General features: G+C 66.8%; 56 protein-coding genes and 1 tRNA gene (1 of these 57 running past the window's edge). 22 read left to right on the top strand and 35 right to left on the bottom strand.

Annotated features, from left to right (window positions below):
* The 6 genes from BDI24065_RS34545 to rpoH form a co-directional block, all read right to left on the bottom strand.
* Positions 1-2321 carry the 5' portion of a family 20 glycosylhydrolase gene (locus tag BDI24065_RS34545; RefSeq protein WP_175034954.1) on the bottom strand. The gene continues 163 nt to the left of window position 1, outside the view, so only the first 2321 of its 2484 coding nucleotides appear in the window; it begins with the start codon at positions 2319-2321; its stop codon lies off the left edge, out of view.
* A gap of 558 nt (positions 2322-2879) precedes the next feature.
* Entirely contained in the window at positions 2880-2996 is a 117-nt protein-coding gene (cydX, locus tag BDI24065_RS34540) for a cytochrome bd-I oxidase subunit CydX (protein ID WP_011353251.1), read from the bottom strand.
* A 62-nt stretch (positions 2997-3058) separates the two neighbouring features.
* Positions 3059-4195: a cytochrome d ubiquinol oxidase subunit II gene (gene cydB, locus BDI24065_RS34535; protein WP_175034953.1), complete on the bottom strand. Its 1137-nt coding sequence runs from the start codon at positions 4193-4195 to the stop codon at positions 3059-3061.
* Positions 4196-4226: 31 nt separating this feature from the next.
* The gene (locus BDI24065_RS34530; protein WP_011353249.1) at positions 4227-5807 is read right to left on the bottom strand and encodes a cytochrome ubiquinol oxidase subunit I; all 1581 of its coding nucleotides are present in this window, start codon (positions 5805-5807) and stop codon (positions 4227-4229) included.
* The gene (cydP, locus tag BDI24065_RS34525) at positions 5797-6075 is read right to left on the bottom strand and encodes a cytochrome oxidase putative small subunit CydP (protein WP_011353248.1); all 279 of its coding nucleotides are present in this window, start codon (positions 6073-6075) and stop codon (positions 5797-5799) included. The genes BDI24065_RS34530 and cydP overlap by 11 nt, the downstream gene beginning before the upstream one ends.
* A 367-nt stretch (positions 6076-6442) precedes the next feature.
* Complete coding sequence (gene rpoH, locus BDI24065_RS34520) at positions 6443-7378, bottom strand: RNA polymerase sigma factor RpoH (RefSeq protein WP_046544376.1); 936 nt, start codon at positions 7376-7378, stop codon at positions 6443-6445.
* A 361-nt stretch (positions 7379-7739) separates the two neighbouring features.
* Here rpoH and pagL point away from each other — a divergent pair, with 361 nt between their 5' ends.
* Positions 7740-8309, top strand: a complete 570-nt coding sequence (gene pagL / locus BDI24065_RS34515; RefSeq protein WP_175034952.1) for a lipid A 3-O-deacylase PagL — start codon at positions 7740-7742, stop codon at positions 8307-8309.
* 45 nt (positions 8310-8354) lie between these two features.
* On the top strand, positions 8355-8738 hold the full coding sequence (locus BDI24065_RS34510; protein WP_175034951.1) for a nuclear transport factor 2 family protein: 384 nt from the start codon (positions 8355-8357) through the stop codon (positions 8736-8738).
* Between the two features lie 144 nt (positions 8739-8882).
* Here the strand turns inward: BDI24065_RS34510 and leuA are convergent, their stop codons facing one another.
* Positions 8883-10538: a 2-isopropylmalate synthase gene (gene leuA / locus BDI24065_RS34505; RefSeq protein ID WP_175034962.1), complete on the bottom strand. Its 1656-nt coding sequence runs from the start codon at positions 10536-10538 to the stop codon at positions 8883-8885.
* Between the two features lie 380 nt (positions 10539-10918).
* Positions 10919-11893, bottom strand: coding sequence for a DNA-binding protein YbiB (gene ybiB, locus BDI24065_RS34500; RefSeq protein WP_175034950.1), 975 nt, complete (start codon positions 11891-11893; stop codon positions 10919-10921).
* A gap of 195 nt (positions 11894-12088) precedes the next feature.
* Between ybiB and maiA the strand changes: the two genes are divergently transcribed.
* The gene (gene maiA, locus BDI24065_RS34495; protein ID WP_175034949.1) at positions 12089-12733 is read left to right on the top strand and encodes a maleylacetoacetate isomerase; all 645 of its coding nucleotides are present in this window, start codon (positions 12089-12091) and stop codon (positions 12731-12733) included.
* 85 nt (positions 12734-12818) lie between these two features.
* Here maiA and ftsY read toward each other — a convergent pair whose 3' ends face one another.
* Positions 12819-13973 (bottom strand): signal recognition particle-docking protein FtsY, encoded by a 1155-nt coding sequence (gene ftsY, locus BDI24065_RS34490; protein ID WP_175034948.1) that lies wholly within the window; start codon positions 13971-13973, stop codon positions 12819-12821.
* Between the two features lie 215 nt (positions 13974-14188).
* On the opposite strand from ftsY, the gene rsmD reads away from it, so the two are divergent.
* From rsmD to BDI24065_RS34475, 3 genes are all read left to right on the top strand, one after another.
* Positions 14189-14803 carry a 16S rRNA (guanine(966)-N(2))-methyltransferase RsmD gene (rsmD, locus tag BDI24065_RS34485; RefSeq protein WP_175034947.1) on the top strand — a complete coding sequence of 205 codons (615 nt, stop codon included), beginning with the start codon at positions 14189-14191 and terminating at the stop codon, positions 14801-14803.
* A gap of 111 nt (positions 14804-14914) precedes the next feature.
* Positions 14915-15412 (top strand): pantetheine-phosphate adenylyltransferase, encoded by a 498-nt coding sequence (gene coaD / locus BDI24065_RS34480; RefSeq protein ID WP_031403077.1) that lies wholly within the window; start codon positions 14915-14917, stop codon positions 15410-15412.
* A 59-nt stretch (positions 15413-15471) separates the two neighbouring features.
* Entirely contained in the window at positions 15472-15738 is a 267-nt protein-coding gene (locus tag BDI24065_RS34475; protein WP_175034946.1) for a YfhL family 4Fe-4S dicluster ferredoxin, read from the top strand.
* An 84-nt stretch (positions 15739-15822) separates the two neighbouring features.
* Here BDI24065_RS34475 and hisC read toward each other — a convergent pair whose 3' ends face one another.
* The 8 genes from hisC to BDI24065_RS34435 form a co-directional block, all read right to left on the bottom strand.
* Complete coding sequence (gene hisC, locus BDI24065_RS34470) at positions 15823-16890, bottom strand: histidinol-phosphate transaminase (protein WP_175034945.1); 1068 nt, start codon at positions 16888-16890, stop codon at positions 15823-15825.
* Positions 16891-17005: 115 nt separating this feature from the next.
* Complete coding sequence (gene pth / locus BDI24065_RS34465) at positions 17006-17605, bottom strand: aminoacyl-tRNA hydrolase (protein WP_122946304.1); 600 nt, start codon at positions 17603-17605, stop codon at positions 17006-17008.
* 121 nt (positions 17606-17726) lie between these two features.
* Positions 17727-18332 (bottom strand): 50S ribosomal protein L25/general stress protein Ctc, encoded by a 606-nt coding sequence (locus tag BDI24065_RS34460; RefSeq protein ID WP_039346059.1) that lies wholly within the window; start codon positions 18330-18332, stop codon positions 17727-17729.
* Between the two features lie 161 nt (positions 18333-18493).
* Positions 18494-19456: a ribose-phosphate pyrophosphokinase gene (locus BDI24065_RS34455; protein WP_011353235.1), complete on the bottom strand. Its 963-nt coding sequence runs from the start codon at positions 19454-19456 to the stop codon at positions 18494-18496.
* 44 nt (positions 19457-19500) lie between these two features.
* Positions 19501-19577 (bottom strand) — tRNA-Gln (locus BDI24065_RS34450).
* Between the two features lie 55 nt (positions 19578-19632).
* Positions 19633-20514, bottom strand: a complete 882-nt coding sequence (ispE, locus tag BDI24065_RS34445) for a 4-(cytidine 5'-diphospho)-2-C-methyl-D-erythritol kinase (protein WP_174986214.1) — start codon at positions 20512-20514, stop codon at positions 19633-19635.
* Positions 20515-20539: 25 nt separating this feature from the next.
* Positions 20540-21160 carry a lipoprotein insertase outer membrane protein LolB gene (gene lolB / locus BDI24065_RS34440; RefSeq protein WP_175034944.1) on the bottom strand — a complete coding sequence of 207 codons (621 nt, stop codon included), beginning with the start codon at positions 21158-21160 and terminating at the stop codon, positions 20540-20542.
* Positions 21160-22983: a tetratricopeptide repeat protein gene (locus BDI24065_RS34435; RefSeq protein WP_175034943.1), complete on the bottom strand. Its 1824-nt coding sequence runs from the start codon at positions 22981-22983 to the stop codon at positions 21160-21162. Before BDI24065_RS34435 ends, lolB begins: the two co-directional genes overlap by 1 nt.
* An 86-nt stretch (positions 22984-23069) precedes the next feature.
* Between BDI24065_RS34435 and mutM the strand changes: the two genes are divergently transcribed.
* A complete protein-coding gene (gene mutM / locus BDI24065_RS34430) occupies positions 23070-23897 on the top strand; it encodes a bifunctional DNA-formamidopyrimidine glycosylase/DNA-(apurinic or apyrimidinic site) lyase (protein WP_175034942.1) in 828 nt (275 codons plus the stop codon).
* A 24-nt stretch (positions 23898-23921) separates the two neighbouring features.
* The gene (gene mutY / locus BDI24065_RS34425; protein ID WP_175034941.1) at positions 23922-25028 is read left to right on the top strand and encodes an A/G-specific adenine glycosylase; all 1107 of its coding nucleotides are present in this window, start codon (positions 23922-23924) and stop codon (positions 25026-25028) included.
* Between the two features lie 220 nt (positions 25029-25248).
* Here mutY and BDI24065_RS34420 read toward each other — a convergent pair whose 3' ends face one another.
* The 11 genes from BDI24065_RS34420 to kdsD all read right to left on the bottom strand — a co-directional run bounded on the left by BDI24065_RS34420 (position 25249) and on the right by kdsD (position 34482).
* Positions 25249-25884 (bottom strand): LON peptidase substrate-binding domain-containing protein, encoded by a 636-nt coding sequence (locus tag BDI24065_RS34420; RefSeq protein ID WP_175034940.1) that lies wholly within the window; start codon positions 25882-25884, stop codon positions 25249-25251.
* 27 nt (positions 25885-25911) lie between these two features.
* A complete protein-coding gene (gene rapZ, locus BDI24065_RS34415) occupies positions 25912-26820 on the bottom strand; it encodes an RNase adapter RapZ (RefSeq protein ID WP_175034939.1) in 909 nt (302 codons plus the stop codon).
* A 75-nt stretch (positions 26821-26895) separates the two neighbouring features.
* Complete coding sequence (gene hprK / locus BDI24065_RS34410) at positions 26896-27864, bottom strand: HPr(Ser) kinase/phosphatase (protein ID WP_011353227.1); 969 nt, start codon at positions 27862-27864, stop codon at positions 26896-26898.
* A 129-nt stretch (positions 27865-27993) separates the two neighbouring features.
* Positions 27994-28533, bottom strand: coding sequence for a PTS sugar transporter subunit IIA (locus tag BDI24065_RS34405; RefSeq protein ID WP_011353226.1), 540 nt, complete (start codon positions 28531-28533; stop codon positions 27994-27996).
* A gap of 168 nt (positions 28534-28701) precedes the next feature.
* On the bottom strand, positions 28702-29061 hold the full coding sequence (gene hpf / locus BDI24065_RS34400) for a ribosome hibernation-promoting factor, HPF/YfiA family (protein WP_006477786.1): 360 nt from the start codon (positions 29059-29061) through the stop codon (positions 28702-28704).
* 158 nt (positions 29062-29219) lie between these two features.
* A complete protein-coding gene (locus BDI24065_RS34395) occupies positions 29220-30725 on the bottom strand; it encodes an RNA polymerase factor sigma-54 (RefSeq protein WP_175034961.1) in 1506 nt (501 codons plus the stop codon).
* A gap of 160 nt (positions 30726-30885) precedes the next feature.
* Entirely contained in the window at positions 30886-31662 is a 777-nt protein-coding gene (gene lptB / locus BDI24065_RS34390) for an LPS export ABC transporter ATP-binding protein (protein ID WP_174937845.1), read from the bottom strand.
* On the bottom strand, positions 31659-32324 hold the full coding sequence (gene lptA, locus BDI24065_RS34385; RefSeq protein ID WP_175034938.1) for a lipopolysaccharide transport periplasmic protein LptA: 666 nt from the start codon (positions 32322-32324) through the stop codon (positions 31659-31661). Before lptA ends, lptB begins: the two co-directional genes overlap by 4 nt.
* A gap of 20 nt (positions 32325-32344) precedes the next feature.
* Positions 32345-32959 carry an LPS export ABC transporter periplasmic protein LptC gene (gene lptC, locus BDI24065_RS34380; protein WP_175034937.1) on the bottom strand — a complete coding sequence of 205 codons (615 nt, stop codon included), beginning with the start codon at positions 32957-32959 and terminating at the stop codon, positions 32345-32347.
* A gap of 3 nt (positions 32960-32962) precedes the next feature.
* On the bottom strand, positions 32963-33499 hold the full coding sequence (locus tag BDI24065_RS34375) for a KdsC family phosphatase (protein WP_175034936.1): 537 nt from the start codon (positions 33497-33499) through the stop codon (positions 32963-32965).
* Positions 33499-34482 (bottom strand): arabinose 5-phosphate isomerase KdsD, encoded by a 984-nt coding sequence (kdsD, locus tag BDI24065_RS34370; protein WP_175034935.1) that lies wholly within the window; start codon positions 34480-34482, stop codon positions 33499-33501. Before kdsD ends, BDI24065_RS34375 begins: the two co-directional genes overlap by 1 nt.
* A 125-nt stretch (positions 34483-34607) precedes the next feature.
* Here kdsD and BDI24065_RS34365 point away from each other — a divergent pair, with 125 nt between their 5' ends.
* From BDI24065_RS34365 to purU, 5 genes are all read left to right on the top strand, one after another.
* Complete coding sequence (locus BDI24065_RS34365; protein ID WP_175034934.1) at positions 34608-36614, top strand: monovalent cation:proton antiporter family protein; 2007 nt, start codon at positions 34608-34610, stop codon at positions 36612-36614.
* A gap of 76 nt (positions 36615-36690) precedes the next feature.
* Complete coding sequence (locus tag BDI24065_RS34360; protein ID WP_011353218.1) at positions 36691-37257, top strand: adenine phosphoribosyltransferase; 567 nt, start codon at positions 36691-36693, stop codon at positions 37255-37257.
* A gap of 62 nt (positions 37258-37319) precedes the next feature.
* The gene (locus BDI24065_RS34355; RefSeq protein ID WP_175034933.1) at positions 37320-37934 is read left to right on the top strand and encodes a LysE family translocator; all 615 of its coding nucleotides are present in this window, start codon (positions 37320-37322) and stop codon (positions 37932-37934) included.
* A gap of 6 nt (positions 37935-37940) precedes the next feature.
* Entirely contained in the window at positions 37941-38807 is an 867-nt protein-coding gene (locus BDI24065_RS34350) for an NUDIX hydrolase (protein ID WP_175034932.1), read from the top strand.
* Between the two features lie 73 nt (positions 38808-38880).
* Positions 38881-39765, top strand: coding sequence for a formyltetrahydrofolate deformylase (purU, locus tag BDI24065_RS34345; protein WP_175034931.1), 885 nt, complete (start codon positions 38881-38883; stop codon positions 39763-39765).
* 111 nt (positions 39766-39876) lie between these two features.
* On the opposite strand, the gene BDI24065_RS34340 is transcribed toward purU, so the two are convergent.
* Together BDI24065_RS34340 and uvrA are read right to left on the bottom strand one after the other, a co-directional pair.
* Positions 39877-40962, bottom strand: coding sequence for an AI-2E family transporter (locus tag BDI24065_RS34340; RefSeq protein ID WP_175034930.1), 1086 nt, complete (start codon positions 40960-40962; stop codon positions 39877-39879).
* 251 nt (positions 40963-41213) lie between these two features.
* Positions 41214-44099 carry an excinuclease ABC subunit UvrA gene (uvrA, locus tag BDI24065_RS34335; protein WP_175034929.1) on the bottom strand — a complete coding sequence of 962 codons (2886 nt, stop codon included), beginning with the start codon at positions 44097-44099 and terminating at the stop codon, positions 41214-41216.
* A 264-nt stretch (positions 44100-44363) separates the two neighbouring features.
* On the opposite strand from uvrA, the gene BDI24065_RS34330 reads away from it, so the two are divergent.
* The 9 genes from BDI24065_RS34330 (at position 44364) to BDI24065_RS34290 (ending at position 52193) form a co-directional block, all read left to right on the top strand.
* Entirely contained in the window at positions 44364-45551 is a 1188-nt protein-coding gene (locus tag BDI24065_RS34330; RefSeq protein WP_043187349.1) for an MFS transporter, read from the top strand.
* Positions 45552-45652: 101 nt separating this feature from the next.
* Positions 45653-46210, top strand: coding sequence for a single-stranded DNA-binding protein (locus tag BDI24065_RS34325; protein WP_059233184.1), 558 nt, complete (start codon positions 45653-45655; stop codon positions 46208-46210).
* A 120-nt stretch (positions 46211-46330) separates the two neighbouring features.
* A complete protein-coding gene (gene mug, locus BDI24065_RS34320; protein ID WP_175034960.1) occupies positions 46331-46879 on the top strand; it encodes a G/U mismatch-specific DNA glycosylase in 549 nt (182 codons plus the stop codon).
* The gene (locus tag BDI24065_RS34315) at positions 46866-47489 is read left to right on the top strand and encodes a DNA-3-methyladenine glycosylase (protein WP_175034928.1); all 624 of its coding nucleotides are present in this window, start codon (positions 46866-46868) and stop codon (positions 47487-47489) included. Before mug ends, BDI24065_RS34315 begins: the two co-directional genes overlap by 14 nt.
* Before the next feature lie 103 nt (positions 47490-47592).
* On the top strand, positions 47593-48357 hold the full coding sequence (locus tag BDI24065_RS34310; RefSeq protein ID WP_175034927.1) for a ParA family protein: 765 nt from the start codon (positions 47593-47595) through the stop codon (positions 48355-48357).
* A 502-nt stretch (positions 48358-48859) separates the two neighbouring features.
* On the top strand, positions 48860-49444 hold the full coding sequence (phaP, locus tag BDI24065_RS34305) for a TIGR01841 family phasin (RefSeq protein WP_175034926.1): 585 nt from the start codon (positions 48860-48862) through the stop codon (positions 49442-49444).
* A 291-nt stretch (positions 49445-49735) separates the two neighbouring features.
* On the top strand, positions 49736-50917 hold the full coding sequence (locus BDI24065_RS34300; RefSeq protein ID WP_175034925.1) for an acetyl-CoA C-acetyltransferase: 1182 nt from the start codon (positions 49736-49738) through the stop codon (positions 50915-50917).
* Positions 50918-51134: 217 nt separating this feature from the next.
* On the top strand, positions 51135-51878 hold the full coding sequence (gene phbB / locus BDI24065_RS34295; RefSeq protein WP_043187380.1) for an acetoacetyl-CoA reductase: 744 nt from the start codon (positions 51135-51137) through the stop codon (positions 51876-51878).
* A gap of 108 nt (positions 51879-51986) precedes the next feature.
* Positions 51987-52193 carry a hypothetical protein gene (locus BDI24065_RS34290; RefSeq protein ID WP_175034924.1) on the top strand — a complete coding sequence of 69 codons (207 nt, stop codon included), beginning with the start codon at positions 51987-51989 and terminating at the stop codon, positions 52191-52193.
* Between the two features lie 91 nt (positions 52194-52284).
* Here BDI24065_RS34290 and BDI24065_RS34285 read toward each other — a convergent pair whose 3' ends face one another.
* From BDI24065_RS34285 to BDI24065_RS34265, 5 genes are all read right to left on the bottom strand, one after another.
* Positions 52285-52584 carry a hypothetical protein gene (locus tag BDI24065_RS34285; protein ID WP_039360203.1) on the bottom strand — a complete coding sequence of 100 codons (300 nt, stop codon included), beginning with the start codon at positions 52582-52584 and terminating at the stop codon, positions 52285-52287.
* A gap of 31 nt (positions 52585-52615) precedes the next feature.
* Positions 52616-53119: a hotdog family protein gene (locus BDI24065_RS34280; RefSeq protein WP_175034923.1), complete on the bottom strand. Its 504-nt coding sequence runs from the start codon at positions 53117-53119 to the stop codon at positions 52616-52618.
* Entirely contained in the window at positions 53119-53934 is an 816-nt protein-coding gene (locus tag BDI24065_RS34275; RefSeq protein WP_175034922.1) for a beta-ketoacyl synthase chain length factor, read from the bottom strand. The genes BDI24065_RS34280 and BDI24065_RS34275 overlap by 1 nt, the downstream gene beginning before the upstream one ends.
* Positions 53935-53942: 8 nt before the next feature.
* Positions 53943-55154: a beta-ketoacyl-[acyl-carrier-protein] synthase family protein gene (locus tag BDI24065_RS34270; RefSeq protein WP_175034921.1), complete on the bottom strand. Its 1212-nt coding sequence runs from the start codon at positions 55152-55154 to the stop codon at positions 53943-53945.
* A gap of 63 nt (positions 55155-55217) precedes the next feature.
* A partial coding sequence (locus BDI24065_RS34265; RefSeq protein ID WP_175034920.1) for a polysaccharide deacetylase family protein occupies positions 55218-56000 on the bottom strand: 783 nt, incomplete at its 5' end.

Genomic DNA, 56000 nt, shown 5'->3' with positions numbered 1-56000 from the left:
GCCGCATACGGCAGCTCCCAGTCGGCCCGGTGCCATGCGCGCTCGGCGAGCGCGAGCAGCCGCGGATAGGCCATGTATTCGAGGAAGGTGTCGTTGCGCATCACCTCGCCCCACGCCTGCCCCTGCATGCCCTCGATGCGCGGCGCGGGGCCCGTGCCCGTGACCTCGAACGCGTTGCCGTCGCGGTCGCCCATCACTTCGGCGTTCTGCGGCAGGTTCTCGGGCGCCAGCGAGAACACCTTGTACTCGTCCGTCGCATGCGAGCCCCAGTAGTAGCCGCGCTCGCGCGGGTTGAGCGTGTACGGGAAGTCGAAGTACAGGTAGTCGGGCAGCGCGAGCACCGTCAGGTAGCCCTTGCCGCTCAGGTCGCGTGCGCTGTCCGATGCGCCCCAGAAGATCGTGTCCCACAGCGACACCATCACGTGGCGCGTGCTGAAGTCCTGCGGCCCGTTTGCATGCTTGATGCCGTCCTGCCACGCGGCCATCGTGTCGATCCCGTTCGCGCTGACCGCCGCGCTCACCTGTTGCGCGAAACGCGTCGGCAGCTCGTCGATCGACTTGATCTCGCCGCGCTGGAGCAGGGCCGTGCACGCGGGCGAACGCGCCCACGGCTTGTCCTGCGCGGCGAGATCGATGCGCCCCTTGTTCGGGTCGGTGCCGTTCAGCGGCTGGAAGCCGCCGCCGAGGAAGATGTTCTTCGCCTCGTCGCCGCCGTAATGCCAGATGTGCAGCGGGGCCTGCGCGTCCGCGTGCATCGCAGCGATCTCGCGGATCACCTTCGATGCGAAATTGAGCGCGCCCGGCACGCACGGGTTCAGGTCGCTGCGCCGGTCGTAGAACTGCACCGTCGTCAGGTTCGACGTGTCCTGCGGATCGAGCAGCCGGTAGGCGTTCGCTTCCTGATCGCGGCCGGCCGCATGCAGCCGGCGGTAGCGTGCCTCCATCGTCACGACGGCCGCGCGCGCATGTGCGGGCATGTCGATCTCGGGGATGATCTCGACGAAATGCGCAGCCGCGTAGCGCACCAGTGACACGTAGTCGTCGCGCGTCAGGTAGCCGCCGCCCGACCGGTTGTCCGGGCCGGAACCGAGCTGCGGCAGCAGGCAGCGCGTCTCGCTCGGGTCGTGGCAGCGGCGTCCCCCGATCTCGGTCAGTTCGGGCAGGCCGGGAATCTCGATGCGCCAGCCCTCGTCGTCGGACAGATGCAGGTGCAGGCGATTGAGCTTGTACGCGCTCATCTGGTCGATCAGCCGGCGCAGCGTCGCCGGGTGCTTGAAGTTGCGTGCGAGATCGACGTGCATCCCGCGATGCGTGAAGCGCGGCGCATCCTCGACCAGCATCGCCGGGATCGGTCCGCCGCCGGCGGGCACGAGCGAGTAGAGCGTCTGCACGCCGTAGTAGAGGCCCGCGCGATCGTAGCCTTCGATCAGCACGCCGCGCGGCCCGATCGCGAGCCGGTAGCCGCCCGGTGTCGCGATGTCGGCCGGCAGCCGGCGCGGCGCGACCGCGCCCCACACCGGTACGCGTGCGCCGTCGAGCCCGAGTGTCGCCGCGCGGTCGCGCAGCGCCGCGACCTGCGCGTCCGGCAGGTTCGGCAGCGTGAGCTCGACGCCGCGCAGGTCGAGCGTGCCGGGCAGCGGCTGTTCTCGCTTCACGCTCGGCAGCGCGCGGCTCGCATCGGGCCGCACGGCCACGGGCGGCGCATTGCCGGTCGAGTTGTTCTGCGCGTCGGCCGGCAGCGATTCGACGTAGCGTAGTTCGTCGTCGGTGTCGTTGTAGCGGAGCACGGCGGGCGGCGCGCCATCGACGACCACGTACGGGCGCGGGATCACGTCGCTGTAGCGCAGCAGCCAGTATTCGGCGACGAACGGCAGCTCGATGCGCTCGCCGGGCGCAAGCCGCACCGAGCCCGGTTGCGGCGTCAGTTCGTACAGGTCGCCGGTGAGCCGCCGCAGCGCGAAGCCGGGACGGTCGATCCGCAGCAGGCGGCGGATGCTGTGCAGGTAGAGCTTCCAGCCGCCGTCGGCGATCGCCTGGTGGCCGCGGTTCTGCAGGATCAGGCGGCCTGTCGCACAGGCCGCGCCGTCGGCGCCGAGGTCGGCGCACGGCACGCCGGCCGTGGCCGCGTGATTGTTGTCGACGGCGACGCGCAGCGCGAGGCCGTTCGACAGCCGCGCCGCGAGATCGGCCGGCGGCACGGGTGGGCGTACGGCGCCGACCGCCGCGGTCGCCGTACTCGACGCAGGCAGCGCGCCGAGCGCGACCGGCGACAGTGCGGCGACCAGCAGGCCGGCAAACAGGATGGACAAGGTTCGGTTCATGCGGACTCCTGAGAAAAAAGGGGGCGTAGCGGCGTCACGGGATGACGTCGCTGCGAGCGGGTCTTTCAATGGAGCTGCGGGGACAACAGGGTGCGCGGGCGATGCGGCTGCCCCGCGCGCAGTCGGCACGCTGGGGCGTGCGTTACGGAACGGGTGGCGGGCAGGCGTGCCGGTCGGATCGGCGCGGGCGGGTACGCGTCTTCATCGGCGGCGCACGGCCGAGACTGCCACCGATGCCGTGGTGGCGCACCCTACGCGCACGATGACGGCGATGCTTGCCGACGACGCACAACCGGCCGCCACACGCCGACGACGAGACAGCGCGCAAGCGCGCGCCACATACGGGATTCGCATGTCTCCCCCACCCAGATGGATTCGGCCTGTCCGCGGCCGTGTCCAAAGATCTTATGAAACCTTTTATTGGTATTCAAGTGGTATCAATCTGGCGCTAAATTGGCATCGGCGCGTCGGGCTTGTCCGGCCGGCCGGGGCGAAAAAAAACCTCGCGCGAGGCGAGGTTCCTTCGAGACGGCGGCGGCGCGATCGGCCGCGTGCGCGTCAGTCGTGGCGAACGCGTGCTTCCTGCGTCTTCTGCCGCGCTTCGAGCCACATCGCGTTGACGATGCCGAACGACAGCGCGACGCCGATACCGAGAATCCAGCTGAAATACCACATGATCCGACTCCTTGCGAAACGGTGGGCGAGGGCGCGTGCGCGCCCCGTCCCGGTTCAAAGCATCAATACATCGAATGCTTGTTCTCTTCGAGCACCTCGCGCGTGACCTTGCCGCGCATCACGCGATACACCCAGCTCGTGTAGAGCAGGATGAGCGGCAGGAACACGATCACCGCGAACAGCATCACCTGCAGCGTCATGTGGCTCGACGTCGAATCCCACACGGTCAGGCTGCTGCGCGGGTCGAGCGACGACGGCATGATGAACGGGAACATCGAGAAGCCGGCGGTGAAGATCACGCCGGTGATCATCAGGCCCGTGCAGAAGAACGCCGTCTTCTCCTGCTTCGAACCGGCGAGCAGCAGCGCGATCAGGCCACCCGCGATCGCGACGACGGGCGCCGCGATCATCCACGGGAATTCGCTGTAGTTCGCGAGCCACAGGCCCGAGCCGGCGGCGACGTCCTTGAGCAGCGGGTTCGCGACGGTGTCGGTCGGTGCGGCGTGCGTGATGTGGAAGCCGCCGATCGTCGAAGCGACCAGCACGCCGGCCAGCACGAACAGCACGACCGCGAGGAACGACGCCACGCGCAGCGCGACCGACGCGCGGCGCGCGATCACGCCTTCCGTCTTCATCTTGATGAAGGCCGCACCGTGCGCGACGAGCATCGTGAGGCTGACGAGCCCGCACAGCAGCGCGAACGGGTTCAGCAGCGCCCAGAAGCTGCCGTAGTAGGTCACGCGCAGGTCGCTGTCGAACTTGAACGGCACGCCTTGCAGCAGGTTGCCGAACGCGACGCCGAACACGAGCGCCGGCACGAACCCGCCGACGAACAGGCCCCAGTCCCAGCCCGCGCGCCAGCGCGGGTCGGGCCGCTTGCTGCGGTAGTCGAAGCCCACCGGCCGGAAGAACAACGCGAACAGCACGAGCAGCATCGCGAAGTAGAAGCCGGAGAACGACGCCGCGTAGACGAGCGGCCAGGCCGCGAACATCGCGCCGCCGGCCGTGATCAGCCACACCTGGTTGCCTTCCCACGTCGCGCCGACGGTGTTGACGATGATGCGGCGCTCCTCGTCGGTCTTGCCGAGGAACGGCAGCAGCGCGGTCGCGCCCATGTCGAAGCCGTCGGTGACGGCGAAGCCGATCAGCAGCACGCCGACGAGCAGCCACCAGATCAGCTTGAGAGTTGCATAGTCCATAGCGATTCCTTGTTCCGTTTCAGGTGCGTGCTCACGCCGGGGCGCGCTCGCTGGCGGCCGCGATTTCGTGGTGATAGCGGCCGGTATGCAGCGACGACGGGCCGAGGCGCGCGTACTTGAACATCAGCTTGATCTCGATGACGAACAGCGCGGTATAGAACAGGATGAAGCCCGCGAGACTCAGGTACAGGTCGCTCGGCTGCAGGCTCGACGCGGACAGATGCGTCGGCAGCACGCCGGCGATCGTCCACGGCTGGCGGCCGAGCTCGGCGACGATCCAGCCGAATTCGATCGCGATCCACGGCAGCGGGATCGCCCACACCGCATAGCGGAGGAACCAGCGGCGGTTGTCCTGCAGCAGTTCGCGGCGCGCGCAGAACCAGAATGCGGCGATGAACGTCGCGACGAACAGGAAGCCGAGGGCGACCATGATCCGGAACGAGAAGAACACGGGTGCGACCGGCGGGATCGTCTTCTTCGCGGCCGCCTTGATCTGCTCGGGTGTCGCATCGACCACGTTCGGCGTGAACTGCTTGAGCATCAGCCCGTAGCCGAGGTACTGCTTGTGCTGGTCGAACAGCGCGCGGGTCGCGTCGCTCGTGTCACCCTGCTTGATCTTCTGCAGCGCGCCGTACGCGACCATCCCGCTCTGGATATGCTCCTCGCTGTGCTTCGCGAGCTCGCGCAGGCCGATCACCGGTTCGTCGATCGAGCGCGTCGCGATCAGGCCGAGCGCATACGGGATCTTGATCGCGTAGTCGGTGCGCTGCTCTTCCTGGTTCGGGATGCCGATCAGCGTGAACGATGCGGGTGCCGGCTGCGTTTCCCATTCGGATTCGATCGCGGCGAGCTTCATCTTCTGCACTTCGCCGGTCGTATAACCCGATTCGTCGCCGAGCACGATCACGCAGAGCGTCGCCGCGAGGCCGAAGCCGGCCGCGACCGCGAACGAGCGCAGCGCGAAGTCGACGTCGCGCTTCTTCAGCAGGTACCACGACGACACGCCGAGCACGAACATTGCCGCCGACACGTAGCCGGCCGACACCGTGTGCACGAACTTCACCTGCGCGACCGGGTTGAACAGCACGTCGAACAGGCTCGTCATCTCCATGCGCATCGTCTGGTAGTTGAATTCGGCGCCGACCGGGTTGTTCATCCAGCCGTTCGCGACGAGGATCCACAGCGCGGACAGGTTCGAGCCGAGCGCGACGAGGAACGTGACCATCAGGTGCTTGACCTTCGACAGGCGGTTCCAGCCGAAGAAGAACAGGCCGACGAACGTCGATTCGAGGAAGAACGCCATCAGGCCTTCGACCGCGAGCGGCACGCCGAAGATGTCGCCGACATAGTGCGAGTAGTACGACCAGTTCGTACCGAACTGGAATTCGAGCGTGATGCCGGTCGTCACGCCCATCGCGAAGTTGATACCGAACAGCTTGCCCCAGAACTGGGTCATGTCCTTGTAGACCTGTTTGCCGGTCATCACGTAAACCGCTTCCATGATGACGAGCAGCCAGGACAGGCCGAGCGTCAGTGGCACGAACAGGAAGTGGTAGAGCGCCGTGATGCCGAACTGCAGACGTGACAGATCGACGACTTCACTACTTATCATGGTGGTCTCCCTCGGTAGATGCAGGCGCCGGTACCGAGAGCAGTTTCTCGGCGACGGCGGCAGGCGGCAACGACATGTGCTCGGCCTGCGGATGATTGAAGAATGCGTATTTGAGCGACATCAGGAGGATCAGCTTGACGATCAGCACCAGGGTGATGTCGCGGGCGAGGGTCGGTCCGCGTGCCCACGCGGCGATGCGTGCGCGCCAGCCGATCGTACCGGCCGGCCGCGGGGGAGGCGGCGCAGGCTCTTTATTGATCGAGATCAAGGCGATTATCCTGAATCGATTTAGGTCGGATTTGGGGCGACTTTACGTCGGATTTATGACGGCCGTGAAGCTGTTTTAATCCTTTTGCGCCTGACATGCCAATTTTAAAAGGACGGCTTTCCGATGCCGAGTGCTGCGCTGCGGCAGACCGTCGCGAAACACGGGCCGAAACTTGAGGCAGATCAAGGTTATGCGGAAGGGGCCCGCAAACTGCGTATTACCTGATGAATCAGGTCAATTAATCGGCGCAGAAACGGGTGATGAAGCGAGCGGAGAAGCGAATGAAAAGCAGCGGAAAAGACGGGCGAAAAAAAACCGCTGCCGGTCGGGCAGCGGTTTTTGATGAAGCGCTCTAAATCGCAGCGATTTATGCGTATTCGGCGAGGGCAGTGCGCATCTTTTTCATGGCGCTCGCTTCGATCTGGCGGATGCGTTCCGCCGACACGCCGAACTCGGCGGCGAGATCGTGCAGCGTCGAGCCGCCCGAGCCGTCGTCGTCGACGTGCAGCCAGCGCGCCTCGATGATGCGGCGGCTGCGCGCGTCGAGTGCGCCGAGTGCCTGCGCAATGCCGTCCGTCTGCAGCGTGTCGCGCTGACGCGCGGCGAGCACGGCGGTCGGTTCGTTGTGCGAGTCGGCCAGGTAGGCGATCGGCGCGTATGACTCCTCGCCGTCTTCGACCTGCCCTTCGAGCGCGATATCGCCGCCCGACAGGCGCGTTTCCATTTCGGTCACGTCTTCGCGCTTGACGTTGAGTTCCTTCGCGAGGCCGTCGATCTCCTCGGGCGTCATCGCCTGCAGGCCCTTCTTGTGGCTGCGCAGGTTGAAGAACAGCTTGCGCTGCGCCTTCGTCGTCGCGACCTTCACCGTGCGCCAGTTGCGCAGGATGTACTCGTGAATCTCGGCCTTGATCCAGTGGATCGCGTACGACACGAGACGCACGTTCTGGGCCGGATCGAAGCGCTTCACGGCCTTCATCAGGCCGATGTTGCCTTCCTGGATCAGGTCGCCGTGCGGGAGGCCGTAGCCGAGATAGTTGCGCGAGATCGACACGACGAGCCGCAGGTGCGACAGCACGAGGCGGCGTGCCGAGTCGAGGTTGTTGCCTTCGCGGAATTCGGTCGCGTACTGGCGTTCCTCTTCGACCGTCAGCAGCGGAATGCGATTGACGGCCTGGATATACGCGTCGATGTTGCCAAGCTGGCCCGGCAACATCGATTGGGCTGCGAGCGCCAACGAGCCTGCCGATGCGGCCTTGGCCGGCGTCGGGCTCAGGGTGTTCGGGAGGGTCAGGGCATTGCTCACTAAAAAAACTCCTTTGGAATCAGGGACAAACCCCCGGTCTCGGATGAGATTCCGGGAGCCATCTTAGCACTCCCGCAAACCGAGTGCTAATTCCTTAGAGCAAGCGTGGGCATCGGAGTTCCCACTTTTTCTATCGAGCCAGTCGAGTCGATAGTCTATTCTGCGACAGAGGAGGCGAGGCGAAGTTCCGTAAGCCGTTGTTTCTGATGGTAATCAGTAGACGATTTCGATTTTTGTCGTTTTGGAAGGAAGCCATTTCGCTTCGTGATGCCGATTCGAAAAGTCCTTTACCATACCATTCAGTTCGCTTGAGCCGGCCGAAGCGGCAGGCTCCATTCAACCCACAAAGTTGGAGTGTCAGATGAACAATAAGAAGAATCGCCGGCCCCGCAGCCGGCTTGCGCTGCACGCGATGCTGGCGGCGTCCCTTCTGGGCGGATCGGGTGCGGCATGCGCGGATCGATGGGGGATTCAGGCGGGCGGCGGCTTTTCGGATCGCCACGGGATCGACAAGGCCGATATCGGCGTGGTGTGGGATCCGGGCTGGAACTGGTGGGAAATGGGCGGCTGGCACTTCGCGTTCGTCGTCGAAGGGCATGCCGGCTACTGGCACACGGGCGGCAACGTCCACAGCAGCATCGGCGAATTCGGCGTGACGCCGATGTTCCGTTTCATCAAGAGCGCCGGGGAGATCCGCCCGTTCATCGAGGCCGGCGGCGGCGTCAGGCTGCTGACGCACCCGACGATCTCGGATCGATTTTCGATGGGAACCGCCTTCCAGTTCGCGCCCACCGCGGGAGTGGGCGTGCAGTTCGGCCAACGGCAACAGTATCAGGTCGGCTACCGTTTTGAACATGTGTCTAACGCGGGTATCAAAGAGCCGAATCCTGGTATAAATTTCCACCAGTTCTACTTGCAGTACAACTTCTGATCCGCACGCCCGCGCACGGCGTGCGCGTTGCCGAGGAGTCAGGCGATGGCGAAGGTGGTCGATGCGATCCGCGCGCTCGAGCGCGATCGGTTCCGGGCGATGGTGGACGGGGACGGCGAGGCGCTCGACGCGCTTTTGTCGGACAAGGTGTTCTTCGTACACACCAACGGCAAACGCGAAACCAAGCAGCAGTTCATCGACGCCATCGTCGCCGGCCGCCGCCGCTATCGCCAGATCGAAATCCAGTCGCAGGACGTGCTGCCTGTCGGCGATGCAACCTGCGTCGTCACCGGGCGCGCGTTGATCGAGATGGAAACGAACAACGGCGGCCTGGTCTTTCCGATTGCCTATACCTCCGTCCACACCCACGAACAGGGCCGCTGGAGCCTGTTCGCGTGGCAGGCGACGCGGTGCGCGACCGAGACATGAGCGCGCGTGGCGCCCCTTTTCATGTCCCGACTGATGCGGCCTTCTGGGCCGCTTTTTTGCTGCCTCGTGCGGCGCGGATCGCGCGGCGCACGGGCGGTCACGCCCCGCTCGCTGGCATTTGAACCCTGAAACGGAACCTGGCAGTCAGGCCGCCGCGCGGCGATCCGCGCAGTGCCAGGCCGAGCGGTTGATCGCGCTGACCACCGCATCGAGCGCGGCGCTCGCCGCATCGGCGTGCAGGCCGACGCCGTGCCGCAGCGGCGCATCGCCGACCCGGCAGCCGACCGATACCGCGATCCGCCCGTCCGTCGTGCGCGCGTGTTCGCATGACGCAATGTCGATCGCCGCGCCGGCGGCTGCCGCGAACGCCGCGGCCAAACGTCGCACCGCATCGTCGGGCGTCGTGTCCGCTGCCGCCGGCGCCGGCGCCGCAGCGATCTCGCGGTTCCGCCAGCGCGCGCCGTTGCCGTGACGCGCGGCCGGCCCGTCGGTGTCGAAGAATTCGCGCGCGAACAGCGCGCAGATCGCGTCGCCGGTCACTTCCTCGCCGGACGCGTCGGCAAGCGTCTGCACCGCATGGCTGAATTCGATCTGCACGCGGCGCGTCGGCGTGAAGCCCATCCCGCGTTCGAGCAGGAACGTCGCGCCGCCCTTGCCGGACTGGCTGTTCACGCGAATCACCGCGTCATAGCTGCGGCCGAGGTCGGCCGGGTCGATCGGCAGGTACGGCACTTCCCAGGCCGCGTCGGGGCGCTGCTGCGCGAACCCCTTGCGGATCGCGTCCTGGTGCGAGCCCGAGAACGCGGTGAACACGAGGTCGCCCGCGTACGGATGGCGCGGATGCACGGGAATCTGGTTGCAGCGTTCGACGACGCGGCGCACGGCGTCGATGTCGGAGAAATCGAGGCCCGGATCGATGCCCTGCGTGTAGAGATTCAGCGCGAGCGTGACGAGATCGACGTTGCCGGTGCGCTCGCCGTTGCCGAACAGGCAGCCCTCGATGCGGTCGGCGCCCGCAAGCAGCGCGAGTTCGGCCGCCGCGACCGCGGTGCCGCGGTCGTTGTGCGGATGCACGGACAGCACGATGCTGTCGCGATACGCGAGGTTGCGGTCCATCCACTCGATCTGGTCGGCGAACACGTTCGGGCTCGCGGCTTCGACGGTGGCCGGCAGGTTGACGATCATCTTGTGATCGCGGGTCGGGCGCCACGTTTGCGCGACTGCGTCGCAGATCTCGCGCGCGAACGTCAGCTCGGTCATGCTGAAGGTTTCCGGCGAGTACTGGAAGGTCCACTGCGTGTCGGGGCGCGCGGCGGCGTGTTCCTTGATGATGCGCGTGCCGTCGATCGCGAGCGCCTTCACGTCGGCCTTCGACATCCCGAACACGATGCGGCGGAACGACGGGCAGACCGCGTTGTACAGGTGCACGATTGCGCGCGGCACGCCTTCGAGTGCATCGAACGTGCGGGCGATCAGGTCTTCGCGCGCCTGCACGAGCACTTCGATCGTCACGTCGTCGGGAATCCGCTTGTCGTCGATCAGCTTGCGGACGAAATCGAAGTCGGTTTGCGACGCCGACGGAAAACCGACTTCGATCTCCTTGAACCCGATCGCGACCAGCATCTCGAAGAACTCGAGCTTCTGCTCGATGCTCATCGGCTCGATCAGCGACTGGTTGCCGTCGCGCAGGTCGGTGCTCATCCAGACGGGCGCGCGCTCGATGGTGCGCGACGGCCATTTGCGGCCATTGAGGCGGACGGGCTCGAACGGACGGTACTTGTCTTGCGGATTGCGCTGCATCTTCTGGACCTCGGGTCTCAAGTCGCGAGCGAAGACGGGCGGCATGGGCGACGGTTGGCGCTGCCTCGCTCCGCGGCACGTAAGCGCGCTGCGGATGCGGATGATCTTCGCGAATCGGCCGACGGATAGACGGACGAATGCTGACGACTTCGGGTTGTAAAAACTACGAGAGGGGTACTGCGAGGAACTGCTGGGAGGGACCGTGCGGACAGCACACGGCGCTACGAAAGCCTTAGGCTAGTCGTAGCGATAGCGGCCGCGCTAGGCGGCCGGAGGTAATTCGGAGGGTGTTCGGAAAGGAACGCATGAGGGCAACTCTATGCCAGGATGCGCTCGCGTGTCAAATGCCCCGCAAGTGGGGCCGGTTCGCGAGCGTACCGTCAGCGCGCGATGCGGGCGATCTGCACGATGGTCGCAACCTGCCGGGCAACCGTGTCGGGTACCGGCACCTCGCCGCGCAAGACGGCGTCGGTCCACGCGGCCGTCGTGGCCGCATCGCGCGATTCGGGCAGCGCGACGGGCGGTGCATCGGTCGACGAGCGCTCGGCCTCGATCAGCGTGTCGCACACGCCGTCGTGCAGCCAGTCGACCTGCACCTGGCGTCGCGTGTCGGCGACGGCTTCGCCCTCGGTACCGCGTGCCAGCAGCGCGCCGCCGAGCGCGGCGTCCGGATGGTCGCGGAACAATTGAGCCAGGCTGTCGCGGTACGGCGGGTGCGTGTAGTTGACGAGCCGCAGGCCGGCCGGCGCGAATGGCTGCAGGATCTTCACGAGCGTGTGCGTCGAGTTGCGCACGCCGAGCACGCTGCGCATCGACAGCAGATGCGCGATGCGCGGTGCCAGCACGTCGATCGACGCGAACGCGACGCGGCGCTCGGCAAGCGTGTCCTCGATCGCATCGTGCGATGTCGACGGCGGGAGCGACAGCGCCGAGAAGATCTCGGCGCTCGTCACGCGGCCCGGATCCTGCTCGACGCCATGCACGAGCACCGGCACGCCTTCGCGCGCGAGCAGCAGCGCGAGCAGCGGCACGAGGTTCGGCTGCTTGCGCGCGCCGTTGTAGCTCGGGATCGACACGGGGCGGAACGCGGCGTCCTGCACGTGCACCGGCTCGAACGACGCCTGCGCGGCGGCGAGCATCGCGGCCAGCTCGTCGGCGGATTCGCCCTTCAGCCGATAGGCGATCAGGATCGCGCCGAGTTCGACGTCCGACACGCGCGCGTCGAGCATCGCGCGATAGAGCTCGAACGTGTCTTCGGCGGACAGCGCGCGTGCGCCGTGCGGGCCGCGGCCGATTTCCTTGATGAAGCGGGCGCACGGGAACGGAACGGCGGCGGGATCGTGGGAGGCGGTCATCGGGGCGTGGGGCGGGCGGCCGGCATCGGGCCGCACTGTGAGCGGTGAGGAATGCCCCGAGTATCGCACGGGTGCGGCTGTCGCCAAGCGAGGCGGCGCGTCGCGGCGCGCTACACTCTGGTTCCCGGCGGTGCGCGCGCCGGCTGCGCCGCGCCCGTGCCGTTGCCGGCCGAATACGACTACGAGAGACATCCCATGAAGCTTTACAGCTATTTCCGCAGTTCCGCGTCGTATCGCGTGCGGATCGCCCTGAACCTGAAGCAGCTGCCGTTCGACTATGTCCCCGTGCACATGCTGCGCGACGGCGGCGAGCAACTGAAGGACGCGTACCGCGCGCTGAATCCGGACGCGGTCGTGCCGACGCTGATCGACGGCGACGCGACGCTGCAGCAGTCGCTCGCGATCATCGAATACCTCGAGGAAACCCATCCGGAGCCGGCGCTGCTGCCGAAGCAGCCGGTCGATCGCGCGTATGTGCGCGCGGTCGCGCTGCAGATCGCGTGCGAAATCCATCCGCTCGACAACCTGCGCGTGCTGAAGTACCTGAAGCACACGCTGCAGGTACCCGAGGAGGCGAAGAACGCGTGGTACCGGCACTGGATCGAGGCGGGCTTCGAGACGCTCGAGACGCGTCTTGCGAGCGATCCGCGCACCGGCAAGCTGTGCTTCGGCGACACGCCGACGCTCGCCGACGTGTGCCTCGTGCCGCAGGTGTTCAATGCGAACCGCTTCTCCATCGACACGACACGCTATCCGACGATCCAGCGGATCGTCGACCATGCGTCGACGCTCGATGCGTTCAAGGCCGCCGAGCCCGGCGTGCAACCCGACGCCGAGTAAGCGTGGTGCGCCCGCGGCATGGATGACCGGGCGCGCATGAAAAAGGGCGCCCGAAGGCGCCCTGTGCGATGCGTGCCGGCGGTGTTCAGCCGAGCAGCGCGTCCGCGAATTCGACCGCGCTGAACGGCTGCAGATCCTCGACCTTCTCGCCGACGCCGATGAAGTAGACCGGCACCGGGCGCTGCCGTGCGATCGCGGCGAGAATCCCGCCCTTCGCGGTGCCGTCGAGCTTCGTGACGATGAGGCCCGTGAGGCCGAGCGCGTCGTCGAATGCCTTGACCTGCGTGAGCGCGTTCTGGCCGGTGTTCGCGTCGATCACCAGCAGCACTTCGTGCGGCGCGCCGTCGTGCGCCTTCGAGATGACGCGCTTCACCTTCTTCAACTCTTCCATCAGGTGGAGCTGCGTCGGCAGGCGGCCGGCCGTGTCGGCCATCATCACGTCGATCTTGCGCGCGCGCGCGGCGCTGACCGCGTCGAAGATCACCGCGGCCGGATCGCCGCTTTCCTGCTGCACGACCGTCACGTTGTTGCGCTCGCCCCAGACCGCCAGCTGTTCGCGCGCGGCCGCGCGGAACGTATCGCCCGCGGCCAGCAGCACCGACTGGTCGAAGCTCTGCAGATGCTTCGCGAGCTTGCCGATGCTGGTCGTCTTGCCCGCACCGTTCACGCCGGTGATCATCATCACGAGCGGCTGCGCGCGGCCGAGCATCAGCGATTTCTCGAGCGGCGAGAGCAGCTCGACGAGCAGGTCGTGCAGCGCGGCCTTCACCTGTTGCGGGTCGGTCAGGCGGCCCGTGCGGACCTTTTCGCGCAGCGCGCCGAGCAGGTACTCGGTCGCGTCGACGCCCGCGTCGGACATCAGCAGCGCGGTTTCGAGTTCCTCGTACAGGTCCTCGTCGATCTTCGTGTTGACGAACACGCCGGTGATGCTCGAGCCCGTCTTGGCGAGCCCCGTTTTCAGGCGCGCGAGCCACGATTTCTTCGCGGTGGCGTCCTGCAGCGGCGGCGGGACGATTTCGACGGTCTCGACGACTTCGTCGCGGCCATCGTTGGTCGGCGTGACCGTCATCACGACGGCCGGCGCGGCCGGTTGCGCGGGCGCTTGCGGCACTTCGGCCGCAGGCGGGGCCTCGACCGCGGGCGCATCGGACGGTTCGTCCGTTTGCTGCGCGTCGGCCGATTGCGATTCCGCCGGATCGGGCTCCTGCGTTTTCTTGAATCGTTTGAAGAAGCTGAACATGGTCTGACGTCGGGAAGAGGGCGGGCCGCCGCCAGGGGCGGGCACCGGACGGGCCGTTCTGCGTTCGCGCGGGCGCGGCGCACGGCGGCCGAAACCGTGCATTTTATCAGTGCGGCGTGGCGCTCGCGCCAGTGTGCATCGCCGCTGTGGTAACGTGCGCCTGTTTAGCGGTGCGCCCTCTCGCGCGCCCGGTCCCTCCGTTGTCGATATTCCGTATGTCCCGTTCCTCTTCCGGCCGCCCGGCGGCCCCTTCCGGCCGCGGCAAGCCGCACACGATCCGCATCATCGGCGGTGACTGGAAACGTACGCCGCTCGCGGTGCTCGATCTCGACGGCCTGCGGCCGACGCCCGATCGCGTGCGCGAGACGCTGTTCAACTGGCTCGGCCAGGATCTCGAAGGCTGGCGTTGCCTCGACCTGTTCGCCGGCACCGGCGCACTCGGTTTCGAAGCCGCGTCGCGCGGCGCGGCGAGCGTCGTGATGGTCGAGCGCCATCCGCGCGCCGCGCAGCAATTGCGTGCGATCAAGGACAAGCTCGGCGCGCGTGCGGTCGAGGTTGCGGAGGCGGACGCGCTGCGACTCGCGGCCGGGCTCACGCCGGGCGCGTTCGACGTCGTGTTTCTCGATCCGCCGTTCGACGACATGGCCGTGCTCGAGCGCGCGATCGCGCTGGCGGTACCGCTCGTCGCGGCGGGCGGCGCGCTGTACGTCGAGACGGGGGCGGAGCTCGATCCGGCCGCGCACGAAGCGCTCGCAGGCTGGGAGGTCGTGAAGCACGGCAAGGCCGGTGCGGTTCACTATCATTTGCTGCGGCGCGAAAATGATGAATAATGCGCGTTCCATACGAGGCGGCGCGCCGCAAAGGCGACGCATGCCCATCTCGGCAGCGGCGTGCGCATCGCACGGCTGCCATCCCGTTTGCGTGATGACAGGAGGAGCGACATGGTAGTCGCCGTGTATCCCGGTACGTTCGATCCGCTGACGCGCGGGCACGAAGACCTCGTGCGGCGTGCGTCGAGCATTTTTGATACGCTGGTGGTTGGCGTCGCCGACAGCCGCGCGAAAAAGCCGTTCTTCTCGCTGGAAGAACGTCTGACGATTGCGAACGAGGTGCTCGGCCACTATCCGAACGTGAAGGTGATGAGTTTCACCGGCCTCCTGAAGGATTTCGTCCGCACCAACAATGCGCGCGTGATCGTGCGCGGCCTGCGCGCCGTGTCCGATTTCGAATATGAGTTCCAGATGGCGGGGATGAACCGCTACCTGCTGCCCGACGTCGAGACGATGTTCATGACGCCGTCCGATCAGTACCAGTTCATCTCGGGGACGATCGTGCGCGAAATCGCGCAGTTGGGCGGCGATGTCAGCAAGTTCGTGTTTCCGTCCGTCGAAAAGTGGCTGACCGAGAAAGTCGCTGCGATGGGAGGCCCTGCCGCGTAATGCGGCGCCGGCCGGTTTCGTTGCGAAGCCGGCCGCCGGCCTGATGAAGTGAGATCAGTATGGCTTTGATGATTACCGACGAGTGCATCAATTGCGACGTGTGCGAGCCCGAGTGCCCGAACGGCGCGATTTCGATGGGCCCGGACATCTACGTGATCGACGCGAACAAGTGCACCGAGTGCGTCGGCCATTTCGACGAACCGCAGTGCCAGCAGGTGTGTCCGGTCGAGTGCATTCCGCGCGATCCGCAGCATGACGAGTCGCACGCGCAATTGATGGAGAAGTATCACGCGTTGACCGCCGCAAAGGGCGAAGACGCGTCGTGACCCCGCGGTGACGCGCGCGCTCGAGTCCTTCGGCGCGCCCGTCACGCATCCGGATCGGCGCCGCCTGGCGCCGGTTCTCTCGTTTCAGGCCAGCAGCTCGCGCAATGCCGCGACGAGCGCATCGCATTCGGCGTCGGTGCCGACGGTGATGCGCAGGTGCTGGTCGATCCGCGGCAGCCGGAAGTGCCGCACGAAAATTTCCCGTTCCTTCAGCTTGGCCGCAATCGCACCCGCGTCGTGCGCGGGATGGCGCGCGAACACGAAATTCGCGGCCGACGGCACGATGTCGAAGCCGAGTGTGTCGAGCGCGTGCGTGAGCCGCGTCCGGCTGTCGATCACGCGCCGGCAGGTTGCACTGAAATAGTCGGTGTCTTCGTACGCGGCCTGCGCGGCGACTTGCGCGAGCCGGTCGAGCGGGTACGAGTTGAAGCTGTCCTTCACGCGGTTCAACGCGTCGATCAGCGCTGCATCGCCGAACGCGAAACCGACGCGCATACCCGCGAGCGAGCGTGCTTTCGACGTCGTGTGCACGACGAGCAGGTTCGGGTAGCGGTCGATCAGCGTAATCGCGGACTGCGCGCCGAAATCGACATAGGCCTCATCGATCACGACGACCGACGACGGATTCGCGGCCGCGATGCGCTCGACGTCCGCGAGCGGCAGCGCGCGCCCGGTCGGCGCGTTCGGGTTCGGAAACAGCACGACGCCGGCATCGTCGAGATAGTCGTCGACGTGGATCGAGAAGTCGTCCGCGAGCGGCACGATCCTCGTCTCCACGCCGTACAGGCGCGCATAGGTCGGATAGAAGCTGTACGTGATGTCGGGGAAGCGCAGCGGCCGGTCATGCTTGAGCAGCGCCTGGAACGTGTGCGCGAGCACCTCGTCGGAGCCGTTGCCGACGAACACCTGTTCGGGCTTGATACGGTGATGCGCCGCGACCGTCTCGCGCAGCGCGCGCGCAACCGGGTCGGGATAGCGGCGCAGCGTGTCGCCGGTCTCGCCGAGTTCGCGTGCGATCGCCGCGACGACGCGCGGCGACGGCGGATAGGGATTCTCGTTGGTGTTCAGCTTGACGGGGTGTGCGAGCGCGGGCTGCTCGCCCGGCACGTAAGGCACGAGTTGCTGAACGACGTCGCTCCAGTAACGGCTCACCGCTTGGCTCCTGTCGGGCAAAACGACCAGATTACCGCATGTGCGCGCAGGGTGGGGCAGGCGGGGCCGCCCGGCTGCGCCGGACGGCTCGAAGCACCGGAGCGGTGCGATGCGGTCAGTTGCGATGCAGCTGCATCGTCGCGCGGTCGAGTTCGCCCTTGACGACCATCGGCATCACGGCGAGCGCGCGTTCGATCGACGCGTCGATCACGTCCTGTTCCTCGCGGCGCGGCGGCTTCAGCACGAAGTTCGCGACGTCGGGCTTCGCGCCGGCGCGCGCGCTTTCCGGAATCAGGTCGCGCGGATGGCCGATGCCGATCCGCAGCCGCCAGTAATGCTGCGACGACAGGTGCGCGGTGATGTCCTTCAGGCCGTTGTGGCCGCCGCTGCCGCCGCCGAGCTTCAGCTTGACGGTGCCGGGCGGCAGGTCGAGCTCGTCGTGCGCGACCAGGATCTGGTCGGGCAGGATCTTGAAGAATTGCGCGAGCGCGACGACCGACTGGCCGGAGCGGTTCATGTAGGTTTGCGGCTCGAGCAGGTGGACTTCCTCGCCGTGCAGGCGCGCTTTCGCGTAGAAGCCGTGGAAGCGGCGCTCGTCGCGCAGCGTCGTGCCGGCTTCGCGGGCAAGCTGGTCGATCAGCCAGAAGCCGGCGTTGTGGCGCGTCGCGGTGTATTCCGCCCCGGGATTGCCGAGGCCGACGATCAGTTTGATCATGACGTTTCGAGGGCGGCAACGGCCGCCTGGGCGCAGAAAAAGAAAAACCCGCCGGGCAAGCCGCGGCGGGTTGCGTCGACCGTTTCGTGAAACGGATCGATGGGGTGCGCAGGCAGCCCGCTTAGGCAGCCGGCGTTTCGCCTTCTGCTGCGTCCGACACGGCACCAGCCGGGACCGTCGCCGATGCGACAACCGGGTTTTCCGCGTCGACGTGCGCGACCAGCGCGACGCCCTTCGGCAGCGTGATGTCCTTCGCGTGCAGCGATTGACCGGCTTCGATCTTCGACAGGTCGACTTCGAGGAACTCCGGCAGGTCAGCCGGCAGGCACTCGATTTCGATTTCCGTCGCGACGTGCGAAACGATCGCGCTCGACAGCTTCACGGCCGGGCTGATTTCAGCGTTCAGGAAGTGCAGCGGTGCCTTCGTGTGCAGCTTCTTCTTCGCGTCAACGCGCTGGAAGTCCACGTGCAGCACCAGTTGCTTGAACGGGTGGTATTGCACGTCGCGCAGCAGAACCTGTTGCGACTGGCCGGCCACTTCGAGGTCGAGGATCGACGAGTGGAAAGCTTCCTTCTTCAGGGCGTGCCACAGGGCGTTGTGATCGAGTTCGATCTTTTGCGGGGCTGCTTCGCCACCGTAAACGATACCCGTGGTCTTGCCAGCGTTGCGCAGGCGGCGGCTCGCACCCGTACCTTGCTCTTGGCGCTCGAAAGCGACGACTTTCATGTGATTCTCCAATAGCTGCCCGCGACCAGGCAGTAAAACGGGGCCGTCAAACGGCGGCCCCCGATAAAACGGCCGGGGTTTCGTCTATCCCGTCCGATTGTGCAAAAAGCGAAGCGTTGCCGCTTCGCTTTCTGCGCATGCTTTGTTCAGTCGATTCGCGATCAGGATTCCGCGAACAGCGACATCACCGAATCGCCGCGGCGAATTCGCGAGAACGTTTCGGCCAGCAGGCTCGCGCTCGTCAGGGCACGGATCTTCGAGCAGCCGAGCGATTCGGCGGACAGCGGGATCGTGTCGGTGACGACCAGCTCGTCGAGTGCCGATGCGGCGATGCGATCGCCTGCGCCACCCGACAGCACCGGATGCGTAGCGTACGCGAATACCTGCTTCGCGCCGCGCTCCTTCAGTACTTGTGCAGCCTTGCAGAGCGTGCCTGCCGTATCGACCATGTCGTCCATGATCACGCAGGTGCGGCCTTCGACTTCACCGATGATGTTCATCACTTCGGAGACGTTCGCCTTCGGGCGACGCTTGTCGATGATCGCGAGATCGCAGTTGAGCTGCTTCGCGAGTGCCCGGGCACGCACCACGCCACCGACGTCCGGCGACACGACGAGCAGATCCGAGTAGTTCTGCTTGCGCAGGTCACCCAGCAGGATCGGCGTTGCGTAGATGTTGTCGACCGGGATGTCGAAGAAGCCCTGAATCTGGTCGGCGTGCAGATCCATCGTGATGATCCGCTCGACGCCGGCGATTTCCAGCATGTTCGCGACGACCTTCGCCGAGATCGCGACACGCGCCGAACGCGGGCGGCGATCCTGACGGGCGTAGCCGAAGTAGGGGATGGCAGCAGTGATCCGGCCGGCGGATGCGCGCTTGAGCGCATCGACCATGATCATCAGTTCCATCAGGTTGTCGTTCGTCGGCGCGCACGTGGATTGCAGGACGAAGACGTCCTTGCCGCGCACGTTTTCCTGGATCTCGACCTGGATCTCGCCGTCGGAGAAACGGCTGACCATTGCTTTGCCGAGGGGGATTCCAAGGATATTGACGACTTCCTGGGCGAGCGCGGGATTCGCGTTGCCAGTAAAGACCATCAGGCCATCATGGCTGTGGCTGCTCATCGTGCACCTGCTTCAGGCTTGGGCGGGAAATGCGGGAAAATTTTTGGCAGGGGAGGAAGGACTCGAACCCTCGCATGCCGGAATCAAAATCCGGTGCCTTGACCAACTTGGCGACTCCCCTACACTTAACTGATAACTTCACCGGACTCGTGTAGGCCATCCGGCAAAGTAAAACTTCATGACGCGAAAGCGAAGAGCGGATGCTCGTTCAGGCTCTCGGCAACTGCACCGTTCCAACCGGTGGGCAGCTTGGCTTGCGCCGCTTCTGCCTCATGCTTGCTGCGAAACGCTGCAAACACACTTGCTCCGGAGCCGGTCATCCTCGCGGGGGTCACATCATACAACCATTTGACCACCTGCGCAACTTCCGCGTACTTACTTGTCACAACTTGCTGCATATCGTTCCGACCGAAACTATCTGGCCATCCCGCGTCGCTGCTTTGCTGTGCAAGAAAGTCCGTAATTGTGACGCGCTTCGAATCTCTTGTCAACAACTTATCTGAAAATATTTCAGCGGTTGGGACATGAACGCGGGGCGTTACAACCAAGAACCAGCGAGTCGGCAATTGTACCTCAGCTAATTCTTCTCCGATACCCTCTGCGAACGCATTTTTTCCAAAAATAAAAAACGGGACGTCTGCGCCGAGTTTGACTGCGAGCGATTGCAATTCGGCGCGCGGCAAATCGAGTTGCCACAGGCGGTTCAGCGCGAGCAGCGTCGTTGCCGCGTCGGAGCTGCCGCCGCCGAGGCCGGCCCCCATCGGCAGGCACTTGTCGATCTCGATGTCGACACCGTGCGCGGTGCCCGTATGCGCTTTCAGCAGGTTGGCCGCGCGCACGACGAGGTCGCTTTCCTCGGGCACGCCGGGCACGTCGGTGACGCGTGCGACGCGACCGTCGTCGCGCAGCGTGAAGTGCAGCGTGTCGCCCCAGTTCAGCAACTGGAACACGCTCTGCAGATCGTGATAGCCGTTCGGACGGCGGCCGGTGATGTGCAGGAACAGGTTGAGTTTCGCGGGCGCAAGGCAGTTGCGCAGCGAGCGGGTCGAATCGGTCATGCGTAGGTCTGGGCTAGGCGGGTGCTCACTGATCGAGCACGAGCTTGATGTCGAGCGGCGGCGTCGCGCGCACGAGGTTGACGCGTTTGACGCCCGTGGCCGGGGCATCCGCGTAGGCGAGGTAATCGATCGTCCAGCCGTCCTGGCGGATCTGCTTGACGCGCGTGCCGTCGGCCGGATCGCGCACCGTCTCCGCGGGCGTCGCGGGTGCGGCTGTCGGCAGCAGCCAGTAACGCAGGCCCGCGAGCGGCAGTTCGAAGCCGAGCGTTTTCTGCATCAGGTCGCCGACGTCGGGCGCATATTGCGTCGGACGGTTCGGCAATTCGAGCGACGCTGCCTGCGGCGTCGACTTCACGACCGCGAGCGTCTGGCCGAGCGGGCTGCGCAGCTCGAGCGACACGTCGTCGCCATGCTCCTGCCAGTCGAAGTTGCCGTACACGTTCTGCTGCTTGCCGAGACGGTCGTCGTACTGCACCGCGAAGCGGCCATGGTAAGCGTGCGTTGCGGCGGTCTGCAGCGCCGCGCCCGTCGGCGCACTTGCCGACGGCGGCGTGCTCGCGCAGCCGGCGAGCGCGAGCGCCGCGCCGGCTGCGGCCAGCGTGCGCTGCGCGCGGGAGGACAGGAAAAACGTCGGGAACATCTGCATCAGAGACCGTTGATCTGGAAGCGTTTCAGCGTCTGCACGAGCGTGTCGTTGTCCGGCTCGAGCTTCTGCGCGTCACGCCACGCGGAACGCGCGTCGTCCTGCGCGCCGCTCTTCCACAGCACTTCGCCGAGGTGCGCGCCGATTTCGGCGTTCGGCTGCAGTTCGTACGCACGCCGCAGCACCTTCGCCGCGCCGGCCGTATCGCCCATCCGGTACTTCACCCAGCCGAGGCTGTCCATGATGTAGGCGTCGTTCGGCGCGAGCGTCATCGCCTTGTCGATCAGCTTGCTGGCTTCGGGCAGCCGCTGGTTGCGGTCGGCGAGCGAATAGCCGAGCGCGTTGTACGCCTGCGGATTGTCGGGCTGCGTGCGGATCAGCTCGCGCAGCTGCTTTTCCATCGTCGTGTAGTGGCCGGTCTTTTCGGCCGCCATCGCGTAGTCGTAGCGCAGGTCGGGATCGTCAGGGAAGTCCTGGACCGCCTGCCCGAGCCGCGCCTCGGCTTCCGGATAGCGCTTCGCGGTGAACAGGATCGACGCGTCGGTGCGCGCGACCACGGCCGCATCGCGCGGATCCGTGATCGGCAGGTCGTCGAGCACCTTGCGCGCCTCGTCGGTCTTGCCCTGTTTCTGCAGCAGTTGCGCGCGCGTGATCTGCGCGGGGAGGTAGTGCTGGCTCGTCTGGTCGACCTTGTCGAGCCATTGCGACGCCTGCGCGTCGTTGTTCTGGTCGATCGCGATCTGCGCGAGGTAGATGTAGCCCTGGCCGACGTCGAGGTTCGGCTGCTTGTCGCCGAGCTGTACGTACTGCTTCAGGTAGCCGGTCGCGTCGTCGAGCTTCTTCTGCTGGATCTTGATCAGCGCCAGCGCCATCAGCGGCGTCGGATCCTTCGAGTCGAGCTTGCGCATCGTCTCGAACTGCTTCTGCGCGTCGTCGAGGCGATCGTCGGCGAGATAGAGCTGCGACAGCGCGAGCCGTGCATCGCGCGACTTCGGATTCTGCTGAACATACTTCTCGAACGACGCGATGCCCGCCGCGCGTTCCGCCGGCCCCATCTGCGACAGCATCAGGGCCGCCGGCAGGTAGTCGGGGCGGATCTGCAGCGCCTGCTTCAGCGACTGCGCGGCGCCGTCCTTGTCGTCGACCGCGAGCTGCTGGCGCGCGATCGCGAGCTGGGCCTCGGGCCGGTTCAGGTCGTTCTTCAGCATGTCCTTCAGCACCGCGAGGCCGCCGACGCGGTCGGGGCCGCGCACGAGCAGGGCCTGCAGTGCAAGGATTGCCGGGCCGCGCGTCTCGCCGGTCGCCCGGACCAGTTCGCGCGCGAGCATCGGTTGTGCGTCGGCCGGCTTGCCGGCGAGCACCAGCAGCGCGGCGTCAACCTGCGATGCGCGATTCGAATCCGGCGCGTACTGGCGCCACAGGTTCGCGGCGGACAGCGCGTCGGCCGGGCTCTGCGCGCCGAGCGCGATCTCGGTCGCACGCTGCGCCATGCGCGGATCGCGCGTGTCGCGGGCGAGCGCGAGGTAGGTCTGGTAGGCCGGCGCGGGCTGGTTGCGCTGGAGCGCGACCTCGGCGGCGAGCACCTGGTAGACGATCTGGCTCGTCAGCGGCACGCCGGGGAGATCCTTCTGCTCGTCCGGCATCACATGCTCGAACGCGCCCTGCGAATCCGCGTCGTCCGATGCCGGATCCTGCGCGTGAGCCGGGAAGGCGGTGAGGGTCCAGGCGGCAAACAGCGCGGCGCCGAGTGCACGGCGGACCGGGAAGGCGCGCACGCCGCGCACGGCGGCGGGGCGCTTCTGAAGCAGCTTCGAGGGCAGGGTCATGGAAATCCGTTCGATGTTTCAACCGATTGTAACGCGCTCGCTACAATACACGCACGATCGTGAATCCAGTCTCAGACCCGCAAAACATGCCAGAGTTGCCAGAAGTCGAAGTCACGCGCCGGGGCATCGAGCCCTTTGTCGCGGGCCGCCGCGTCGAGCGTGTCGACGTCCGTACCGCGATGCTGCGCTGGCCCGTGCCGGCCGGGCTCGCCGAGCAATTGCGCGCGCGCGAGGTGCTCGGCGTCGAGCGTCGCGGCAAGTACCTGCTGTTCGAGGTCGACGCGGGCTGGTTCATCGTCCATCTGGGCATGACGGGCACGCTGCGCGTGCTGCCCGCGGACGGCGTGCCGGTCGCCGCGAAGCATGACCACATCGACTGGATCTTCGATGAATTCGTGCTGCGGTTCCGCGATCCGCGTCGCTTCGGTGCGGTGCTGTGGCACCCGCGCGAAGCGGGCGACGTCCATGCGCATCCGCTCCTCGCGAGCCTCGGCGTCGAGCCGTTCTCGCCGGCGTTTACCGGCGCGCTGCTGCACGCGCGCACGCGCGGCCGCACCGTGTCGGTCAAGCAGGCGCTGCTCGCGGGCGACATGGTCGTCGGCGTCGGCAACATCTATGCATCGGAGAGCCTGTTTCGCGCCGGCATCCGGCCGACGACGGCCGCCGGCAAGGTCTCGCTGCCGCGCTACGAGCGGCTGGCCGACGCGGTGCGCGCGACGCTCGCCGACGCAATCGAGCGCGGCGGCAGCACGTTGCGCGATTTTGTCGGCAGCAACGGCGAAAGCGGCTATTTCCAGCTCGACTGCTTCGTCTATGACCGTGCAGGCCAGCCTTGCCGCGTATGCGGCACGCCGATCCGCCAGATCGTACAGGGCCAACGGTCCACCTATTTCTGTCCGACCTGCCAGCGTTGAAACCTTTTTTCACGATTAGATAACTTGAAGCCGCCCCGCATTGCCCCCGCTCCGTTCCCCGTCACCCCGCTGCATCGCACGTTTGCCACGCGCCTGGTCGCGTGGCAGCGCGAGCATGGCCGCCACGACCTGCCGTGGCAGAACACCCGCGATCCGTACCGGATCTGGCTGTCGGAAATCATGCTGCAGCAGACGCAGGTGTCGACCGTCATCCCGTATTACACGCGCTTTCTCGAACGCTACCCCGACGTCGCCGCGCTCGCTGCCGCGCCGACCGACGACGTGATGGCGCTATGGGCGGGGCTCGGCTACTACTCGCGTGCGCGCAACCTGCACCGCTGCGCGCAGGTCGTCGTCGCCGAACACGGCGGCGCGTTTCCGGCGACGCCCGACGCGCTGGCCGAGCTGCCGGGCATCGGCCGTTCGACGGCTGCGGCGATCGCGTCGTTCGCGTACGGCGCGCGCGCGACGATCCTCGACGGCAACGTGAAGCGCGTGCTGGCGCGGGTGTTCGGCGTCGAGGGCTTTCCGGGCGAGAAGCGTGTCGAGAACGACATGTGGGCGCTTGCCGAATCGCTGTTGCCCGACGCCGCGAACGCGGCCGACGTGAGCGCATATACGCAGGGGCTGATGGATCTCGGTGCGACGCTGTGCATGCGCGGCAAGCCCGATTGCACGCGCTGCCCGTTCGCGGGCGACTGCGTTGCCCAATCGACGGGCCGCCAGCGCGAACTGCCGGCCGCGCGGCCGAAGAAGGCCGTGCCGACGCGCAAGACCTGGATGCTCGTGCTGCGCGACGGTGACGCGGTGCTGCTCGAACGGCGGCCCCCGACCGGCATCTGGGGTGGCCTGTGGAGCCTGCCGCAAGCGGACGGTGACGCCGCGCTCGCGGAGCTTGCGCGCGGCTTCGGCGGCGGCGGCCCGGTGCCGCTCGCGCCGCTCACGCACACGTTTACGCATTTCCGGCTCGAGATCGAGCCGCGACTGAGCGACATGGCTGACGGCGGCGGCCTGCCTTCGGGGGCGAGGGACGCGGATACCGCGTGGGTGCCGTTGAGCCGGCTCGATGCGTACGGCGTGCCGGCGCCCGTGCGCAAGCTGCTCGATGCGCTGAGTGGGCCGCTGCTGTAACGAAGGGGGACGGGCGCGGCGCATGCCGCGCTTTCAAGGAAACTTCGGGCGCTCGTGGTTTTCCGTGCCGAAGGAAGTCCCCCTCGGTGGCCTTGCGCGAAGTGGCAGGCTGGGCGGGGGCGCTGCGGAAAAGGCCGCGCCGGGTTGCCCACCTCGAGGGAAGCCCCTCGCGGGAAGCCGCGTCCGGACGTCTCGCGTGAAGCGACCGGCCCGTGGCGCGCTATAACCAGCCGTGCCGGTCGAGCACGTGATGCACGGCGTCGATGCGTGCGCCAACGTCCGGAAACTCCATCAGCTTCTGCCGCGCGCGCAGGTCGAGCGGCAGCAGTTCCGCGAGGCGGTTCGATACCCAGCTCGGATCGTCGAGGCGAAACGGTTCGCCGAACGGCATTTTCTCCGGATCGGACTTCTTCAGTGCGTCGATGATGCGCTCGAGCACCTCGGCGCACGAGCCGAACTGCGCGAGCGTCTGCTCGCCGTCGAGCGGGATGTCGTCGGGCAGCGGTTCCGCGATGCCGACCAGCAGCCCGTTGCCTTCGACGCGATACGACAGCAGCTCGAAACGCTGCGTGCCGACCGCCTGCAGATAGAGCATGCCGAATTCACCGGTATCGCACTCGGTGATGCGTGCCATGCAGCCGATGGTCTCGGGTACCGACACGGCGCCGTCCTGCGCGACTTCGGGCCCGCTCTTCAGCAGGCACACGCCGAACGGCGCGTTGTCGCGCAGGCACGCGCGGGACATGTCGAGATAACGCGCCTCGAACACCTTGAGCGGGAGCAGCCCCCCCGGAAACAGCACCGTGTGCAGCGGAAACAGCGGCAGGTCGATCAGGGAGGTCGATAGGGAGGACATGGCGCGCTGATGAAGAGGCGGGCGTCGCTAGGGTCGGTCGACCGGTGAGACGAGCCGCGACGACGCGTCGACATCCACTGGCGCGTCACGATGCCGCACGATCACGTTCGCGTCGTGCGCAAGGCGCGCGGCGAGCGTTTCCGCGATGAACACCGAACGATGCTGCCCGCCCGTGCAGCCGATGGCGACGGTCAGGTAGCTGCGGTTGTCATCGCGGAAGTGCGGCAGCCATTTCATCAGGAACGCATGGATGTCGTCGATCATCTGGTGGACGATCGGCAGTGCGTCGAGAAAGGCGATGACCGGCTGGTCGAGCCCGGTGAGCGGGCGCAACTCGTGGTCGTAGTACGGATTCGGCAACGCGCGCACGTCGAACATCAGGTCGGCGTCGAGCGGCACGCCGCGCTTGAAGCCGAACGATTCGAACATCACCATCAGGTCGTTGTTCTTCTGCTCGATGAAGCGCTTGACCCACGTACGCAGCGCGTTCGCGCGCAGCGTGCTCGTGTCGATCTGGTGGCCGAACTCGGCGAGCGGCGCGACGAGGTGGCGTTCGCGCTCGATCGCTTCTTCGAGCGACGACAGCAGGCCGACGTCCGCATCGTGCGACAACGAGCCGGACAGCGGGTGACGGCGGCGCGTTTCGGAGAAGCGCTGGATCAGCGCCTGGGTGCTCGCATTGAGGAACAGCACGCGCACGTCATGCTCGCGCGACAGCTCGCGGATCAGGCCGGGCATTTCGTCGAGCGACGCGCTCGAGCGCGCGTCGATCGCGACCGCGAGCCGGCGCTGGCCATCCTCGGCGAGATAGCGGGCAAGTTCGGGGAGCACGTGCGGCGGCAGGTTGTCGACGCAGTAATAGCCTGCGTCTTCGAGCGCGTTCAGCGCGACGGACTTGCCTGAGCCGGAGATGCCGGTGATGAGGACGATGCGCATGGGAAGCAGAGAATCCTGACGTTTCATCATAGCACCGGCTCGACGCGTCGGCGTTGCGTGGCCGGCGCGTGTGGGTTACACCAGTTTGCCGGGGAATTGACTGTCGGGATCTTGCATCGCGAGTCGTTGCCGATCCATGAAATCGCGCAACGTGTCGATTCCGCGCAACTGCAGGATCGTGTTCCGGACGGCCGCCTCGACGAGCACCGCGAGGTTGCGGCCGGCCGCGACCTGGATCGTGACCTTGCTGATCGGCAAGCCGAGCACGTCGACGGTCTGGCTTTCGAGCGGCAGGCGCTGGAATTCGCCGTCGGGGCGCCGCACGAGCTGGACGATCAGCTTCAGCTTCATTTTCCGCCGCACGGCGGTTTCGCCGAAGATCGTCTTGATGTCGAGCAGGCCGAGGCCGCGCACTTCGAGCAGGTTCTGCAGCAGCGGCGGGCAGCGCCCTTCGACGAAATCGGGGCCAAGTCGGACGAAATCGACCGCATCGTCGGCGACGAGGCCGTGGCCGCGGCTGATCAGCTCGAGGCCGAGCTCGCTTTTGCCGAGGCCCGAATCGCCGGTCAGCAGCACACCCATCCCGAGGATGTCGATGAACACGCCGTGCAGCGTCGCGCGCGGCGCGAGGATGCGCGACATGTAGAGCCGCAGGCTGTCGATCACCGCGGCGGCCGACATGGGGGTGGTGAACAGCGGGGTCGACGAGCGCGTGCAGCGCAGCACGAGTTCGGGCGGGGCCGCGGCGCCGCCGGCGACGACGAGGAACGGCGGTTCGAGTGCGATCAGCTCGGCCATGTGGCGCGAGCGGTCTTCGTCGGTCTGCCGCTGGTAGTAGTCGATTTCGGCTTCGCCGAGCACCTGGATCCGGTTCGGGTGGATCAGGTTCAGGTGGCCGACGAGGTCGGCGCTCGAGGTTGCATTGCCGACGGTGTCGGCCGAAAAGCCGCGCTCCCAGCCTTCATGCCCCGTCAGCCAGCTCAGTTTCAGCGTGGCCGCGTTGTCGTCGAAGATGCTCTGGGCGTTGATGCTGGACGTATCCATGACTCTCGTCACTCCAATGGGCCGGTGCGTGCGCGCGGCGACGGACGTCGCCATGCCGGGCCGGCGCCGGGCGGCCCTGAACGGCGGCGTGTGCCGCCGCGTACGGGAAAATATTCCGCCCGGATCAACTCAAGGTTGCCACTGAGTGAGCAGGCGATGCAACTCGGCGATATCCGTTTCGTTGTGCAGACGCTCGCGCGCGTCGCGATCGGACAGCAGTTGCGCGATTTCCGACAGGATCTCGAGGTGCTGCTGGGTGGCTTGCTCGGGCACGAGCAGGAAGATCAGGAGACCGACCGGCTGGCCGTCGGGTGCTTCGAACGGGATCGCATCGGCGAGCCGGACGAACGCGGCGAGCGGGTGCTTGAGACCCTTGATGCGCCCGTGCGGAATCGCGACGCCTTCGCCGAGCCCGGTCGAGCCGAGGCGCTCGCGCGCGAACAGGTTGTCCGTGACGGTGCTGCGGGCGATGCCGTTCTGATTCTCGAACATCAGCCCGGCTTGTTCGAACACGCGTTTCTTGCTGGTGACTGAGAGGTCGATGACGACGTTCTCTATGGGCAGGATTTTGGCTAGGCGATTCATGTTGGCAGGCGATTGTGCGGCCTGGGGTCTCCTTGCGGCGGCAGACTGATTATCCATGTTCGGCGATATCAAGGCGTTCGGCATCGGCAACCTGCAAGGCAGCTACCGCATCCAGCGCCCCCCGGCGATAACCGGAACATTATAGAGCACAGCCGCGTGCGTGGCGCAGCGCGGACTGACCGGTTGCACCACTGCGCGGAGTCGCAAAAAAAACGCCCGGCGAACCGGGCGACGTATGTGTTGCGGTGAAGGTTATTGCGGCGGCAGTTCGATCTGGTCGATCGACGGTTGAAGCTTGATCGGGTCGTGCGCGTGCGTTTGCAGGCGCTCCATGTGCTTGACGACCTGGCGATCCAGCTTGTCGATCAGCAGGTCGATCGCCGCATACAGGTTACCGTTCGCGCTTTCGACGAAGATGTCCTTGCCCTTCAGGTGCAGATTGATTTCCGCGCGCTGCTGCTTGTCCTTTTCCTTGTGGTTGTCGACCGAGAGGATCACAGTGCCATCGATCACCTGATCGCTATGCCGTAGCACCCGGTCCAGCTTGGTGATCACGTATTCGCGAATTGCAGGCGTGACTTCGAGATGATGTCCACTGATCTTCAGGTTCATAGTGCTTCTCCAAGCGAGTGACCACGCGGCCGCATCGAGGCGGCGCTCCGGTCGACTTGCCCGTGCCGCACGAGGCGGTGTATCGCGGACAGGTCGCCCGGCCTGTTCCCCGTATGCGCGGTGGCCGGAACACGCCTGCCGCCGGGCAGGCAGCAGGCTTAAAGAGACTTGCGCAGATTCACTGCCGGGATCTTGAGGGCTTCGCGATATTTCGCAACCGTGCGGCGCGCGACCACGAAACCCTGTTCTGCCAGCAGCTCGGCAATGCGGCTGTCCGAAAGTGGCGCTTTTGGGTCTTCAGCTCCTATCAGTTGCTTGATGAGGGCTCGGATGGCAGTCGACGAGGCGGCGCCACCGGTGTCGGTCGAGACGTGAGATCCGAAGAAGTACTTAAATTCAAGCGTCCCGAACGGGGTCAGCATGTACTTCCCGGTTGTCACACGGCTGACAGTCGACTCGTGTAGGCCCAGCGTATCAGCAATTTCCCGCAAAACCAAGGGGCGCATGGCAATTTCACCGTGCGCAAAGAAGTTCTTCTGACGCTCGACAATAGCCTGTGCGACACGCAGGATCGTGTCGAATCGCTGCTGGATGTTTTTGATCAGCCAGCGTGCTTCCTGGAGCTGTTGCTTGAGCGAACCGGCCGACGGATCGCCGCGGCTGTTGCGCAGGATGTTCGCGTAGAGGTTGTTGATCCGCAGGCGCGGCACGACCTCCGGATTGAGTTCCGCGAGCCATCCCTGGCCGGCCTTCTTCACAATGATGTCGGGCACGACGTAGTCGGCCTCGGCCTTGCCGTATGCGGCGCCGGGGAACGGCTCCAGCGAGCGGATCAACATATGCGCGTCGCGCAGCGCGTCGTCGCTCGCCTTCAGGTGCTTGCGCAGCCGCGTGAAGTCGCGGGCGGCGAGCAGTTCGAGATGCTGCGACACGATCTCGAGCGCAAGCGTGCGTGTCGGGGACGGATCGAGGCGCAGCAGCTGCAGCTTCAGGCATTCGGATGCCGAGCGGGCACCGACCCCGGCCGGGTCGAAGCTGTGCAGCAGCGCGAGCGCCGCGTTCAGTTCGTCGCAGTCGATCTCCAGCTCGGGCGGCAGGTCGGCGAGCACTTCGTCGAGCGTGGCGGTCAGGTAGCCGTCGTCGTCGAGCGACTCGATCAGGAACATCACGAGCGCGCGATCGCGCGGGCCGGCCTGCGTGACGCGCAACTGCGCGGACAGGTGGTCGCGCAGCGACGTCGCCGCTTCCTGCACCTGCAGCGGCGGGAGGTCGTCGTCGTCGGATGCGCCGCTCGAGCGGCCGAATTCGTCGAGGTTCCACTGCGGGCCATCGTTGCCGTCGCCGGACGCGTAACCGTCGTATTCGTCCGCGCCGGCCGGCTCGTCGCGCTCGGCGCGATCGCTCGACGAACTGCTACTGTTTGTCGCAGTGGGCTCGGTGTTCTGTGCGGGCGGCGTCTGCGCGATCAACGATCCGTCCGCTGCGACGCGCAGCGGGCTCGCGATCCATTCGTCGTCGTTCTCGAGCAGCGGGTTCTGCGCGACGGCCATCGCGACTTCCTGCTGCAATTCGAGCGTCGACAACTGCAGGAGCCGAATCGACTGCTGTAGCTGGGGTGTCAGCGCCAGATGTTGCGACAGGCGGAGTTGAAGGCTGGCTTTCATGGCAAGGAGGGAGTCATACCGGCAGTGTGCCACGACCCAGGCGCGTTGAGCCATCCGCGATTACGCGCGGCGCGCCGCCCGGCCGCGGGCATGGCCGCGAAGCAGGGCACGGCCCCGCGCGGCCATGCCGGGCGGGGTGCAGCCAGCCACGAGGAGGGAGTTACATCCGGAAGTGTTCGCCGAGGTACACGCGGCGCACGCTTTCGTTTTCGATGATTTCGCTCGGCGCACCGGCGGCGAGCACCGAGCCGTCGCTGATGATGTACGCGTGGTCGCAGATGCCGAGCGTTTCGCGGACGTTGTGATCGGTAATCAGCACGCCGATGTTGCGCTGCTTCAGGAACTTGACGATCTTCTGGATCTCGAGCACCGCGATCGGGTCGACGCCGGCGAACGGCTCGTCGAGCAGGATGAAGTTCGGGTTGGTTGCCAGCGCGCGCGCGATTTCGACCCGGCGCCGCTCGCCGCCCGACAGCGACAGCGCGGGGTTCTCGCGCAGGTGGCCGATCTGCAGCTCGTCGAGCAGTGCTTCGGCGCGCGACGTGATCGCGTCCTTCGACAGCCGCTTGCCGTCTTCGCCGTGCTGCAGCTCGAGCACCGCGCGGATGTTTTCCTCGACGGTCAGCTTGCGGAACACGGATGCTTCCTGCGGCAGGTACGACAGGCCGAGCGACGCGCGCTTGTGGATCGGCAGCAGGCTGATCGAGCTGCCGTTCAGCGAGATCTCGCCCGCGTCGAGCGGCACGAGGCCGACGATCATGTAGAACGACGTGGTCTTGCCGGCGCCGTTCGGGCCGAGCAGGCCGACGACTTCGCCGCTCTTCACGTCGAGCGACACGTCCTTGACGACCGTGCGCGAGCCGTAGCGCTTCTTCAGGTTGCGGACGACGAGCGAACTCGTGGTGCCGGCCGGCTGGCGGTTCGGTAGCGCGTTCATTGGCCCGGCGCCCCCTGGATCGTGGTCGACGGCGACAGCTTCGCCGGCGCACCGTTCAGCGGCGCGGGGCCACCGTTCTTCGGCGTCAGCATCGCGCGCACGCGGCCGTTCGGGTTGCCCGGCGCGGCGACGTCCTTGCCGCCCTTCGCGGTGTAGAAGTCGCGCTGGCCGTCGTACGTGATCACGCTGCCGTGCACGGTATCGGCGACGGTCGACGTGCCCTGCAGGCGGCGCACGGTCGCGGCGGTGGTCAGCGTGGTCAGGTCCTGCTTGCCATCGTAGTCGATGCGCTCGGCGTCGCCGTCGATGTACTCGTCGAGGCCTTCGCGCTTCTGGCGGAACGTCGCGTGCTTCTTGCCGCTGCCGAACGAGGTCGCGTACTGATAGCCTTCCGGGTCCTGGCGCACTTCGACGCGATCGCCCTTGATGATGATCGTGCCCTTCGTGATCACGACGTTGCCGGTCGCGACCGTGACCTGCTTCAGGTCGTCATAGGTCAGGTTGTCGGCCTCGACGTTGATCGGCTTGTTCTGGTCGGCCTTCTCGGCATGGGCGAGCGGCGCCAGCCCGATCAGCGGGAGCGCCACGAGCGTCGCGGCAAGCGCGGCGCGGACGGCGCGCGCAGCGCCGCCGGAAATCTGTCGAGGGAACGGTTCGTTCATGCAGTCACGTGAGGGAAGCGTCACTTGGGTTGACCTTTCGAGCCGCCGGACGTGTCCGCGGCGGCGATCGTGCCGCGCACGTTGCCGTAAAGCTCGATGACCCGGGTGACGTTGTTGTACTTCATGCCGTCGGTCGCATTGACGAGCGACAGGCCGCGCTGAAGTTTAACCGGCTTTTCGGTCTGGATCACATCGTCATTGACGAAGATCCGGAAATGCTGGGAATCGGCCTGCATCTGCGGATCGCCGCCGCCGGCCACGCGCAGGATGCGTGCGTCGTCGTACAAGTCGACGATCGACACGTCGCCGTTGACGGTGCCGCGCTTCGAGGTGGTCGTCACGACCGGCTTGCCGGGCTGGAACGCGCGCATGGCCGGATCGGTCAGGTCGCTGTCTTCGGTGTCTTCGTAATGGATCAGCTTCGCGGCCGTCAGCCGGTACTGGGTCGAGCCGGACTGGTCGAGCTCGGTGACCGAGAAGTTGTCCGCGAAATAGTCGGGCGTATGGCGCTTCGGCTGCACGGTGCCCTCGCCGGGCGGCGGCAGCGTGGCCTGCAGCAGCCACCAGGTGATGCCCGCGAGCGCGGCGACCGCGACGAGCGGCAGCAGCTGGGTCCAGCGGAAATGCGTATTCATCCGTCAGGCTCCGCAGGCGGCCGCGAGCAGCGCGTCGTAGCGGCGCTGGGCGCGCAGGATCGCGTCGCAGACTTCGCGTACGGCGCCGTGGCCGCCGCGGGCCTCGGCCACCCAGTGCGCGCGGGCGATCACCTCGGGGTGCGCATTCGCGGGGGCAGTCGCGAAGCCGCAGCGCAGCATCACGGGCAGGTCGGGCCAGTCGTCGCCCATGTAACCGCACTGGTCGGCGGCGAGGCCGAGCGAGGCGATCAGGTCGGCGAACACGGTGAGCTTGTTCTCGACGCCCTGGAACAGGTGCGCGATCTTCATTTCCTTCGCGCGCGCCGCGACGATTTCAGAGCGGCGGCCCGTGATGATCGCGGTTGCGATGCCGGCTTCGCCGAGCAGCTTCACGCCGTGGCCGTCGAGCGAATTGAACGACTTCATCGTGTCGCCGGCCGCGGTAAACAGCAGGCCGCCGTCGGTCAGCACGCCGTCGACGTCGAAAATCATCAGCTTCACGCGGCTCGCGCGTTCGGCCGCAGTCAGCGCTGCGCTCATCAGATCACCTTCTTCGAAAACAGGTCGTGCATGTTCAGCGCGCCGATCAGCACGCCGTCGGCATCGACCACCAGCATCTGGTTGATCCGGTGGCGCTCCATCAGTTCCACGGCCTCGACCGCCAGGTGATCCGGTGCAACCGTGCGCGGGTCGCGCGTCATCACGTCGGTGATCGGCAGCGTGCGGAAGTCGCCGTCGCGCGCGAGCACGCGGCGCAGGTCGCCGTCCGTGAAGATGCCTGCGACCTTGCCGTCGGCGTCGACCACGGCGGTCATGCCGAGGCGCTTCGCGGTGATCTGGAACAGCGCGTCCGACAGCGTCGCGTCGAGCCCGACGGACGGGACGTCGTCGCCCGAGCGCATCACGTCGCGCACGTAGGTGAGCAGGCGCCGGCCGAGTGCGCCGCCCGGGTGCGAGCGCGCGAAATCTTCCGAGCCGAAGCCGCGCGCGTCGAGCACCGCCACGGCGAGCGCGTCGCCGAGCGCGAGCGCGGCGGTCGTGCTCGCGGTGGGCGCGAGGTTCATCGGGCAGGCCTCTTTCGAGACCGCGGCGTTCAGGTTCACGTCGGCGAGCGTGCCGAGGCTCGATTCCGCGCGCCCCGTGATCGCGATCAGCTTCGCGCCGATCCGCTTCACGAGCGGCAGGATCGCAACGAGTTCTTCGGATTCGCCGGAATAGGAGATGCCGATGAAGACGTCGTCGGAGGTGACCATCCCGAGGTCGCCGTGGCTGGCCTCGGCAGGGTGGACGAAGAAGGCCGGCGTGCCGGTGCTGGCCAGCGTGGCCGCGATCTTGCGGGCGATATGCCCCGATTTGCCGATACCGGACACCACCACGCGGCCGCGGCAGCCGAGCAGCAGCGCGACGGCCTGGACGAAGCCGCCGTCGAGCTGGTCGCGCAGCGCGCGCACGGCGTCCGCCTCGATGTCGAGCACGTCGCGGGCGAGCGCGAGCGCCCGATCATCATTGATTTTCGCTATCATGCGCGGAGTATAGCAAAGGCGTTTGTTCGCCGCGCCGGGCCTTCGGACTCGTCCGAGGTCGCCCGACCACCGCCACCACCCGCGCCCGCATTGCCGTGGCCCCGACGAACGAGGACGCTTCGCCTGTGATTTCCCCGCTCGAAATGACCCTGCTGCTGCTGCTGGCCTCAGTGGTGGGCGTCGTCGTATTCCGCTCGTTGAACCTGCCGCCGATGCTCGGCTACCTGACCGTCGGCATCCTGGTCGGCCCGCATGCGTTCGGCATCGCGGCGGATCTGGAACGGGCCGAGCATCTCGCGGAATTCGGCGTGGTGTTCCTGATGTTTTCGATCGGCCTCGAGTTCTCGCTGGCGAAGCTGAGGGCGATGCAGCGGCTCGTGTTCGGGCTCGGGTTGCTGCAGGTCGTCGCGACCCTCGTGCTCGCGCTCGTGCTGGGCGCGCTATTCGAGCACTGGGTGCACATCACGTGGCAGGGCAGCATCGCGCTCGGCGGCGCGCTTGCGATGTCGTCGACGGCGATCGTGTCGAAGATGCTCGCCGAGCGGCTCGAGATCGAGACCGAGCACGGCCGCAACATCTTCGGCGTGCTGCTGTTCCAGGATCTCGCGGTGGTGCCGCTCTTGATCGTGATCGCCGCGTTCGGCGCCGAATCGTCGAAGGACCTCGCGATCACGCTGGGCTTCGCGGCCGTCAAGATCGTGATCGCGCTCACGCTGCTGCTGGTCATCGGCCAGCGCTTCATGACGCGCTGGCTCAACGTCGTCGCGCGGCGCCGCTCGCAGGAACTGTTCGTGCTGAACCTGCTGCTCGTCACGCTCGGCGCGGCGTTCATCACCGACCGCTTCGGCCTGTCGCTCGCGCTCGGCGCGTTCATCGCGGGGATGCTGATCTCCGAGACGCCGTTCCGCCATCAGGTGGAGGAGGACATCAAGCCGTTCCGCGACGTGCTGCTCGGCCTGTTCTTCGTGACGACCGGGATGCTGCTCGATCCGCGCGTGATCTGGGAGCACCCGTTCCTCGTGCTCGGTTTCTTCGTCGGGCAGATCCTGTTCAAGGGGACGATGATCGCCGGGCTCGCGCGGCTGTTCGGCGCGACGCCGGGTGTCGCGATGCGCACCGGTATCGGGCTCGCGCAGGCCGGCGAATTCGGCTTCGTGCTGTTGAACCTGATCCTCGACCGGCATCTCGTCGACTCGACGCTGCTGCAGGCGATCCTCGCGTCGATGCTGCTGTCGATGCTCGCCGCGCCGTTCCTGATCCAGAACGCCGACCGGATCGTGATGCGGCTGTCGTCGACCGAATGGATGCAGCAGTCGCTGCAGATGACGCGGATCGCGACGCAAAGCCTGAAGCAGCGCGGCCACGTGATCATTTGCGGCTACGGCCGCGCGGGCCAGAACCTGGCGCGGATGCTCGAACAGGAAGGCATTTCGTACGTCGCGCTCGACCTTGACCCCGATCGTGTGAGCGCGGCCGCGGCGGCCGGCGAATCGGTCGTGTTCGGCGACGCGGCGCGCCGCGAGTCGCTGCTCGCGGCCGGTATCCACCGCGCGGCGGCGGTGGCGATCACCTATGCGAACACGCCGTCCGCGCTGCGCGTGCTGCATCACGTGCACGAACTCGAGCCGACGCTGCCCGCGATCGTGCGCACCGTCGACGATGCCGACCTCGAGAAGCTGCTCGCGGCCGGCGCGACCGAAGTGATTCCGGAAATCGTCGAGGGCAGCCTGATGCTCGCGTCGCATACGCTGGTGCTGGTCGGCGTGCCGATGCGCAAGGTCGTGCGGCGCGTCGAGGAGATGCGCGACGAGCGCTACAGCCTGCTGCGCGGCTATTTCCGCGGCGCGGACGACGCGGACGACGACGACCACGAGCAGGTGCGGCTACAATCGGTGCCGGTCGATGCGCGCGCGGACGCAGTCGGGCGTTCGCTGGAAGAACTCGGGCTGTATGCGCTCGGGCTCGAAGTCACGGCGATCCGCCGGCACGGCATCCGTGGCGTCGAACCCGACCCGCAGACCAAGCTGCGCGCGAGCGACATCGTCGTGCTGCGCGGACTGCCCGAGGCGCTCGCGCTCGCGGAGGAGCGGCTGTCGCGCCATCGGCGCGATTCGCCGGCCACGGCGGCGTGAGCCGCGATTCATAACCTGACCCGTATTTTTCGAAACGGTGCCCGATCTTCGCGCACCGTTTTTTTCGGAGAGTTTCATGCCGCATTCGTCGTCGGGCGCACCGCTCGATCCGGTCGCCTTCATCCACAGCCAGATCCGCACGGTGCCCGACTGGCCGCAGCCGGGCGTGATGTTCCGCGACATCACGACGCTGCTGCAGAGCCCGAAGGCGCTGCGCATCCTCGTCGACCTGTTCGTCGAGCGCTATGTCGATGCGAAGCTCGACTACGTCGCGGGCCTCGATGCGCGCGGCTTCATCATCGCGCCGATCGTCGCGTACGAGCTGAGCGTCGGCTTCGTGCCGATCCGCAAGGTCGGCAAGCTGCCGTACAAGACGCGCTCGGAATCGTACGACCTCGAATACGGCAGCGCGACGGTCGAGATCCATGAAGACGCGTGCCGCCCCGGCGACCGCGTGATCATCATGGACGACCTGATCGCGACCGGCGGCACGATGATGGCGGGGCGCAACCTGCTGCAGCGGCTCGGCGCGGAAGTCGTCGAAGGCGCGGCGATCATCGACCTGCCGGATCTCGGCGGCTCGGCGCTGCTGCGCAACGCGGGGCTGCCGGTTTATACCGTCACCGAATTCGCCGGCCACTGAACGCCGGCCGGCGGGAATACACGCCTGATTCCACCTGAATCCACGTTAGCAGCGAGGTCACGATGCCCAACTTCATGTTGTTTCTCGCCACGTCGATCGCGATCACGTTCGCGCCGGGTCCCGACAACCTGCAGGTGCTCGCACGCGGCATCTCGCAGGGCCGCGCGGCCGGTTTCGTCGCCGCGCTCGGCTTCACGGCGGGGATCCTGTTCCACACGACGCTCGCGGCGCTCGGCGTCGCGGCCGTGCTGCGTTCGTCGCCGGTCGCGTTCCAGATCCTGAAGCTCGCGGGCGCCGCATACCTCGTGTGGATCGGCATCAAGGCGCTGCGCAGCCAGGGCCTCGCGAATGCGCACGCGCGCCCGCCGCAGCCGCTCGGCACGATCTTCCGGCAGAGCGTGATCGGCAACCTGATGAACCCGAAGGTCACGCTGTTCTTCGTCGTGTTCCTGCCGCAGTTCGTCGATCCGCACGGCGCGCAGAGCGTGACGCTGCAGATGTTCGAACTCGGCGCGCTGTTCATGCTGCAGACGGCGGCGGTTTTCTCGCTGTTCGGCGTCGGCGCGGGCATGATCGGCGCGTGGCTGAAGCGCCGCCCGAAGGCCGGCGTGTGGCTCGACCGGATCGCCGGCGCGACGTTCATCGCGATCGGCATCCGCGTGGCACTGAAGGACTGACAGACGATGACGTTTCCGTGCATTGCGGCCGCGCGCCGCTTCGATCCGGAGGCGCACCTGCGTTTCGAGATCGCCGGCCAGGCGGTCGGCTGGGTGCGCCGCCAGGACGTCGCGATGCTGGCGCGCTGGCCCGACGTGTTCGAGCTGACCGACGAGCGCGTCGTGCTGTCGGCGCGCTACGACTCGGTCGACGCACGCAGCATGGCGCTGGCGAGCGCGATCGGCGCGCTCGCGGCCGAAGGCGCGATTCCCGGCTGGCGCGACGAGATCTACGCGATCCGCAACCGCTTCGACGATCCGCCGCTCGCGTACATCGAGCGCGCTGCGTCGCGCTTCTTCGGCACGCAGACTTACGCGGTGCATCTGAACGGCATCGTAGAATATGCGGTTGCGCCGGGCGAGCCGTCCGCCGCGGCCGTCCCGCAGATGTGGCTCGGCCGCCGCAGCGAGACCAAGGCAACCGACCCCGGCATGCTCGACAACGTCGTCGCAGGCGGGATCGGCTGGGGCCTGGGCGTTCACGAGACGCTCGCGAAGGAATGCTGGGAAGAAGCCGGCATTCCGGCCGAACTGGCCGCGCGCGCGATCGCGGGCCGCGCGGTGCAGGTGCTGTGCTCGCTGCCGGAAGGCACGCAGTCCGAACTGATCTTCGTGTACGACCTGCCGCTGCCGCGCGACTTCGCGCCGCGCAACCAGGACGGCGAAGTGGCCGAGCACCTGCTGGCCGGCGTGCCCGAGGTGATCGGCTGGCTGCGCGCCGGCTGTGCGACGATGGATGCGAGCCTCGCGACGCTCGACACGCTGCTGCGCCACCGCTGGATCCCGGCGGCCGACGCGGCGGGCATCGACGCCCTGTTCGCACCGGCCGCGTGACGCGTGCCGCGCACGCAGCCTGGCGGCGCGAACGGGCAATTTGACGAATACGGAAACGAAGGGAGTAGCGGTCATGCCGACCGATCACAGCTTTATCTTGAAACTGTCGTGCCCCGACCGGCACGGCATCGTCCATGCGGTCTCGGGCTTCCTGTTCGAGCGCAGCAACAACATCCTCGATTCCGCGCAGTTCGGCGACAGCCGCACCAGCGAGTTCTTCATGCGCGTGCACTTCGAGCAGGACGGCGGCGGCGCGGATGCCGCGACGGCGCTCGACACGCTGCGCCGTGAGTTCGCCCCGCTCGCCGAGCAGTTCTCGATGCGCTGGGAAATGCACGACGCGGCCGTGAAGCCGCGCGTCGTGATCATGGTGTCGAAGATCGGCCACTGCCTGAACGACCTGCTGTTCCGCTATCGCACCGGTCAGCTGCCGATCGAGATCCCGGCGATCGTGTCGAACCACAAGGAGTTCTACCAGCTCGCCGCGAGCTACAACATCCCGTTCCATCATTTCCCGCTGATCGGCGGCTCGTCCGATGCCGCGAAGGCCGCGCAGGAAGCGCGCGTGCTGGAAGTGATCGACGAGCACCAGGCGGATCTCGTCGTGCTCGCGCGCTACATGCAGATCCTGTCGCCGAACCTGTGCAAGCAGCTCGCCGGCCGCGCGATCAACATCCACCATTCGTTCCTGCCGAGCTTCAAGGGCGCGAAGCCTTACTACCAGGCGTTCGATCGCGGCGTGAAGCTGATCGGTGCGACCGCGCACTACGTGACGACCGATCTCGACGAAGGCCCGATCATCGAGCAGGAAGTCGAACGCGTCGACCACAGCATGACGCCCGACCAGCTGACCGCGATCGGCCGCGACGTCGAATGCGTGACGCTTGCGCGCGCGGTGAAGTGGCACGTCGAGCACCGGGTCGTGCTGAACGGGACGAAGACGGTCGTGTTCCGCTGATTTGCCGGGCGCCGGACGGCCGGCCCCCGGATCGCCGGCCCCAACAAACAAAAACGCCGCGCCCTTCACGGGACGCGGCGTTTTTTTATCGCTTGCGACGGGCGGGCTGCTTCAGATCAGCCGCAGCAGGTACAGCTCGCGCTTCAGGTACGCATAGAAGATCGGCGCGGCGATCACACCCGGCAGCCCGAACGCGGCTTCCATGATCAGCATCGCGAGCAGCAGCTCCCATGCGCGGGACTCGATCTGGCCGCCGATGATTTTCGCGTTCAGGAAGTATTCGAGCTTGTGGATGATCACGAGGAACGCCAGCGACGCAATCGCGGTGCCCATGCTGACCGACAGCGACACGGCGACGATCAGCGTGTTCGAGATCAGGTTGCCGATCACGGGCAGCAGGCCGACGATGAACGTGACGAGCACGAGTGTTTTCGACAGCGGCAGCCGCTGGTGGAAGATCGGCAGGGCGACGAGCAGGTAGATGCCCGTGAACACCGCGTTGATCGCCGAGATCTTGATCTGCGCGAACACGATCCGGCGGAATGCGTCGGCGAAGCGCGACACGCGCGTGACGAGCGCAGTGGACAGCGGCCGGCGCACCTTGCCGTGCTCGACGCCGATCGCGATCATCGCGCCGATGATCATCCCGAACAGCACGTGGCCGAAGCCGCGCGCGACGCTCTTGCCGCTTTGCTGGAGCTGGTCCATGTGCGAGTGCATCAGCACCGCGGCCTTGGTCTTCATCTGCTCGACGTCGACGGGCAGCAGGTTCGCGATCCAGGCCGGCGTGCGGGCGCGGGTCTGCTCGACGATCTGCATCAACTGGTCGAGCAGGCTTTGCAGGTTCGGCACCGTGCGTTCGAAGTGTTCGATGATGCCGATCGTCAGGCCCGTCAGCCCGCCGACGATCACGATCGCCAGCAGCACGACGGCGACCCAGCGCGCGCGCATGCTCGTGGTGTGACGCTCGATGACGGGGGCGATCGTGTGGATCAGCTGGTAGACGAGCAGGCCGGCCAGCAGCCCGCCAAGCAGCTTGAGTTCGATCACGAGCCACATGGCGAGGATCGCGAACCCATAGCTGCCGATCTCGAGTGCCGACAGCTTCGGCAGGCTGAAGTCGCTCGTCAGCCGCACGCTGCGCAGGTGCGGTTCGCGATTCTGCGCATCGCGAGACGAGTCTGGTTGCTTCTCCATCGTGGATTCCTGTCGTTCGTGTGTCATGCCGCGGAATGCGCGGCAGAGCCGTGTTCGCCCGGCGCCGCACCGGATTGGTGCGTACGGCGAACCTTACGACCGTAAAGTATAGCCGCCATTATGGTCCGCAACGGGGCCGTTTGGCGCATGGTGTAAACGCAGAAGGGAAAACGAGAAGGGGCCGGATTCGCGGTGCGGAAGGGCGCGCGCGGCCGGGCGGCCGCGCGCGGGAGGGGAGGCAGGCGGGCGCGTCAGCCTGCCGCGACCTTGCGGGCCGTGCGCTTGAGCAGCGGCGCGAGGTACTTGCCGGTGAAGCTCGCCTTCGTTTTCGCGACCTGCTCGGGCGTGCCCTGCGCGATGATCTGGCCACCGCCGGCGCCGCCTTCGGGGCCGAGGTCGATCACCCAGTCGGCCGTCTTGATCACGTCGAGGTTGTGCTCGATGATCACGACCGTGTTGCCCTGGTCGCGCAGCCGGTGGATCACTTCCAGCAGCAGGGCGATGTCGTGAAAGTGCAGGCCGGTGGTCGGCTCGTCGAGGATGTACAGCGTGCGGCCGGTGTCGCGCTTGGAGAGTTCGAGCGACAGCTTCACGCGCTGCGCCTCGCCGCCCGACAGCGTCGTGGCCGACTGGCCGAGGCGGATGTAACCGAGGCCGACGTCGAGCAGCGTCTTCAGCTTGCGCGCGATGACCGGCACCGCGCTGAAGAACGCGTACGCGTGCTCGACGGTCATGTCGAGCACTTCGCTGATGTTCTTGCCCTTGTACTGCACTTCGAGCGTTTCGCGGTTGTAGCGCTTGCCGTGACACACGTCGCACGGCACGTAGACGTCCGGCAGGAAGTGCATCTCGACCTTCAGCACGCCGTCGCCCTGGCACGATTCGCAGCGGCCGCCCTTCACGTTGAACGAGAAGCGGCCCGGATCGTAGCCGCGCTCCTTCGAGGTCGGCACGCCCGAGAACAGCTCTCGGATCGGCGTGAACAGGCCCGTATACGTGGCCGGGTTCGAGCGCGGCGTGCGGCCGATCGGCGACTGGTCGACGTTGATCACCTTGTCGAAGTGCTCGAGGCCCTCGATCGCCTCGTGCGGCGCCGGCTCGGCCGACGAACCGTACAGGTGGCGCGCGACCGCGTGATACAGCGTGTCGTTGATCAGCGTCGACTTGCCGGAGCCCGACACGCCGGTGATGCAGGTCAAGAGGCCGACCGGCAGCTCGAGATCGACGTGCTTCAGGTTGTTGCCGTGCGCGTCGACGATGCGCAGCATCCGCTCGGGATCGGGCGCGAGCCGCTCGTCCGGATACTCGATCGTGCGCTTGCCGACCAGGTACTGGCCGGTGAGCGACTGCGGGTTCGACTGCACCTGCTTTGGCGTGCCCTCGGCCACGATCACGCCGCCGTGCTCGCCGGCGCCCGGGCCCATGTCGACGACGTAGTCGGCCGTGCGGATCATGTCCTCGTCGTGCTCGACGACGATCACCGAGTTGCCGAGGTCGCGCAGGTGCTTGAGGGTTGCGATCAGGCGGTCGTTGTCGCGCTGGTGCAGGCCGATCGACGGCTCGTCGAGCACGTACATCACGCCCGTGAGGCCCGAGCCGATCTGCGACGCGAGCCGGATGCGCTGCGCCTCGCCGCCCGACAGGGTTTCCGCGCTGCGCTCGAGCGACAGGTAGTCGAGGCCGACGTTGTTCAGGAAGGTGAGGCGCGCGACGATTTCCTTGATCACCTTGTCGGCGATCTCGCCCTTCGCGCCGTCGAGCGTCAGGCCGTCGAAATAGCCGAGCGCGTCGCGTAGCGGCCAGCCGCTGATTTCAAAGATGCCGCGCGCGTAGTCGCCGGTGCCGACCCGCACGTGGCGCGCTTCGCGGCGCAGGCGCGTGCCGTCGCACGACGGGCACGGCTGGTTGTTCTGGTACTTCGACAGTTCTTCGCGCACCGCGACCGAATCGGTCTCGCGGTAGCGGCGCTCGAGGTTCGGGATGATCCCTTCGAACACGTGTTCGCGGATCGTCGTGCGGCCGCGCTCGTTGATGTACGAGAACGGGATCGTCTGCTTGCCCGAGCCGAACAGCAGCACCTTCCGGATCTTTTCCGGCAGGTCCTCGAACGCGGCGTCGATGTCGAATTCGTAGAACGCCGCGAGACTCTGCAGCATCTGGAAGTAGAACTGGTTGCGGCGGTCCCAGCCTTTCACGGCGCCGGCGGCGAGCGACAGCGACGGGTGCGCGACGACCCGCTTCGGATCGAAGAACGTGATCTGGCCGAGGCCGTCGCATTCCGGGCACGCACCCATCGGGTTGTTGAACGAGAACAGGCGCGGCTCGAGTTCCTGCAGCGAGTACGAGCAGATCGGGCACGCGAACTTCGAGCTGAACAGGTACTCGCGGTCGGTATCCATCTCGAGCGCGATCGCGCGGCCGTCGGCGAGGCGCAGCGCCGTCTCGAACGATTCGGCGAGCCGCTGCTTCATGTCCGGGCGCACCTTGAGACGATCGACGACGACGTCGATCGTGTGCTTGTCGTTCTTCTTCAGCTTCGGCAGCGACTCGACCTCGTAGATCTTCGCGACGCCTTCGTTCGCGGCGCCGCCGCCCGAGCGCACGCGAAAGCGCACGAAACCTTGCGCCTGCATGTCCTCGAACAGCTCGGCGTGCTCGCCCTTGCGGTCCGCGACGACGGGCGCGAGGATCATCAGCTTGGTTTCCTCGGGCAGCGCGAGCGCCGCGTCGACCATCTGCGACACGCTCTGCGCTTCCAGCGGGATGTCGTGGTCGGGGCAGTACGGCGTGCCGACACGTGCGAACAAAAGTCGCAGGTAGTCGTGGATTTCCGTGACCGTGCCGACGGTCGAACGCGGGTTGTGGGACGTCGCCTTCTGCTCGATCGAGATTGCCGGCGACAGGCCTTCGATCAGGTCGACGTCGGGTTTCTCCATCAGTTGCAGGAACTGGCGGGCATACGCGGAAAGGCTTTCGACGTAGCGGCGCTGGCCCTCGGCATAAAGGGTATCGAACGCGAGCGACGACTTGCCCGACCCGGACAACCCGGTAATCACGATCAGCTTGTGGCGCGGCAGGTCGAGATTGACGTTTTTCAGGTTGTGGGTTCGAGCCCCACGGATGCGGATCTGTTCCATGAACCTGGCGAAAATGGAGGGAACCAAACCTGCTACTATAACGGCTTTTCGAGGCCGTCGTTTGGGGCCCCCAGCCTTAGCAGCAGGTGGCAGCAAGGTGACGCCTGCGCCGGGAAAGCGGCCGCATCGCGCGGTTCCGGGTGGCCTGCGGGCTGCCTGAATCCTGCCCCGACGTGTCGCCGGCCAAGCCTCCCGGGCCGCTGGTCCTGATCTTCCGCCGCCCGGTGTCGGGCGGACATTCCGATCATTCGAAATTCATTCCCGATGTCCAATCCGTCTGCCACGTCTTCCCGCATGACTGCGCCCGAATTGCGCGCGACCACGTCGCTCGCGGCGATCTTCGCGCTACGCATGCTCGGCCTGTTCATGATCATGCCGGTGTTCTCGGTCTACGCGAAAACCATCCCGGGCGGCGACAACGTGCTGCTCGTCGGTATCGCGCTCGGGGCCTACGGCGTCACGCAGTCGCTGTTCTACATCTTCTACGGCTGGGCGTCCGACAAGTTCGGCCGCAAGCCGGTGATCGCGACCGGCCTCGTGATCTTCGCGATCGGCAGCTTCGTCGCCGCGTCCGCGCACGACATCACGTGGATCATCGTCGGCCGCGTGATCCAGGGGATGGGCGCGGTGTCGTCCGCGGTGCTCGCGTTCATCGCCGACCTGACCTCCGAGCAGAACCGCACGAAGGCGATGGCGATGGTCGGCGGCTCGATCGGCGTGTCGTTCGCGGTCGCGATCGTCGGCGCGCCGATCGTGTTCCACTGGGTCGGGATGAGCGGGCTGTTCGCGATCGTCGGCGTGCTGTCGATCCTCGCGATCGGCGTCGTGCTGTGGATCGTGCCCGACGCGGCGAAGCCCGTGCACGTGCCCGCGCCGTTCGCCGAGGTGCTGCACAACGTCGAGCTGCTGCGCCTGAACTTCGGCGTGCTGGTGCTGCATGCCACGCAGACGGCGCTGTTCCTCGTCGTGCCGCGCCTGCTCGTCGACGGCGGCCTGCCGGTCGCCTCGCACTGGAAGGTCTACCTGCCGGTGATGGGGCTCGCGTTCGTGATGATGGTCCCGGCGATCATCGTCGCGGAAAAACGGGGCAAGATGAAGCCGGTGCTGCTCGGCGGCATCCTGGCTATCCTGATCGGCCAATTGTTGTTGGGCAGCGCGCCGCATACCATCCTGATTGTGGCGGCAGTTCTTTTCGTCTACTTCCTCGGCTTCAACATCCTGGAAGCGTCGCAGCCGTCGCTCGTGTCGAAGCTCGCACCCGGTTCGCGCAAGGGCGCGGCCACGGGCGTCTACAACACCACGCAGTCCATCGGGCTCGCGCTCGGCGGCATCGTGGGCGGCTGGCTGCTGAAGCACGGCGGCGCCAATACGGTCTTCTACACGTGTTCGGGGCTCGTTGCCGCGTGGCTTATAATCGCGGCCAGCATGAAAGCGCCGCCGCGCAAGGCCTGAACTTACTTCGGGCAGGCACCGGCGGCGCTCGCCGGCTTGCCCGGCGGGCCGTACCGACAGCATGAGCGGGCGGCCCGGCATCGAATTTACTGGAGAAACACATGGCATCCGTCAACAAGGTCATCCTCGTCGGCAATCTCGGCGCCGATCCTGAAGTCCGTTACCTGCCGAGCGGCGACGCGGTTGCGAACATCCGTCTCGCGACGACCGACCGCTACAAGGACAAGGCAAGCGGCGATTTCAAGGAAATGACCGAGTGGCATCGCGTCGCGTTCTTCGGTCGTCTGGCGGAAATCGTCAGCGAATACCTGAAGAAGGGTTCGTCGGTCTATATCGAAGGCCGCATCCGCACGCGCAAGTGGCAGGGCCAGGACGGCCAGGATCGTTACTCGACGGAAATCGTCGCCGACCAGATGCAGATGCTCGGCGGCCGCGGTGCGGGCGGCGGCGGCGGCGGTGGCGGTGACGAAGGCGGTTACGGCGGCGGCTACGGTGGTGGCGGCGGCGGTGGCCGTGGCGAGCAGATGGAGCGTGGCGGTGGCGGCGGCGGTCGTGCCGGTGGTGCCGCGCGTGGCGGTGCAGGCGGCGGCGCGCAGAGCCGTCCGAGCGCACCGGCAGGCGGCGGCTTCGACGAGATGGACGACGATATCCCGTTCTGATCGACAAGCCGGCATCCAGCATCACGATGGGCCCGAATGTCCGAGTCAAGCCAGTTGCTTGGCCCGGGTCTTCGGGCCTTGTTTCGTTTACGTCGATGTTCCTTGCGCGCCAGGCAAACCGTGGCTGACGAACTTCCCGATCTCATCGCTCCGCATCTCGACGTGCTGTTCTGCGGGATCAACCCCGGCCTGACCGCGGCCGCGACCGGGCATCACTTCGCGGGGAGAAGCAACCGCTTCTGGCGCGTGCTCCATCTCGCGGGCTTCACGCCGGCGGAAATGTCGCCGCAGGACGACCACGAAATACTCCGGTATGGCTGCGGCCTGACGGCGGTGGTGAAGCGGCCGACCGCGAGTGCCGATCAGCTTTCGCGCGCGGAATTCATCGCCGCGGCTGCCGAGTTCGAACAGAAGGTGGCGCGTTATGCGCCGCGCTTCGTCGCCTTTCTCGGCAAGGCGGCGTACTCGGCGCTTTCCGGTCAGCGAGAAGTCGAGTGGGGGCTGCAACCGGCCCGCATGCAGGGGGCGAGCGTCTGGGTGCTGCCCAATCCCAGCGGGAGAAACCTCGCGTTCGGCCTCGACGATCTGGTCGACGCGTACCGTCGGCTTCGTCTGCAGGCGAAGGCCGTTCCCGGTCTTCAACCGGAGGGGCGGGATGCCGCGCAGTGACGCCGCGCCTCGGTGGCCGGGCACCGTGCTGTCCCGCGCGTTTTTCGACCGCGTGGCTACCGACGTCGCGCCGCAACTGCTGAACAAGATTCTCGCTGCGGCGGATGGCCGGGCCGGGCGGATCGTCGAAGTGGAAGCCTATGCCGGTGCGATCGACCCGGCCGCGCATACCTATCGCGGCAAGACACCGCGTAACGCGACGATGTTCGGGCTGCCGGGGCACCTGTACGTCTATTTCACCTATGGCATGCACTGGTGCTGCAATTGCGTGTGCGGCCCGGACGGCATGGGAACGGGTGTGCTGATCCGTGCGCTCGAGCCGCTGAAAGGGCTCGAGCAGATGCGTGCGGTACGGCCGCCGCAGACGCGCGATCGCGACCTGTGCCGGGGGCCGGCGCGGCTGACCCAGGCGATGGGGATCACCGGCGCGCAGGATGGTGTCGACCTGATCGGCGCGCACGAAGGGTTCGCGATCGTCGACGACGGCATCGCGCCGCCCGCCGATCTGGCGGGCGGGCCGCGCATCGGCATTCGCGTCGGCACGGATCTGCCATGGCGGTGGAGCGTGCCGGGCAACCGGTACGTGTCGGGGCCGGTGACGCGCCGCTGATACAGCCCCGTGCCTGGATGCGCACAATTCGACCTGCGTCACGCGACCGCCACAATTGTCCGGCTAAGCTGCTCCTTTCGACGTATTCGATCGAGGAGACAAAATGCGGCGGGTCGTATTCAACCAGAAGGGCGGCGTGGGCAAATCGACGATCGTCTGCAACCTGGCGGCGATCAGCGCGAGCGAAGGGCTGCGCACGCTCGTCATCGACCTCGATGCGCAGGCGAACTCCACGCGCTACCTGCTCGGCGATGCCGCGCCCGACGCGCAGCCGGGCGTCGCCGATTTTTTCGAAACGGCACTGACCTTCAACTTCCGTCCGGTCGACGTCACGTCGTTCATCCACCCGACCCCGTTCGAAGGGCTCGACGTGATGCCCGCGCATCCGGAGCTCGACACGCTGCACGGCAAGCTCGAATCGCGTTACAAGATCTACAAGCTGCGCGACGCGCTGAACGAGCTCGACGCCTACGACGCCGTCTACATCGACACGCCGCCCGCGCTGAATTTCTATACGCGCTCGGCGCTGATCGCGGTCGAGCGCTGCCTGATCCCGTTCGACTGCGACGATTTCTCGCGTCGCGCGCTGTACACGCTGCTCGAGAACGTGAAGGAAATCCAGCAGGACCACAACGCGGCGCTCGAGGTGGAAGGGATCGTCATCAACCAGTTCCAGCCACGGGCGAGCCTGCCGCAGCGGCTGGTCGACGAGCTCGTCGAAGAAGGGTTGCCGGTGCTCGCGTCGAGGCTGTCGGCATCGGTGAAGATCCGCGAGTCGCATCAGCTGTCCAGGCCGGTGATTCACCTCGAACCCGGGCACAAGCTCGCGCAGGAGTTCCTCGCGCTGCATCGCGAACTGACCGGCTGATTCCGCACCTGCCTGACGCGCACGCGGCCGCATCATGCGGCCTTTTTTATTGCGACCCGCAATTCATCCGATCATTGATTCCGTCATTAATAATCCCGAAAACGATTTCATAATAAATCCAGAAAAAACGATTACATAAGTGACTGCTCCATTTTCAATACGTCCCGGTTTTCTAATAAACGGAATAATGAATTGGTAAATGTTGCGCGACGTCACGATCCGCTATCCTGTAAAAAGGTAAAAATACATTACGGGACAGGGTGGTGCGTGGCTTTTGTCCGCGCTTTCGGCGCATTGCGTGTTCCAGCGGTTGTCTCGATTAGGAATAAGGGTTTACACCTATCATTAATGCCATTTAATTGACAATTAATCGATCTAGAATGGCCTCCTTCAACTTCCCGTGCTCAAATAAGTGACGGGTTGTCAATAAGGAAGTCTGCTGTCGATCTGGCTTCCAATTTTCTTTACGTTGTCTCTCGCATTGCTAACAGGAGCGTGCCCGATGTCCGTATTTGCCCCCGAAAAAATCAACGCCGAATATCAATCCGGTATCGCCGCGTGGTTTGCGATCGCTCGTCCGGCGATCCAGGGTTTCGAGGCTGTCGTCGAACTCAACCTGCAAGCGGCCCGGACGGCGCTCGAGGAATACGAGGACAAGCTGAAGAACGCATTCAACAGCAGCAACCCGGCCGCGGGCTTCGCGCAGCAGGTCGCAGCGCCTCAGGAAGCGGCCGGCAAGGTCGTGTCGTACGGCCGCCATCTGTTCGATATCGCGGTGTCGACGCAGTCCGAATGGGCGAAGGTCGCGCAAGCGCAATACGAACAGAACGACAAGCGCCTGAAGGACGTGCTCGGCGAACTGTCGAAGCATGCACCGGCCGGCTCGGCGCCCGTGGTGGCCGCGCTGAACTCGGCGCTGTCGGCCGCGACCGCCGCAGCTGATTCGGTGCGCGCAGCGACGGGCCAGGCAATCGAAGCCGCACAGAGCGGCTTCGATGCGGTCAGCGAAACGGCCACGCGCGGCGCGAAGCAAACGGCTGCCGCCGCACGCAAGGACGCCGCGGCCGCACGCGAATCGGCTGCGTAATCGCGTCGCCACGCAAGCACGTGTCGCGCACGAGCGCGACACGATTGATCGGCGCCGGATGACGCCGGACCCGCGTGTGCCGCGCGGGGTCCGGCGAACGTCCGGTTTGCCGCAAGACGCCGGTGAACCGGCGAGCCGTACCGGTGCGTCGCCCGTGCGAACGGGCGCTGTGCGCCGTACGGCGGCGTGCGACCGCTATCGCGCCGGATGGCCCGAGACGCGTGATCGCCAGCCGAGGCCGGCTCGCGCCGGCGTCAGAACGACGAACTGATTTCGATGCAGGAACTGGACATGACGGAAGTAGTGATCGTATCGGCCGCGCGGACCGCGGTCGGCAAATTCGGCGGTTCGCTTGCGAAGATTGCGGCGCCCGAGCTGGGCGCGACGGTGATCCGCGCGGTGCTGGAGCGGGCGGGCGTGACGCCCGAGCAGGTCAGCGAAGTGATCATGGGCCAGGTGCTGACGGCCGGCTCCGGGCAGAACCCGGCGCGCCAGTCGCTGATCAAGGCCGGCCTGCCGAGCGCAGTGCCGGGGATGACGATCAACAAGGTGTGCGGCTCGGGCCTGAAGGCCGTGATGCTGGCGGCGAATGCGATCGTCGCGGGCGACGCGGAGATCGTGATCGCGGGCGGCCAGGAGAACATGAGCGCGTCGCCGCACGTGCTGCCGGGCTCGCGCGACGGGTTCCGGATGGGCGACGCGAAGCTGGTCGACACGATGATCGTCGACGGCCTGTGGGACGTGTACAACCAGTACCACATGGGCATCACGGCGGAGAACGTCGCGAAGGAATACGGGATCACGCGCGAACAGCAGGATGCATTCGCGGCGCTGTCGCAGAACAAGGCGGAGGCCGCGCAGAAGGCCGGTCGCTTCGACGACGAAATCGTGCCGGTGGCGATTCCGCAACGCAAGGGCGAGCCGCTGCAGTTCGCCACCGATGAATTCGTGCGTCACGGCGTGACGGCGGAATCGCTGGCCGGGCTGAAGCCGGCGTTCTCGAAGGACGGCTCGGTGACGGCGGCGAACGCGTCGGGGCTGAACGACGGCGCGGCGGCGGTGCTGGTGATGTCGGCGCAGAAGGCGGCGGCACTGGGCCTGACGCCGCTGGCGCGGATCAAGGCGTACGCGAATGCGGGCGTGGATCCGAGCGTGATGGGGATGGGCCCGGTGCCGGCATCGCGCCGGTGCCTGGAGCGCGCGGGCTGGACGCCGGGCGACCTGGACCTGATGGAGATCAACGAGGCGTTCGCGGCGCAGGCGCTGGCGGTACACAAGCAGATGGGCTGGGACACGTCGAAGGTGAACGTGAACGGCGGGGCGATCGCGATCGGCCACCCGATCGGCGCGTCGGGCTGCCGGATCCTGGTGACGCTGCTGCACGAGATGGCCAAGCGCGATGCGAAGCGCGGGCTGGCGTCGCTGTGCATCGGCGGCGGGATGGGCGTCGCGCTCGCGGTCGAGCGCGCGTGAGCAGGGTCTGACGACTCGCCCCGCGTGCGGCGCCGGCCGGCGTCGCACGCGGGCGAAGCGGTTTTCGCGCACGACAAGCAGTGAACAACACGCGCGAGGTGCCGGTGCGTGCCGCGTCCGCGACGCGGGCGGCTGCGCATCGAAGCGGAGGGGCGGCAGCATGTGCGATGCCGTCGCCCCGCCTTCATCGATTACTTTTTTGTCGGTAATTTATAGGATGACTAAGCGAATTGCAGTTGTGACTGGTGGAATGGGCGGCCTCGGCGAAGCGGTCAGCATCAGGTTGAACGACGCGGGCCACCGGGTAGTCGTCACGTATTCGCCGAACAACACCGGCGCGGACCGCTGGCTGACCGAGATGCACGCGGCCGGTCGCGAGTTCCACGCGTACCCGGTGGACGTGGCCGATCACGATTCGTGCCAGCAATGCATCGAGAAGATCGTGCGGGACGTCGGCCCGGTCGACATTCTCGTGAACAACGCGGGCATCACGCGCGACATGACGCTGCGCAAGCTCGACAAGGTCAACTGGGATGCGGTGATCCGCACCAACCTCGATTCCGTGTTCAACATGACGAAGCCGGTCTGCGAAAGCATGGTCGAGCGCGGCTGGGGCCGCATCGTCAACATCTCGTCGGTGAACGGCTCGAAGGGTTCGGTCGGCCAGACCAACTACGCGGCCGCGAAGGCCGGCATGCACGGTTTCACGAAATCGCTCGCGCTCGAGATCGCGCGCAAGGGCGTGACGGTGAACACGGTGTCGCCGGGCTACCTCGCGACGAAGATGGTCACGGCGATCCCGCAGGACATCCTCGACTCGAAGATCCTCCCGCAGATTCCGGCGGGCCGGCTCGGCAAGCCCGAGGAAGTCGCGGCGCTGGTGGCTTACCTGTGCTCGGAGGAGGCCGGCTTCGTGACGGGCTCCAACATCGCGATCAACGGCGGCCAGCACATGCACTGACGCGCGGCGGCCCGGCGGCGTGCGCGCACGTGCCGGGCCGCGTTCCGCACTATCCAGTGCCGGGGCGGCGGCAGGCGCGCCGCTTCGGCTTCGCATTCCGGAGAAGGCATGGGCGACACCTGGATGGGACTCGCAATCGGCGGCACGGCACTGGCCGTCGCGCTGACGATGGCGATCTCGCTCTACTGGCTCGAGCGGCGCCGTGCGCGGCTGCTGCGGAACTTCGATCATCGCGATTGCTGGCTCGTCGCGTACGGCAAGTGCTTCGCGCGCGTGCGGGCCAGGCCGGCACGCCGCCTGCGCGGCGCACGTTGACGGCGGCGGCCGCGCGGCCGTGATGCGTCACGGTTGACGAGCGCTCACGCATCGCGCGCATGCCATCGGCGATGCGCGCGATGCCCGCCGATCAATCGCTCTTTTCGCTCTTTCCACCCGACTCGCCCGAGTCGTTCTTGTGGAAGATCCGCTTCGTCGTGCGCTTGGTGGCATCCCAGCCTTCGCGCGACACGTGTGCGACCCCGTGCCCGACCGCCTTCGCGGCGCTCGCGGTCGCGTGGCCGAAGCTGCGGGCCGCCTCGCCGGTCTTGTGCGCGGCTTCCTTCGAATCGCGCTTGATGTCCTGCTTCACTTCCGACATGTCCGCGTGCGCGATCGGGCTGATCAGCGCCAGAACGAGCGCGGTGCCAATAAACTGACGAACTTTCACGACCTGGTTTCCTTCCGTTGGGTAAGCGGCTTCATCGAGGATTCGGATTGCCGGCCGGCGCCGCGCTGAACGCGCCGGCTGCCGATGCGTCGAGCATCACCGCGGCGCGGCCGGACAGCAGCACGTGATCGCCGCAGCGCAGCACGAAGCCGTACAGCACCGAGCGGGTGTCGCCGCTCACGCGTTCCGCTTCGATGACGAGCGGTTGCGCGAACGTGTCGAGCCGGTCGACGAACGCGTCGACGTTGCGCACGCTCGCCAGATAGCCGACGCGCGGGCGCGCTTCGTGCGCGCCGAGCAGCGCGCCGTGCACGGCCATCGCCTGCGCCGCGTATTCGATGCCGCAGACGGAGGCGAGCCGGCCGTGCGCGCGCAGCGGGTTGTGCGGATCGCGGTGGCTCGTCGCGGTGCAGCGGATGCGGTCGGCATCCCATGCATCCACCGTGTCGAGCACGCACATCGCGCCGTCGTGCGGAATGTGCGCGGCGATCCACGCGTGGTCGAGCGGCGGCGCGAGCGGGGTCGTCACGGTCATCACGCGTGCTCCGTGTACGTATCCGGCATCGCGACATCGACCTGCACGCGTGTATCGGCCAGGTAGTCGAGCACGACGCGGGTCGTGCGCCTTGCGGCGAGTGCGTCGAGCAGCGGCAGCACGCGCGCGGCCGGATTGCCGGCGCGCAGCGCGTCGAGCTCGGCATGCGGGAGCATCGTGGCGGGTGCGTCGGTGAGTTGCACGTCGATGCGGGCGAGCGCGCGCTCGCTCGCGTCGGGCGCGAGCACGAGCGCCACGCCGAATGCGTCGCCGATCGGCCGCACCGCGCGCAGCGGCTCCGGATAGTCGGTGTCGTACGCGATCAGCAGGGTCGGTACGCGATCGACCGCGACCTGGCACAGGCTTTCGAGCAGGCCCGCGGCAAAGCTGCCGTCGTGCGCGCACAGCACGTTCGACGTCGCCATCGTGCGGGTCGCGATGCTCCAGTAACCGGCCGGCGCGTTGTGCACGGAGTTGTGGAAGCGCGTCGGCGACAGCTGACGATCGTCGCCGGCAAGCGTTTCGCAGATCGCGTGGCAATTCTGGCCGTCGCCGCCCGACGCGCTGAACACGGTCGCGAGCGTCGCGGCGTCGCGGCCGCTCGCGGCCACCGCTTCGTGGCCGGCCGCGAGCGCCACGCGCACGACGGGGCCGGTGCGGCGCCGCTCGGCCGACGGCAGGCCGGCAGGCGGCGGCAACTCGGTGCGGGCGGGCGCGTAAGGCGCGCGGCCCGCGAGTACGTCGGCCGCGTGCGGCCAGTCGGTCAATCCGGGGCCGACGAGGCCGATGCTTTCGATGTAGGCGGTGAGTGTCATGGCGGGCCTCAACGGCGTGCGTGGTCGGCGCGGCCGAGGATCAGGCTGCAATTCGTGCCGCCGAAACCGAACGAATTGGAGAGGACGGCGCGCACGCGCGCATCGCGGCTCGCGAGCACGTAGTCGGCGGCGAGTGCCGGGTCGGGTTGCGTCGTGTTGACGCCGGCCGGCACGAACTGCTCGCGCAGCGCGAGCGCGGCGACGACCGCCTCGAGCGCACCCGCCGCGCCGAGCGTATGGCCGGTCGCACCCTTCGTCGAGCTGCACGGCGTACTGGCGAACAGCGCGCCGATCGCGCGGCTTTCGGCGGCGTCGTTGCTCGGCGTCGCGGTGCCGTGCAGGTTCACGTAGTCGACGTCGGTCGCGCCGAGGCCGGCGGATGTGAGTGCCTGCTCGATCGCGACGCGTGCGCCGAGCCCGTCCGGATGCGGCGACGACATGTGATGCGCGTCGCTCGATTCGCCGATGCCGAGCAGCAGGATCGCGTCGGCGTCGAGTGCGGCGGGTGGGTCGGGCACGCGTTCGACGAGCGCGAACGCGGCGGCCTCGCCGATCGAGATGCCGTCGCGCGCGACATCGAACGGCCGGCACGGCTGGCGCGACAGCAGTTCGAGCGAATTGAAGCCGTACAGCGTCGTCAGGCACAGCGAATCGACGCCGCCGACGACGGCCGCGTCGATCAAGCCCGCCTCGATCATGCGGCGCGCGGAGCCGAACACCTTCGCGCCGGACGAGCAGGCGGACGAAATCGCCATCGCCGGCCCGCGCAGCGCAAAGAACGCGCGCACGAACGCGGCCGGCGAATACGGGTTGTGCGTCTGTGCGTAGCGGAAGTCGGCGGGCAGCGCGCCGCTCGCCGGGGCGCGGCGCTGGTATGCGTGCTCGGTTTCAAGGATGCCGGCCGTGCTCGTGCCGATGAACACGCCGACGCGCGCCGCACCGTAGCGCGCGACGGCCGCCGCGACGCGCGCGTCGAAGCCGTCCTGCGTGAGGCCGAGCTGCGCGAGGCGGTTGTTGCGGCACTCGAAGTCGGCGAGGTCGGTCCGCACGGGCTGGGCATCGACGCCGTCCACCGCGCCGATCCACGTGTCGAGATCCGCACGCTCGAAGTCGCAGCGCGTGAGCCCGCCGCGCGCGTGGCGCAGCGCATCGAGGGTCGCGTCGAGGCCGCGGCCGATGCAGCTGGTGGCGGTGAAGTGCGAGAGCAGGAGAGGTTTCACGAGGGTCGCATCCGGTGGCCGGAACGGGCGCCGCAGCAGGGCTGGCAGGCGCGCCGTTCGAGGTCAGATTTTATCAAACGGGGGGGCCGAACCGGCCGGCTCGCCCGGTTCGCCGGGCGGTTCCGGCGCGAGCGCCGCGCGCAGCGTGGTCCAGTGCAACTGCGCGTCGGCGGCCGCGCGCAACACCGCTTGCAGCACGTCGAGCACGACCGGTTCGCCGCGCGTGTCGCGCGCCGCGTGGCCGTCGTGTACGAGCAGGATGTCGCGCGCGTCGAGGCCGTGCAGCAGGCGGCGCGTGACGGTCGCGGCGTCGCGCGCACGCGTGTCGAAGCCGCGCCGCGTCCAGCTCGCAAGCTGCAGGCCGAGCTCGCACAGCACCGGTTCGAGAAACGGGTTGCGCAGGCCGGCCGGCGCGCGGAAGAACAGCGGGCGCGTACCGGCGATCTCGGTCAGCGTCTGCTGCGCGGCCGCGATCTCGCGCCGCAGCGCGGCGGGCCCCGACAGCGAGAACGTGTGCCGGTGCCGCTGGCTGTGGTTCTCGATCGCGTGACCGCGCGCGACGATCGCCTCGATCCAGCGTGGATGACGGCGCGCGAGATCGCCGATGCAGAAGAACGTCGCGCGTGCGTCGTAACGGTCGAGCAGGTCGAGCACGCGCGGCGTGACGTCCGGGTCCGGGCCATCGTCGATCGTCAGCGCGATGCGGCGGCCGGCGCCGGGCGGCAGGCGCGTCCAGTTCGGACCGAGCAGCGTGCTGCGCGGCCACAGGCCGGCGGCGGTCAGCGCGAGATGCGACGCCACCACGCCGCCGACGGCCCACGGCCACGCGGCCGGCTGCGCGACGAC

It is taken from the genome of Burkholderia lata (assembly GCF_902499025.1).
Classification (GTDB): domain Bacteria; phylum Pseudomonadota; class Gammaproteobacteria; order Burkholderiales; family Burkholderiaceae; genus Burkholderia; species Burkholderia lata_C.
This window is presented reverse-complemented; position numbering and strand designations above follow the sequence as displayed.

Excerpts from the sequence above, each read along its gene's own strand:
- BDI24065_RS34325 (WP_059233184.1), top strand. The coding sequence starts at position 45,653 with ATGGCATCCGTCAACAAGGTCATCCTCGTCGGCAATCTCGGCGCCGAT.
- BDI24065_RS34530 (WP_011353249.1), bottom strand. The coding sequence starts at position 5,807 with ATGATAAGTAGTGAAGTCGTCGATCTGTCACGTCTGCAGTTCGGCATC.
- BDI24065_RS34510 (WP_175034951.1), top strand. The coding sequence starts at position 8,355 with ATGGCGAAGGTGGTCGATGCGATCCGCGCGCTCGAGCGCGATCGGTTC.
- uvrA (WP_175034929.1), bottom strand. The coding sequence starts at position 44,099 with ATGGAACAGATCCGCATCCGTGGGGCTCGAACCCACAACCTGAAAAAC.
- BDI24065_RS34420 (WP_175034940.1), bottom strand. The coding sequence starts at position 25,884 with ATGTCCTCCCTATCGACCTCCCTGATCGACCTGCCGCTGTTTCCGCTG.
- cydB (WP_175034953.1), bottom strand. The coding sequence starts at position 4,195 with ATGGACTATGCAACTCTCAAGCTGATCTGGTGGCTGCTCGTCGGCGTG.
- BDI24065_RS34435 (WP_175034943.1), bottom strand. The coding sequence starts at position 22,983 with ATGACCCTGCCCTCGAAGCTGCTTCAGAAGCGCCCCGCCGCCGTGCGC.
- lolB (WP_175034944.1), bottom strand. The coding sequence starts at position 21,160 with ATGCAGATGTTCCCGACGTTTTTCCTGTCCTCCCGCGCGCAGCGCACG.
- pth (WP_122946304.1), bottom strand. The coding sequence starts at position 17,605 with ATGATCAAACTGATCGTCGGCCTCGGCAATCCCGGGGCGGAATACACC.
- BDI24065_RS34395 (WP_175034961.1), bottom strand. The coding sequence starts at position 30,725 with ATGAAAGCCAGCCTTCAACTCCGCCTGTCGCAACATCTGGCGCTGACA.
- BDI24065_RS34340 (WP_175034930.1), bottom strand. The coding sequence starts at position 40,962 with ATGGAGAAGCAACCAGACTCGTCTCGCGATGCGCAGAATCGCGAACCG.
- BDI24065_RS34330 (WP_043187349.1), top strand. The coding sequence starts at position 44,364 with ATGTCCAATCCGTCTGCCACGTCTTCCCGCATGACTGCGCCCGAATTG.
- BDI24065_RS34460 (WP_039346059.1), bottom strand. The coding sequence starts at position 18,332 with ATGAAAGTCGTCGCTTTCGAGCGCCAAGAGCAAGGTACGGGTGCGAGC.
- ybiB (WP_175034950.1), bottom strand. The coding sequence starts at position 11,893 with ATGACCGCCTCCCACGATCCCGCCGCCGTTCCGTTCCCGTGCGCCCGC.
- BDI24065_RS34315 (WP_175034928.1), top strand. The coding sequence starts at position 46,866 with ATGCCGCGCAGTGACGCCGCGCCTCGGTGGCCGGGCACCGTGCTGTCC.
- BDI24065_RS34275 (WP_175034922.1), bottom strand. The coding sequence starts at position 53,934 with ATGACACTCACCGCCTACATCGAAAGCATCGGCCTCGTCGGCCCCGGA.
- BDI24065_RS34290 (WP_175034924.1), top strand. The coding sequence starts at position 51,987 with ATGGGCGACACCTGGATGGGACTCGCAATCGGCGGCACGGCACTGGCC.
- BDI24065_RS34310 (WP_175034927.1), top strand. The coding sequence starts at position 47,593 with ATGCGGCGGGTCGTATTCAACCAGAAGGGCGGCGTGGGCAAATCGACG.
- kdsD (WP_175034935.1), bottom strand. The coding sequence starts at position 34,482 with ATGATAGCGAAAATCAATGATGATCGGGCGCTCGCGCTCGCCCGCGAC.
- BDI24065_RS34360 (WP_011353218.1), top strand. The coding sequence starts at position 36,691 with ATGCCGCATTCGTCGTCGGGCGCACCGCTCGATCCGGTCGCCTTCATC.
- lptB (WP_174937845.1), bottom strand. The coding sequence starts at position 31,662 with ATGAACGCGCTACCGAACCGCCAGCCGGCCGGCACCACGAGTTCGCTC.
- coaD (WP_031403077.1), top strand. The coding sequence starts at position 14,915 with ATGGTAGTCGCCGTGTATCCCGGTACGTTCGATCCGCTGACGCGCGGG.
- purU (WP_175034931.1), top strand. The coding sequence starts at position 38,881 with ATGCCGACCGATCACAGCTTTATCTTGAAACTGTCGTGCCCCGACCGG.
- phaP (WP_175034926.1), top strand. The coding sequence starts at position 48,860 with ATGTCCGTATTTGCCCCCGAAAAAATCAACGCCGAATATCAATCCGGT.
- phbB (WP_043187380.1), top strand. The coding sequence starts at position 51,135 with ATGACTAAGCGAATTGCAGTTGTGACTGGTGGAATGGGCGGCCTCGGC.
- lptC (WP_175034937.1), bottom strand. The coding sequence starts at position 32,959 with ATGAATACGCATTTCCGCTGGACCCAGCTGCTGCCGCTCGTCGCGGTC.
- BDI24065_RS34280 (WP_175034923.1), bottom strand. The coding sequence starts at position 53,119 with ATGACCGTGACGACCCCGCTCGCGCCGCCGCTCGACCACGCGTGGATC.
- hprK (WP_011353227.1), bottom strand. The coding sequence starts at position 27,864 with ATGGATACGTCCAGCATCAACGCCCAGAGCATCTTCGACGACAACGCG.
- BDI24065_RS34455 (WP_011353235.1), bottom strand. The coding sequence starts at position 19,456 with ATGAGCAGCCACAGCCATGATGGCCTGATGGTCTTTACTGGCAACGCG.
- BDI24065_RS34355 (WP_175034933.1), top strand. The coding sequence starts at position 37,320 with ATGCCCAACTTCATGTTGTTTCTCGCCACGTCGATCGCGATCACGTTC.
- pagL (WP_175034952.1), top strand. The coding sequence starts at position 7,740 with ATGAACAATAAGAAGAATCGCCGGCCCCGCAGCCGGCTTGCGCTGCAC.
- rsmD (WP_175034947.1), top strand. The coding sequence starts at position 14,189 with ATGTCCCGTTCCTCTTCCGGCCGCCCGGCGGCCCCTTCCGGCCGCGGC.
- rapZ (WP_175034939.1), bottom strand. The coding sequence starts at position 26,820 with ATGCGCATCGTCCTCATCACCGGCATCTCCGGCTCAGGCAAGTCCGTC.
- BDI24065_RS34375 (WP_175034936.1), bottom strand. The coding sequence starts at position 33,499 with ATGAGCGCAGCGCTGACTGCGGCCGAACGCGCGAGCCGCGTGAAGCTG.
- BDI24065_RS34475 (WP_175034946.1), top strand. The coding sequence starts at position 15,472 with ATGGCTTTGATGATTACCGACGAGTGCATCAATTGCGACGTGTGCGAG.
- mutM (WP_175034942.1), top strand. The coding sequence starts at position 23,070 with ATGCCAGAGTTGCCAGAAGTCGAAGTCACGCGCCGGGGCATCGAGCCC.
- hpf (WP_006477786.1), bottom strand. The coding sequence starts at position 29,061 with ATGAACCTGAAGATCAGTGGACATCATCTCGAAGTCACGCCTGCAATT.
- maiA (WP_175034949.1), top strand. The coding sequence starts at position 12,089 with ATGAAGCTTTACAGCTATTTCCGCAGTTCCGCGTCGTATCGCGTGCGG.
- cydX (WP_011353251.1), bottom strand. The coding sequence starts at position 2,996 with ATGTGGTATTTCAGCTGGATTCTCGGTATCGGCGTCGCGCTGTCGTTC.
- ispE (WP_174986214.1), bottom strand. The coding sequence starts at position 20,514 with ATGACCGATTCGACCCGCTCGCTGCGCAACTGCCTTGCGCCCGCGAAA.
- leuA (WP_175034962.1), bottom strand. The coding sequence starts at position 10,538 with ATGCAGCGCAATCCGCAAGACAAGTACCGTCCGTTCGAGCCCGTCCGC.
- lptA (WP_175034938.1), bottom strand. The coding sequence starts at position 32,324 with ATGAACGAACCGTTCCCTCGACAGATTTCCGGCGGCGCTGCGCGCGCC.
- BDI24065_RS34300 (WP_175034925.1), top strand. The coding sequence starts at position 49,736 with ATGACGGAAGTAGTGATCGTATCGGCCGCGCGGACCGCGGTCGGCAAA.
- BDI24065_RS34350 (WP_175034932.1), top strand. The coding sequence starts at position 37,941 with ATGACGTTTCCGTGCATTGCGGCCGCGCGCCGCTTCGATCCGGAGGCG.
- BDI24065_RS34405 (WP_011353226.1), bottom strand. The coding sequence starts at position 28,533 with ATGCCGAACGCCTTGATATCGCCGAACATGGATAATCAGTCTGCCGCC.
- ftsY (WP_175034948.1), bottom strand. The coding sequence starts at position 13,973 with ATGTTCAGCTTCTTCAAACGATTCAAGAAAACGCAGGAGCCCGATCCG.